This is a genomic window from Aquitalea aquatilis (genome assembly GCF_005155025.1).
Lineage (GTDB): Bacteria > Pseudomonadota > Gammaproteobacteria > Burkholderiales > Chromobacteriaceae > Aquitalea > Aquitalea aquatilis.
Map to the genome: position 1 here is coordinate 4,169,133 of NZ_CP039731.1, position 57,671 is coordinate 4,226,803.

51 protein-coding genes and 1 riboswitch (2 of these 52 cut by a window edge) are annotated in these 57,671 nt (G+C 60.0%); of the genes, 24 read left to right on the forward strand and 27 right to left on the reverse strand.

Annotation, left to right across the window (positions count from 1 at the left end; genetic code table 11):
• On the reverse strand, positions 1-263 hold the 5' end (the start) of the coding sequence (locus FAZ30_RS19370; RefSeq protein ID WP_124642105.1) for a thiamine ABC transporter substrate-binding protein. It extends 751 nt beyond the left edge of the window; the window shows 263 of its 1,014 coding nt (coding positions 1-263); its start codon is at positions 261-263; its stop codon lies off the left edge, out of view.
• 56 nt (positions 264-319) lie between these two features.
• Positions 320-411: riboswitch (TPP riboswitch) on the reverse strand.
• 181 nt (positions 412-592) lie between these two features.
• On the opposite strand from FAZ30_RS19370, the gene FAZ30_RS19375 reads away from it, so the two are divergent.
• The 4 genes from FAZ30_RS19375 (at position 593) to FAZ30_RS19390 (ending at position 4,403) form a co-directional block, all read left to right on the forward strand.
• The gene (locus tag FAZ30_RS19375; protein ID WP_124642103.1) at positions 593-928 is read left to right on the forward strand and encodes a hypothetical protein; all 336 of its coding nucleotides are present in this window, start codon (positions 593-595) and stop codon (positions 926-928) included.
• A 49-nt stretch (positions 929-977) separates the two neighbouring features.
• Entirely contained in the window at positions 978-2,486 is a 1,509-nt protein-coding gene (locus FAZ30_RS19380; protein WP_233578340.1) for a DUF1800 domain-containing protein, read from the forward strand.
• Positions 2,487-2,508: 22 nt separating this feature from the next.
• Complete coding sequence (locus FAZ30_RS19385) at positions 2,509-3,696, forward strand: DUF1501 domain-containing protein (RefSeq protein ID WP_137010061.1); 1,188 nt, start codon at positions 2,509-2,511, stop codon at positions 3,694-3,696.
• A gap of 470 nt (positions 3,697-4,166) precedes the next feature.
• Entirely contained in the window at positions 4,167-4,403 is a 237-nt protein-coding gene (locus FAZ30_RS19390) for a hypothetical protein (protein ID WP_124642099.1), read from the forward strand.
• A 62-nt stretch (positions 4,404-4,465) separates the two neighbouring features.
• Here the strand turns inward: FAZ30_RS19390 and FAZ30_RS19395 are convergent, their stop codons facing one another.
• The 3 genes from FAZ30_RS19395 to FAZ30_RS19405 form a co-directional block, all read right to left on the reverse strand.
• Positions 4,466-4,741, reverse strand: a complete 276-nt coding sequence (locus tag FAZ30_RS19395; RefSeq protein WP_124642097.1) for a hypothetical protein — start codon at positions 4,739-4,741, stop codon at positions 4,466-4,468.
• Between the two features lie 278 nt (positions 4,742-5,019).
• Positions 5,020-5,337: a hypothetical protein gene (locus FAZ30_RS19400; RefSeq protein ID WP_124642095.1), complete on the reverse strand. Its 318-nt coding sequence runs from the start codon at positions 5,335-5,337 to the stop codon at positions 5,020-5,022.
• A gap of 305 nt (positions 5,338-5,642) precedes the next feature.
• The gene (locus FAZ30_RS19405; RefSeq protein ID WP_124642093.1) at positions 5,643-6,059 is read right to left on the reverse strand and encodes a hypothetical protein; all 417 of its coding nucleotides are present in this window, start codon (positions 6,057-6,059) and stop codon (positions 5,643-5,645) included.
• A 1,206-nt stretch (positions 6,060-7,265) separates the two neighbouring features.
• On the opposite strand from FAZ30_RS19405, the gene FAZ30_RS19410 reads away from it, so the two are divergent.
• The 6 genes from FAZ30_RS19410 (at position 7,266) to FAZ30_RS19435 (ending at position 16,277) form a co-directional block, all read left to right on the forward strand.
• Complete coding sequence (locus FAZ30_RS19410) at positions 7,266-8,087, forward strand: hypothetical protein (RefSeq protein ID WP_137010062.1); 822 nt, start codon at positions 7,266-7,268, stop codon at positions 8,085-8,087.
• Between the two features lie 275 nt (positions 8,088-8,362).
• Entirely contained in the window at positions 8,363-10,051 is a 1,689-nt protein-coding gene (locus tag FAZ30_RS19415; protein ID WP_137010063.1) for a sensor histidine kinase, read from the forward strand.
• Positions 10,048-10,419 carry a response regulator gene (locus FAZ30_RS19420; protein ID WP_124642086.1) on the forward strand — a complete coding sequence of 124 codons (372 nt, stop codon included), beginning with the start codon at positions 10,048-10,050 and terminating at the stop codon, positions 10,417-10,419. The genes FAZ30_RS19415 and FAZ30_RS19420 overlap by 4 nt, the downstream gene beginning before the upstream one ends.
• 97 nt (positions 10,420-10,516) lie before the next feature.
• Positions 10,517-13,294, forward strand: a complete 2,778-nt coding sequence (locus tag FAZ30_RS19425) for a PAS domain-containing hybrid sensor histidine kinase/response regulator (RefSeq protein ID WP_137010064.1) — start codon at positions 10,517-10,519, stop codon at positions 13,292-13,294.
• Between the two features lie 3 nt (positions 13,295-13,297).
• Entirely contained in the window at positions 13,298-14,383 is a 1,086-nt protein-coding gene (locus FAZ30_RS19430) for an HD domain-containing phosphohydrolase (RefSeq protein ID WP_137010065.1), read from the forward strand.
• Positions 14,376-16,277, forward strand: coding sequence for a diguanylate cyclase (locus FAZ30_RS19435; RefSeq protein ID WP_168190885.1), 1,902 nt, complete (start codon positions 14,376-14,378; stop codon positions 16,275-16,277). The genes FAZ30_RS19430 and FAZ30_RS19435 overlap by 8 nt, the downstream gene beginning before the upstream one ends.
• A 121-nt stretch (positions 16,278-16,398) precedes the next feature.
• Here FAZ30_RS19435 and phhA read toward each other — a convergent pair whose 3' ends face one another.
• Positions 16,399-17,292 (reverse strand): phenylalanine 4-monooxygenase, encoded by an 894-nt coding sequence (gene phhA / locus FAZ30_RS19440; RefSeq protein ID WP_137010067.1) that lies wholly within the window; start codon positions 17,290-17,292, stop codon positions 16,399-16,401.
• Positions 17,293-17,430: 138 nt separating this feature from the next.
• Between phhA and FAZ30_RS19445 the strand changes: the two genes are divergently transcribed.
• Entirely contained in the window at positions 17,431-17,904 is a 474-nt protein-coding gene (locus FAZ30_RS19445; RefSeq protein ID WP_124642076.1) for an Lrp/AsnC family transcriptional regulator, read from the forward strand.
• Between the two features lie 3 nt (positions 17,905-17,907).
• On the opposite strand, the gene FAZ30_RS19450 is transcribed toward FAZ30_RS19445, so the two are convergent.
• Positions 17,908-18,831, reverse strand: coding sequence for a DUF808 domain-containing protein (locus FAZ30_RS19450; RefSeq protein WP_137010068.1), 924 nt, complete (start codon positions 18,829-18,831; stop codon positions 17,908-17,910).
• A gap of 126 nt (positions 18,832-18,957) precedes the next feature.
• Positions 18,958-19,866 (reverse strand): ion channel, encoded by a 909-nt coding sequence (locus FAZ30_RS19455; RefSeq protein WP_137010069.1) that lies wholly within the window; start codon positions 19,864-19,866, stop codon positions 18,958-18,960.
• Positions 19,867-19,980: 114 nt separating this feature from the next.
• On the opposite strand from FAZ30_RS19455, the gene cls reads away from it, so the two are divergent.
• Positions 19,981-21,429 (forward strand): cardiolipin synthase, encoded by a 1,449-nt coding sequence (cls, locus tag FAZ30_RS19460; protein ID WP_205676625.1) that lies wholly within the window; start codon positions 19,981-19,983, stop codon positions 21,427-21,429.
• A 68-nt stretch (positions 21,430-21,497) separates the two neighbouring features.
• Complete coding sequence (locus FAZ30_RS19465) at positions 21,498-22,469, forward strand: M14 family metallopeptidase (protein ID WP_137010070.1); 972 nt, start codon at positions 21,498-21,500, stop codon at positions 22,467-22,469.
• A gap of 10 nt (positions 22,470-22,479) precedes the next feature.
• On the opposite strand, the gene FAZ30_RS20935 is transcribed toward FAZ30_RS19465, so the two are convergent.
• Positions 22,480-23,193 (reverse strand): methylated-DNA--[protein]-cysteine S-methyltransferase, encoded by a 714-nt coding sequence (locus FAZ30_RS20935; RefSeq protein WP_168190886.1) that lies wholly within the window; start codon positions 23,191-23,193, stop codon positions 22,480-22,482.
• Positions 23,190-24,101, reverse strand: coding sequence for a DNA-3-methyladenine glycosylase family protein (locus FAZ30_RS19475; RefSeq protein ID WP_168190887.1), 912 nt, complete (start codon positions 24,099-24,101; stop codon positions 23,190-23,192). The genes FAZ30_RS20935 and FAZ30_RS19475 overlap by 4 nt, the downstream gene beginning before the upstream one ends.
• Before the next feature lie 423 nt (positions 24,102-24,524).
• On the opposite strand from FAZ30_RS19475, the gene FAZ30_RS19480 reads away from it, so the two are divergent.
• Both FAZ30_RS19480 and FAZ30_RS19485 read left to right on the forward strand, forming a co-directional pair.
• Positions 24,525-25,751, forward strand: coding sequence for a GGDEF domain-containing protein (locus FAZ30_RS19480; protein WP_137010072.1), 1,227 nt, complete (start codon positions 24,525-24,527; stop codon positions 25,749-25,751).
• Positions 25,752-25,998: 247 nt separating this feature from the next.
• Entirely contained in the window at positions 25,999-26,340 is a 342-nt protein-coding gene (locus tag FAZ30_RS19485; RefSeq protein WP_124642062.1) for an FKBP-type peptidyl-prolyl cis-trans isomerase, read from the forward strand.
• Here FAZ30_RS19485 and FAZ30_RS19490 read toward each other — a convergent pair.
• The 4 genes from FAZ30_RS19490 to FAZ30_RS19505 all read right to left on the reverse strand — a co-directional run bounded on the left by FAZ30_RS19490 (position 26,314) and on the right by FAZ30_RS19505 (position 32,387).
• A complete protein-coding gene (locus FAZ30_RS19490; RefSeq protein WP_124642060.1) occupies positions 26,314-27,816 on the reverse strand; it encodes a tetratricopeptide repeat protein in 1,503 nt (500 codons plus the stop codon). The genes FAZ30_RS19485 and FAZ30_RS19490 overlap by 27 nt on opposite strands.
• Positions 27,817-27,938: 122 nt before the next feature.
• Positions 27,939-29,810, reverse strand: coding sequence for a DUF1302 domain-containing protein (locus FAZ30_RS19495; protein ID WP_168190889.1), 1,872 nt, complete (start codon positions 29,808-29,810; stop codon positions 27,939-27,941).
• 335 nt (positions 29,811-30,145) lie between these two features.
• Positions 30,146-31,378 carry an MFS transporter gene (locus FAZ30_RS19500; RefSeq protein ID WP_124642055.1) on the reverse strand — a complete coding sequence of 411 codons (1,233 nt, stop codon included), beginning with the start codon at positions 31,376-31,378 and terminating at the stop codon, positions 30,146-30,148.
• A 157-nt stretch (positions 31,379-31,535) separates the two neighbouring features.
• Positions 31,536-32,387: a LysR family transcriptional regulator gene (locus FAZ30_RS19505; protein WP_137010073.1), complete on the reverse strand. Its 852-nt coding sequence runs from the start codon at positions 32,385-32,387 to the stop codon at positions 31,536-31,538.
• Positions 32,388-32,496: 109 nt separating this feature from the next.
• Here FAZ30_RS19505 and FAZ30_RS19510 point away from each other — a divergent pair, with 109 nt between their 5' ends.
• Complete coding sequence (locus FAZ30_RS19510; protein WP_137010074.1) at positions 32,497-33,219, forward strand: SDR family oxidoreductase; 723 nt, start codon at positions 32,497-32,499, stop codon at positions 33,217-33,219.
• Between the two features lie 20 nt (positions 33,220-33,239).
• Here FAZ30_RS19510 and FAZ30_RS19515 read toward each other — a convergent pair whose 3' ends face one another.
• Positions 33,240-34,466 (reverse strand): EAL domain-containing response regulator, encoded by a 1,227-nt coding sequence (locus FAZ30_RS19515; RefSeq protein ID WP_137010075.1) that lies wholly within the window; start codon positions 34,464-34,466, stop codon positions 33,240-33,242.
• Positions 34,467-34,660: 194 nt separating this feature from the next.
• Here FAZ30_RS19515 and FAZ30_RS19520 point away from each other — a divergent pair, with 194 nt between their 5' ends.
• Entirely contained in the window at positions 34,661-35,287 is a 627-nt protein-coding gene (locus FAZ30_RS19520; RefSeq protein WP_124642046.1) for a response regulator transcription factor, read from the forward strand.
• 149 nt (positions 35,288-35,436) lie between these two features.
• On the opposite strand, the gene FAZ30_RS19525 is transcribed toward FAZ30_RS19520, so the two are convergent.
• Both FAZ30_RS19525 and FAZ30_RS19530 read right to left on the reverse strand, forming a co-directional pair.
• A complete protein-coding gene (locus tag FAZ30_RS19525; RefSeq protein WP_137010076.1) occupies positions 35,437-38,304 on the reverse strand; it encodes an adenosylcobalamin-dependent ribonucleoside-diphosphate reductase in 2,868 nt (955 codons plus the stop codon).
• Between the two features lie 233 nt (positions 38,305-38,537).
• A complete protein-coding gene (locus FAZ30_RS19530) occupies positions 38,538-41,867 on the reverse strand; it encodes a DUF748 domain-containing protein (RefSeq protein ID WP_168190891.1) in 3,330 nt (1,109 codons plus the stop codon).
• Between the two features lie 133 nt (positions 41,868-42,000).
• Between FAZ30_RS19530 and earP the strand changes: the two genes are divergently transcribed.
• The 3 genes from earP (at position 42,001) to FAZ30_RS19545 (ending at position 44,457) form a co-directional block, all read left to right on the forward strand.
• Positions 42,001-43,191, forward strand: coding sequence for an elongation factor P maturation arginine rhamnosyltransferase EarP (gene earP, locus FAZ30_RS19535; protein WP_246043382.1), 1,191 nt, complete (start codon positions 42,001-42,003; stop codon positions 43,189-43,191).
• Positions 43,192-43,248: 57 nt separating this feature from the next.
• Entirely contained in the window at positions 43,249-43,812 is a 564-nt protein-coding gene (efp, locus tag FAZ30_RS19540) for an elongation factor P (protein WP_103525153.1), read from the forward strand.
• Between the two features lie 102 nt (positions 43,813-43,914).
• The gene (locus FAZ30_RS19545) at positions 43,915-44,457 is read left to right on the forward strand and encodes a DinB family protein (protein WP_137010078.1); all 543 of its coding nucleotides are present in this window, start codon (positions 43,915-43,917) and stop codon (positions 44,455-44,457) included.
• Positions 44,458-44,507: 50 nt separating this feature from the next.
• Here the strand turns inward: FAZ30_RS19545 and zapE are convergent, their stop codons facing one another.
• Positions 44,508-45,671 (reverse strand): cell division protein ZapE, encoded by a 1,164-nt coding sequence (gene zapE / locus FAZ30_RS19550; protein ID WP_137010079.1) that lies wholly within the window; start codon positions 45,669-45,671, stop codon positions 44,508-44,510.
• A gap of 295 nt (positions 45,672-45,966) precedes the next feature.
• On the opposite strand from zapE, the gene FAZ30_RS19555 reads away from it, so the two are divergent.
• From FAZ30_RS19555 to FAZ30_RS19570, 4 genes are all read left to right on the forward strand, one after another.
• Positions 45,967-46,707 carry an acetoacetate decarboxylase gene (locus tag FAZ30_RS19555; protein WP_124642035.1) on the forward strand — a complete coding sequence of 247 codons (741 nt, stop codon included), beginning with the start codon at positions 45,967-45,969 and terminating at the stop codon, positions 46,705-46,707.
• 15 nt (positions 46,708-46,722) lie between these two features.
• Positions 46,723-47,505 (forward strand): 3-hydroxybutyrate dehydrogenase, encoded by a 783-nt coding sequence (locus tag FAZ30_RS19560; protein WP_124642033.1) that lies wholly within the window; start codon positions 46,723-46,725, stop codon positions 47,503-47,505.
• A 221-nt stretch (positions 47,506-47,726) separates the two neighbouring features.
• Positions 47,727-48,905, forward strand: coding sequence for a DUF3734 domain-containing protein (locus FAZ30_RS19565; protein WP_124642031.1), 1,179 nt, complete (start codon positions 47,727-47,729; stop codon positions 48,903-48,905).
• Positions 48,906-48,966: 61 nt separating this feature from the next.
• On the forward strand, positions 48,967-49,872 hold the full coding sequence (locus tag FAZ30_RS19570; RefSeq protein ID WP_124642029.1) for an acyl-CoA thioester hydrolase/BAAT C-terminal domain-containing protein: 906 nt from the start codon (positions 48,967-48,969) through the stop codon (positions 49,870-49,872).
• Between the two features lie 41 nt (positions 49,873-49,913).
• Here the strand turns inward: FAZ30_RS19570 and cysM are convergent, their stop codons facing one another.
• From cysM to rpsA, 10 genes are all read right to left on the reverse strand, one after another.
• Positions 49,914-50,801 (reverse strand): cysteine synthase CysM, encoded by an 888-nt coding sequence (cysM, locus tag FAZ30_RS19575; protein WP_124642027.1) that lies wholly within the window; start codon positions 50,799-50,801, stop codon positions 49,914-49,916.
• A 149-nt stretch (positions 50,802-50,950) separates the two neighbouring features.
• Positions 50,951-51,946 (reverse strand): ADP-glyceromanno-heptose 6-epimerase, encoded by a 996-nt coding sequence (rfaD, locus tag FAZ30_RS19580; protein WP_124642024.1) that lies wholly within the window; start codon positions 51,944-51,946, stop codon positions 50,951-50,953.
• Between the two features lie 11 nt (positions 51,947-51,957).
• Positions 51,958-52,539, reverse strand: coding sequence for a DUF924 family protein (locus tag FAZ30_RS19585; RefSeq protein WP_137010080.1), 582 nt, complete (start codon positions 52,537-52,539; stop codon positions 51,958-51,960).
• A gap of 27 nt (positions 52,540-52,566) precedes the next feature.
• Entirely contained in the window at positions 52,567-53,529 is a 963-nt protein-coding gene (gene rfaE1, locus FAZ30_RS19590) for a D-glycero-beta-D-manno-heptose-7-phosphate kinase (RefSeq protein WP_124642020.1), read from the reverse strand.
• Positions 53,530-53,535: 6 nt separating this feature from the next.
• Entirely contained in the window at positions 53,536-54,855 is a 1,320-nt protein-coding gene (locus FAZ30_RS19595; protein ID WP_124642018.1) for a UDP-glucose dehydrogenase family protein, read from the reverse strand.
• Positions 54,852-55,598 (reverse strand): orotidine-5'-phosphate decarboxylase, encoded by a 747-nt coding sequence (gene pyrF, locus FAZ30_RS19600; RefSeq protein WP_124642016.1) that lies wholly within the window; start codon positions 55,596-55,598, stop codon positions 54,852-54,854. The genes FAZ30_RS19595 and pyrF overlap by 4 nt, the downstream gene beginning before the upstream one ends.
• An 18-nt stretch (positions 55,599-55,616) precedes the next feature.
• Positions 55,617-56,777 carry a lipopolysaccharide assembly protein LapB gene (gene lapB / locus FAZ30_RS19605; RefSeq protein ID WP_103525164.1) on the reverse strand — a complete coding sequence of 387 codons (1,161 nt, stop codon included), beginning with the start codon at positions 56,775-56,777 and terminating at the stop codon, positions 55,617-55,619.
• Positions 56,778-56,848: 71 nt separating this feature from the next.
• Positions 56,849-57,142, reverse strand: coding sequence for a LapA family protein (locus tag FAZ30_RS19610; protein WP_103525165.1), 294 nt, complete (start codon positions 57,140-57,142; stop codon positions 56,849-56,851).
• 141 nt (positions 57,143-57,283) lie between these two features.
• Positions 57,284-57,598, reverse strand: coding sequence for an integration host factor subunit beta (locus tag FAZ30_RS19615; protein WP_045846200.1), 315 nt, complete (start codon positions 57,596-57,598; stop codon positions 57,284-57,286).
• Positions 57,599-57,605: 7 nt separating this feature from the next.
• A protein-coding gene (gene rpsA, locus FAZ30_RS19620; protein WP_103525166.1) for a 30S ribosomal protein S1 crosses the window boundary here: on the reverse strand, positions 57,606-57,671 show its end. Its footprint extends 1,626 nt past the window's final position; only the last 66 of its 1,692 coding nucleotides appear in the window; the start codon falls outside the window, past its right edge — the gene reads right to left on this strand; the stop codon is at positions 57,606-57,608.

Sequence of the window (57,671 nt, forward strand, 5' to 3'; positions counted from 1 at the left end):
GCCTTGCCCATCATGGTGTTGTCGATGCCGTACACCACGTCGGCAATGGGATTGGCGCGGGTCAGGATCAGCTTGTTGACCATCTCGCCGGCATCGCCGGCCTTGATGATGCTGAGTTTGACGCCATTCTGCTGCTCGAACTCCGCCAGCAAGGGCTTGGACACGGCAAACGAGCTATGGGTAAGCACGCGCAGTTCGGCGGCATGGCTCAGGCCGGCCAGCAGCAGCGCGCTGATGAGACTAGTGGTTTTGAACAACTGCATGACATTCTCCGTGCGACAAGGCGCAATCGCCGGAGCAAGCGGAACAACAGATGGTGGGGCCTTCTGCATCACGCTCCCTCCGCTGGCATTATCCAGTTCAGGTTCTAGGGTGTTTCTCAGCCCGCTAGGGGCACCCCTGGTGATTGGCGGCATCCTTACAGATACCTGCCGACATGCTTGCTTACAAGGCGTTACCGTTTATTCACGAAAATTAACAGCCCGCAGCAAACAGAAAACGAATTGTACACACTTTCCCCCCATGATGAATTCACAACAACAGCACGCTTGTTCAAACCGCAGCACTCGCCGATAACCCAAGGAACAAAATCATGAAACTGTCCGCTCACATCATGCTGATCAGCCTGTCCGCTCTCACCTTCGCCACCCTGTCGAGCACTGCCTCGGCCGCAACCGAATGGCAAAAGCAGCACCCGCGCCGCGCTGAAGTGAACCACCGTCTGGCCAATCAGGACAAGCGCATCCACCAGGAACGCAAGGAAGGTGAAATCAGCAAACAACAAGCCCGCGAACTGCACCAACAGGACCACGCCATCCGCCAGCAGGAACGTGCCGATGCCCGTAAAAATCATGGCCACATCAGCAAGCAGGAACAAAGAAACCTGAATCAGCAAGAAAACAAGGTCAGCAAGGAAATCGGCAAGTAAACTTCAGCCATATTCCAAGCAATTACCGGCCAGAAGCTAGCCGGCCACGGTGGCCGAGCACGCTCTGGCCGGCCTGCCTTATACCGAAGAGCGAGCCTTTTCCATGAAATCGCATGCGCAAACAGCCATCCGCCTGATCCTGCTCTGCCTGCTGCCGCTCACCGCCTGGGCCGGCATTGGCGAAGAAGGGGCACGTCACTTGCTGTCGCGCACCGGCTTTGGTGCCAATCCGGCACAAATCGCCCTGTATGCCCCACTGGGCCGCCAACAGGCAGTGGACCGGCTGCTGGATCATGCCGTGTACAGCGCCCTCAGCGCGCCGCCCGCCTGGGTCAATGAACCATTCGACCACCCCGGCAAACCCAATCTGACCGAAGACGAAAAGAAAGCCCTGCAAAAAGAGCGCAACGAACATGCGCAAGAGTTGCGTGGCTGGTGGCTGGAAGAAATGCGCAGCACGCCCAGCCCGCTGACGGAAAAGATGACCCTGTTCTGGCATAACCATTTTGTTTCCGGGCTGGATAAGGTGGGCGTGCCGCAACTGATGTATCAGCAGAATGTATTGCTGCGCCATCAGGCACTGGGCAACTTCGGCCAGTTGCTGCACGCCATCGCCCGCGATCCGGCGATGATGCGCTATCTGGACACGGTGAATAACCGCAAGGGCCAGCCAAACGAGAATTTTGCCCGCGAAGTGATGGAGCTGTTCACCCTGGGCGAAGGCCATTACAGCGAGCAGGACATCCGCGAAGCCGCGCGTGCCTTTACCGGCTGGTCGCTGGACAAGGACTTCCAGTTTGTCTACCGCCCCAATCAGCATGACAACGGCGACAAAACCATCTTCGGCCAGCAAGGCAATTTCGATGGCGACGACGTGCTGGACATGCTGCTGCGCAAACCGCAGACCGCGCGCTTTGTCACCATCAAGCTGTGGAAAACCCTGGTGTCGCCCACCCCGAACGAGGCCGACATCCAGCGCCTGTCCGCGCTGTTCTACCGCGACAATTACGAAATCCGTCCGCTGCTGCGCGCCATGCTGCTGACACCGGCCTTCTGGCAAAGCCAGGGCCAGTTGATCAAGTCCCCGCTGGAACTGACCGTGGGCACGCTGGTGACCTTCGACCTGACCCCGCCGGACTGGCGTGCGCTGGCCGGGCTCAACCGCCAGTTGGGCCAGGACGTGTTCAACCCGCCCAATGTCAAAGGCTGGCCCGGTGGCGAAGTATGGATCAACAGCGCCACCCTGCTGACGCGCAAGCAGTTTCTGGACCGCCTCAGTCATGATGCCGCGCCCATTCGCAACAACTTCGTCAAAGCCGATAGCCAGATGGACGAAGCCCGCGGGCGCGAGGCACGTATCCAGCGGATGATCCAGGCCGGCTTGCGCCCGATCAAGCTGCAACCAGACGAGTGGACCGCCATCTACCATATCCGTACTGCAGCCGATAGCGCCCGCCTGCTACTGGCCGTGCCACCGGCCCAGCCGCTGCCGGAAGGCATGAGCGGCGCACAAGCCATTGCGCCCTTGCTGCTGGACCCGGCTTACCAGGTTCATTGAAACCACTACCAGGGACTCTGCCATGTTTCAACGCCGCGAATTTCTCAAGGCCATGGGGGCCGGCCTGCTGGTTTCAGTACTGCCGAATCTCAGCTATGCACTGGCACCGGCCGCTTACCAGCGCCTGCTGGTGCTGATCGAGCTAAAAGGTGGCAATGACGGGCTCAATACGGTCATCCCCTACGCCAGCGATGACTACTATCGCCTGCGCCCCGCCATCGGTATTCCCCGGCCGCAAGTACTGCAACTAAATGAACAGATCGGCCTGCACCCGGCCATGAGCAGCCTGCTGCCCTTGTGGCAAAACCACCAGCTGGCGGTGCTGCAAGGCGTAGGCTATCCCGAGCCCAATCTGTCGCACTTTCGTTCCATCGAAATCTGGGAAACGGCCTCGGCCAGCAACCAGTATCTGGGCGAAGGCTGGCTGACCCGGCTGTTTCGCAGCCAGCCGGTACCGGCCGGCTTTGCTGCCGACGGCGTCGTGCTGTCCAGCCAGAACCTGGGGCCGCTGGATGGCGGAGCGCGCGCCGTGGTGCTGAGTAACCCGCAGGACTTCGCCCGTCAGGCCAAGCTGGCAGCAGACCAGCAGGCCGGCGCACACAGCGGCGCGCTGTCGCACATTCTCAAGGTGGAGGGCGATATCCGTACCGCAGCCAATGCCCTGCAACAACCCGCAATGAAACCAGCGGCCAATCCGGCCGATGCCCCCACCGCGCCGCCCAAGGCAGCAGGCGGCTTTGCCCAGGCCATCAACACTCTCGCTGACATCCTGCAAAACGGCACCCGCATCGCGGTGGCACGCATCACCCTCACCGGCTTTGACACCCACGGCAACCAGCAGCCCACCCAGGCCCGCTTGCTGGGCGAACTGGCCGACGGCTTGGCGCTGCTGCAAAACCGCTTGCAGGCACAGGGGCGCTGGGACGATACCCTGGTGCTGAGCTATGCCGAGTTTGGCCGCCGACCACGCGAAAACGGCAATCGCGGCACCGATCATGGCACCGCCAACAGTCATTTCATGCTGGGCGGCCGGGTCAAGGGCGGCCTGTACGGCCAGACACCGCTACTGGCGGGCGTGACGGATGGCAACCTGCCCTATGCCATCGACTTTCGCCAGCTGTACAGCACCGTGGTGCAAGACTGGTGGGGCAAGGACGCCCGCCAGCTATTCGGCGGCCATTTCGAGCGACTACCGCTGTTGCGGGCCTGAGCCAGCTCGCCCCGGACACCAATCAAGCCTGCCAAGGCGGACAGCACCCGCCGCCAGGCAGGGGGATGCCAGGATGTATCGGTATACGCGGTGGAAATCACCAGAGTTTGCATCCGCTCACGCGGATAATGATTTGAGTGCCGCTTCCGCGCGGCGGACGGGAAAGAGGGCTTGCCTGGCCAAGCCCTCCTTCACCTCCCAGGCCACCCCACAAGCATGGCCTGCGGCTGCCCGACAGGTCCCGCCCGGTGCGAGGCGCGCCTGAACTCGCGATTTGCTAACGTCAAATCGCTCAAACAGGGCAGGCGCTTAACACCTCGCCCCGGCCACCCGTCGGCATGCTTGACGGGGCCCAAGGGTGGCGTAGGTGAAGTGGGAAAAGTCGGGAGATGTGGGTGACTTCGTGTGCCAAAGTCGAATTACTGAAAATGGGATTTCTGCTTTCGACTTGATGTTAGGCAGATTCCAGCATGGGCAAGATTTTGATGGCATTATTCATCGTGGTGTACGCACTACTCATACTGCTCTATTTGCCCGATACCAAAAAGTGCAAAGTCGTACGCCCTGGCTACAGTTTGGAAAAAGACATTCGCCAGCAAGCCAAAGCAGGGAATCAGCTCGCCAAACTGATTACCCTGCTTCAGAGGCTGGTGGTGGCATACGTTACGATTAGTGTCGTCTTGATTTTTTTGACAAAGATGAGATAAGGGACTGGCTGCTTGAACACGGAGCATTAGCACACGCAGTTTTTCCTAATGTTGAAATGGCTTCATGTGACAAAAAACAGCACCAGCATGCCTATGGTCACAATGAAAGCATAGGGGAAATCAAGAAATAATGGCAGCGTGAGAAGCGTGATAAACCCGATAACTGGCAGTGAGACTATTCTCACAATTTTGTTAGCGGGTAGAAATTCAAGCATTCGGCTGAATCGCCAGCGTGACCTATCGTATTTCCAGTCGATATTATAAAGCCCAGGAATAAGTCGCTCGCCCAATAACATCAAGTAAGCGAAAGACAGAAACCCAAAAAGTAGTTGCAACATAACTGAATCCGTGGTTGGTTTTTTGATATGTCAATTACGAGTAATCATATTGATTTTCCTTCAAGGCGGCTAGGTGTTTGAACACTGACACCAGAACGGCTCGCAGCTTTCCCTTGTGAGTCTTTCATAACTGTGTACATCCGGCCGTAGACGGACATTGCCCTGTAGAAAGGGGCAACGCGAAAGCTATGGATGTGCAAAGGCTGCTGCACATGCAGCGCCTTGGAAGTGACCGGAAACGACCCAAAGTGACTGACTATCGATCACGCACATGAAACTTACTTATTAATATTATCGTCCACCCCAGACAAATATAACAATATTAAACCAATAACAATTGCAAAAATAATAAAAATAGCATAATTGGCCGTTGAGTCACGAGCTTTCTGACGCCGCACTTCATACTTTAAAATCGTACTATCATAAGACTCTACAGCAACACCGTCAGCCTCAATGGAAAATACCACTCTACCATTGACACCCCTCATACGAACCCAGCCCAATTTTACTTTGGAACCAATTTTGTCTGAAAAATTTTTCCACAGACTAATCGCGGTGTTCTTTGAAAAAACGCAAGCTACAGTCGGAGTAGCCACAAGCCACAGCGTCCTTGTAATCATAAAAATTATTATCAATCAATAAAATTCTAGAATTCCCTCCCGTGCACTTACCTGGCCTATATTGAACCGTGCCAATTGAGAACTTAATATCTAAGTGTAATACCTAGAATCAACAACTTAATTATCTTAGGTGTTGCCAATTGCAAAAAATTGACTCCAACCACAAAAAAATCAGCTCAAGCCTTACAAGCATTTATTTTTCCGAACAGATAATCTGAACTTCCTTTCCGGCCAACTGCAGTCTACCAGAGCACAACAGTCTAAATATGTCGATTGCATAATCAAAACCAAGTACCAGCCAAAGCACTACCAGAAACAACCAGGCCAATAGGTGAGAAAATAGCTGCAAAGATGGTAATGACCTGCACCCAGTATTGACGAGTGTATTTTTCTTTTTTTCTAAGAACAAATGCAGTGATGAATGCTAGTGAAGTCGGGAAAAATAAAAAAATCGGTAGTTGCACATTTTCTGCAAAAATAATTAGCACAGACTTAGGTCTGACAGGTGGAGTTTTTACCCAGAAAAATGCATAGCCAAGCATAAGGATCGCAGTTAATGCAATCACCAATGCAATCACAACTGCAATAAATTGCAGCGCCCTATTTGTGAAATTATTGCTTGCAAGGGTAATGCTTTTATTGACAAGAAAAGCATAGCCAAAAAATAGTAAAAAAACAAAACATAGCTCTTTCATCATCTTCCCAACCAAAATGAAATTCAAACTTCATTGATATTGCCGAAAATAAATTAGCAGTTAACAAGAATGAAAAATAAGAATTTTTGTGTTCAGATGGACAATACAGCGGAAACTTTTATTTATCCATCAGCATTAAGCAATCAATAAAAACTGCACGCACACCTAGTGAAAAATAGATAATTCCTGCTGCGACCAACCCAACTGCTGGGCTAAAAAATCGCAAAAACAGAAGCGAGAGGCCACTTATAAATTTGCAACTGCTTCCTTATGCATGAATTGCACCACGAATCAAAATATCGCTATCATCCACAATGCCGAACACACCAAAAATCAAATCAGACCAACCCAAAATGGTGCTTCCACAATACATACCTACCCTCGCTGGATTTCTGGATTTAATGAAAGAGTAATTTCGTTTGAGTTTAGTCAGTGGTGGTGGGTGACTGCTCTTGGCCGATACCAGTCATGCTAGCGCATTGACATGGAAAAATCCTGACCTGTATCAGTACCCCATCTACGCAGTTATTCGCTATCGCAAGCAGCGCATCAATACGCCACGGGCCCCGTCAAGCATGCCGACGGGTGACTGGTGCGAACTAAGTAAGCACCTGCCCTGTTTAAGCGATTTGACGCTAGCAAATCGCGAGTTCAGGCGCGCCTCGCGGCGGTCGGGACCTGTCGGGCAGCCGCAGGCCATGCTTGTGGGGTGGCATTTGGGGTTGGAAGGGGCCTTTGGCCAAACAAAGGCTCCTTCTCCGCCGCCGTGCGGACGCGGCAGGAAAATCATCATCCGCGTCAGCGGATACAGAACCTATGTTTGCTTTAAGCTCGCTATGCGCCAAGTCGCGCAGATTGCGCAGATGACAGGAATTGGCCAGACAGGGAATCGGCTCAGACCAGGACCTACCCTCTGCTCCACCGCGGCGTGGATAAAAAAAGGGCCTGGGCAATATTACCCAGGCCTGGCTTGATGCACGATTAAAGCCGCAGATTGCAACGGGACAGACTCACTCGCAAACCCGGCGCCACCGGGGATGCACTGTGCTATATGCAAACACCGTGCCAGCTTTTTTCCAGTGATTTCCAGAGTATTTCAACTGTGTGGCCGGCCATTTCTTGCTGCATCGCACCAAAATCTAGCCGCAAGCGCACCGAATTCAGGATTTCCTGCACAACGCTGTAGCATGATTACGCTATGATTAGCGCATGAATACGCCTGCCAACACCAGCAAACCAGTGCCGCAGCCCGAAGTCGAACTGCGCGCGCCGGAAAACGAGAGCACCCTCGCCACCCTGGCCATGCCGCTGGGCGAAACGGTATTGACGCTGACCGCCAGCGGGCTACCCATATACGGCATTCTGCACCGCAGCCGCGCCATGACAGGTCAATCAGATTTCTTCCGCCTGCAATTCCGTGGCTTTGCCCGTACCGAAGGCAACCAGTGGCTACATTACGCCAATGACGACGCCCGCTTTCACACCAGCTACAACTGCGCCTGGGTGCGAGTGGACCACCCTAGCCGCTCGGTCACCTTCGGCCCCAAAAACGGCGTCAACTGTACGGAAGCCTTTACCGGGCTCGGGCTGGATACCTTTCTGTTTGCCCAGACCATCAGCTGGGTCAAGGGTGCCTACCCTGACTACGCCATCAGCCCGGGCCTGATCGGCATCACCGGCAATGCCAGCGAAGAAGAAAAGCTGCGCCGCAATGCCTTCTATGCCAGCCAGGGCTTCCAGTTTGACTGGCAAGATGCCGCACAGCGCACCAGCCTGTATTTCAAGGACAAGGTCAGCCGCCTGCTGGGCGTGTGGGACAAGGAGCACATTCAGGAAGTGGGCGGCGAAGCCATGCTGCAATCGCTGGCGCTGCAGGATGAAACCCGTGCCGCGCTGGAAGAGAAGGTCAACCGGCTGGAGTCGTCCTATAGCAGCATCAAGTCGGCCCTGCAAAGAGAGCGCAATACCTCGCAAATCCTGATGGGGGTACTGATTCTTGGGGTGATGCTGGCTTTATGGGCCTTGATTTAAGCTGCTAGCCGGTTTAATCCCTACCGGTTTTTAAAGTTAAACTCTATAAAAAGACATGGGCATGCCTTAAATCAAACTTCGATTTAGCGGCAGCCACTACCATTCTGGCATGGCGGGATGGCCGATCAAGCCGCAGCCAAGGGCACAGGGGTGTTAAGCGCGGGAACCCAGCTACGACAACAGGCACTCCCCTGCCAGCGGCCAGCTTCGCGGCCAATAATCAAAAAATAAAGACATGGCTGTTTCTTCGGGCAGAAGCAGCAAGCGGGGCAAAGATGAAACAAGAGAAACACGGCATGGCCGGGCTGTTCCAGCACGGCCTGGGCAGATTGAGCCTGGAATGGGTGATTCCACTATTCAGCCTGTTCCTGATCGCCATGATCTGGAGTGCGGTGCTATGGCAAGTCAATATCGACCATGCCCGCAGCCGGCTGGAAATGCAGCGGCAAAGCGAAAACATGGTACGGGTGTTTGAAGAACACATCTCGCGCACCATCCGCGCCGTCGACCAGTCGGTGCTCTTCCTGAAATACGAGTACGAGTCCGAAGGCAACAAGATGGACCTGCCGCACTATCTGAAGCAGGGCATCATTCAGAGCCAGTTGTTTGTGCAGATTGCCGTCATCGGGCCGGATGGCATGCTGGAAATGTCCAGCGTGCCCAACTTCAAGCGGGTTGATCTGAGCGACCGCGAACATTTCAAGGTGCATATTGCCAAGGACAGCGGCCAGCTGTTCATCAGCAAACCGGTACAGGGCCGCGCCTCGAAGAAATGGTCGCTGCAGTTTACCCGCCGCATCAACAAGCCGGACGGCAGCTTTGGCGGCGTGGTGGTGGTGTCGGTCGACCCGTTTTACTTTACCAGCTTCTACAAAGACCTCGATCTGGGCAAAGCCGGTGTAGTCACGCTGGTGGGCCAGGATGGCATCGTGCGCGCCCGCACCAGTGCCAAGACTACCGGCATCGGCATGGATATTCATAGCAGCGGGCTGTTCAAGCAATGGCCCGGGCATGACCACGGCGCCTACCAGCAACTGAGCAGCATCGATCAGATACAACGCACGGTCAGCTTCCGCGCGGTGGAGGGCTACCCGCTGGCGGTGCTGATGGGCGTGGGCGAACAGGAAGCCATGGCGGACTATTACGAGCACCGCAATGCCTACTTCACCGTCGCCGCCATCATGTCGCTGCTGGTGTGCCTGGCCGGCTATGTGATGTACCACATGGCGGCCAACCTGAAAAACAGCAAGGCACAGGCCGAGTCTGCCAACCGCATGAAGTCGGAATTCCTCGCCCATATGTCGCACGAGCTGCGCACGCCGCTGAACGGTATTCTGGGTTGCTCGGAATTCCTGCAAACCACCCTGAGTGATCCGGCGGATCTGGAAACCGCCGGCATGATCCACAAGAGCGGCCAGCATTTGCTGAAGCTGGTCACTTCCATTCTCGACATGGCACGTATCGAAGCCGGCCGCATGCCAATGGAAATTGTCGAGGTACAATTGGCGGCGATGCTGCGCGACACTGTGGAGCTGTACCGACCACAGGCCGAGGGCAAGGGCCTGCAGCTGATGCTTGACTACCGTCAGGCCGAGGGCTGCCCGGACCGCTTCCGGCTGGACCGCACCAAGCTGACCCAGGTACTGAACAATCTGCTGGACAATGCGGTGAAGTTTACCGAGCACGGCAGCATCCAGATCGATGCCCGCGTCAGCGCACACGAATTACAGCTGGATATCCGCGATAGCGGCTGCGGTATTCCGCTTGAGCAACAACAACTGGTCTTCGAACGCTTCCGCCAGGCCGATGCCTTCCTGACCCGCGCCCAGAGTGGCTCCGGGCTGGGGCTGGCCCTGGTGAAGGAACTGGTCCGGCTGATGTCCGGCAAGGTAGGCTTTGAATCACAAGTCGGCGTGGGCACCGTATTCCACGTCAACATTCCCCTGGAAGGAAAACAAGAATGAGCGTGCTGGACACCATTCTTGTCGTGGACGACGACGAGATCAACCGCAAGGTGGCTGGCCTGTTCCTGCAACGCATGGGCTGGAAAACCGACCAGGCAGTCAGTGCTTTCGAAGCCCTGGAACAGCTGCAGCAACATGAATACTACTGTGTCCTGCTGGACATCAGCATGCCGGGCATGAGCGGCATCGAACTGTGTCGCCACCTGCGTGGCAACCCGCGCTGGCACGACTTGCGGCTGATCGCCTACACCGCCCACGCCATGAGCGACGAGCAGGAAGTCATGCTGCAGGCCGGCTTTGACGCCATCGTCACCAAACCGCTGACCCGCGACAGCCTGATCGCCGCACTGGCTGCCCCGACAGACTGAGCCGCCAGCCAGCTGTTGTTGACCCGAACAAAATGCGGAGCACACCCACCATGCATGCCCTAAGCCACACGACATCCCTCGCGGAGCACAGTTAACGGTGCGACAGCAAGACAAGCCAACAGGCAACCATGTCGCCGCCACTGCCGGCGACAGCAACACCAGCCACCACATTGATGGCGCGCTGCTGCAGCAACTGGAACAACTGGGTGACCTGGTTCAAGACTGCGACAGCAAGGGACAACTGCTGTATGCCAATCCGACGTGGCTGCACACGCTGGGCTACACCGCCGGCGAGCTGTCAACGCTGAATGTATTCCAGCTGCTGGCAGAAGACAGTCATGCCGCCTTCCGTGAGCAGGCGGCGCTGATCGCCCGCGGCCAGCGCCCCCCGGCCATCGAGCTGCTCATGCGTGATCGCAGCGGCCAGGCCCTGTCGGTACTGGCCAGTTTCAGTCCGCTGCCCAGAGAAAACGGGGACCAAGACGGGGATGACGCACTGCGTCTGCTGCTGCGCGACATCACCCAGCAGAAAAAGCAGGAACAATGGCTGACCACCCTGCTGGACAATATGGACGACGGCATCATCGCCATGGACATGCAGGGCCGGCTCACCTATATGAACCAGGAGGCCGAACGCCTGCTGGGCTGGAGTTTCGCCGAGCTGCATGGCCTGAATGTGCACCAGCACATCCATCACCACCGCGCGGACGGCAGCGAACTGTCGCTGGAAGACTGCCCCATCTATCAATCGGTACAGCAGAAGGCCAGCTACCGCTCCAGCGACGAAGTATTTTTCCGCAAGGACGGCCAGCCACTGGAAGTACGGGTCAGCAACACCCCGCTGCTGCTCAGGCAGCAACTGGCCGGCAGCGTCACCACCTTTGCCGACATCAGCGCCAGCCGGCTGCGCGAACAGCAGATGCTGCAGGCCACCCGTGCGGCCGAAGCAGCGGCACGCGCCAAGAGCGAGTTCCTGGCCACCATGAGCCATGAAATCCGCACGCCGCTCAACGGCGTCATCGGCATGATCGATCTGCTGATGGACACCCCGCTGGATGCCGAACAATCCGACTTCGCCCGCACCATCAAGATGTCGGCCGACACCCTGCTGTCCATCATCAACGACATTCTGGATTTTTCCAAAATCGAAGCCGACGGGCTGGAAATCGAACAGATCGATTTTTCGCTGCGCCAGCTGCTGGAAGGTACGGTCGACATCGTCGCCAACAAGGCGCATGGCAAGGGCCTGACCCTGGCCAGCTTCGCCACGGCCGAAGTACCCGACAGCCTGCAAGGCGACCCGACTCGCCTGCGGCAGATCCTGCTGAACCTGCTGTCCAATGCCATCAAGTTCACCGAACAGGGCATGGTGCTGGTTTCCGCCACGCTGGAACAGCCCCAGCAACAGGGCATCCAGTTGCGCCTGTGCGTCAAGGACACCGGCATCGGCCTGACCGAGCAGGCCAAGAACCGGCTGTTCCAGCCCTTCTCCCAGGCAGACAGCTCCACCACGCGCAAATATGGCGGCACCGGCCTGGGGCTGGCCATCTGCAAACGGCTGGCCGAAGCCATGGGCGGCAGCGTGGGGCTGGATAGCACGCCGGATGTCGGCTCGGAATTCTGGGTCAGCATCCCCCTGCAAGCCACTGGCAGCGACAGCTGCCTGCATGCAACGGCCACGCCAAGCCAGCACCTGGTGTTGGTGGCGGGCGACAGCGACAACAACCAGCAGCTATGGAGCCATTACCTGGACAGCTGGGCCCTGCCCCACCAGCGCGCCTCAGGCCTGGCCAGCATGCTGGAAACCCTGCGCCAGCTGGATGCCAGCGGTAACAAGCCCGATGTACTGCTGCTGGTGGAACCGCTACCGGATGCCACGCTGGAGCAAGCCATCCAGACTCTGAGCCTGGAGGGCATTCCCATGGTGGTCTGTCTGAACGAACCAGATGGCACGCGCAAGGCCAGCCTCGCCCAGCAGGGCATTGCGGTATTGCACAAACCGATGAAACAGTCGGCGCTGCTGGACGCACTGGCCGTGCAATGGACGCCAGGCAGCATCCGCCTGCATACCCCGGAAGCCGCCGTGGTGCCGGTCAGCCTGCGCCCGGTGCAGCACTACCGCCTGCTGCTGGCCGAGGACAATGCGGTCAACCAGCGCGTGGCCGCCAGCATGCTGCACAAGCTGGGCTACCGGGTGGACGTGGTCAGCCACGGTGGCGAAGTATTGCAAGCCATCGCCCAACAACAGTACGACGCCATCCTGATGGACTGCCAGATGCCGGAAATGGATGGCTACCAGGCCACCCAGGCCATACGCCGCCAGGAAAGCGAAGCCGCACAAGGTGGACACCTGCCCATCATCGCCATGACCGCCAATGCCATGGAGGGCGACCGCGCCATCTGCCTGGAAGCCGGCATGGACGACTACCTGGCCAAGCCCATCGAATTTGCACGGCTCAAGGCACTGCTGTTGCAATGGCTGCCCCAGCAGATGGCTACCAGCAGCCATGCCGCACCGGCCAGCCGCGATAACAGCGCGCCGGGCAGCTTCACCGTGCAGCGCCTGACCGAATTCCTTGGCGACGACCCGGCCAGCATTGGCGAAATGCTGGACATCTTCCGCGATTCGCTGCTGCGCTGGCGCGAACGGCTGCGGCTGGACATCCACAGCGGCGGCCTGGGGCTGAAACAGCTGGCGCACGAGCTCAAAGGCAGTGCCGCCAATGTCGGTGCCGATGCCCTCGCGGCCCTCGCCGGCCAACTGCACGCAGCGGCGGCAGACAACAAGCAGGACAGCATCCGCAGCATTGCCGCGCAGATTGAAAGCGAAATGCAGGCCCTGCTCGTCTTCATCGCCGCTTACGGAAAGGACTGAGCCATGTCGCACGTCATCGTGGTGGACGACAACGACACCAACCTGCTGCTGCTGCGCCATATCCTGCAGAAGCTGGACGGCGTCACGGTAGACACCTTCGCCGATCCGCTGCAGGCACTGCAATGGTGCCGGCAGAACGAGCCCGATCTCATCCTGCTGGATTACATGATGCCGGAGATGGATGGCCTGGAATTCATGCGCCGTTTCTTTGCCCTGCCGCAGCGGCAGGATGTGCCGGTGGTGATGGTCACCGCCGATACCGAGCGCGATGTGCGCCATCTGGCATTGCAACAGGGTGCGCGCGACTTCCTGACCAAGCCGGTGGACAAGGTGGAACTGACGGTGCGGGTGAGCAACCTGCTGGCACTGCGCAAGAGTACCCAGAAACTGGCCAACCGCGCGGCCTGGCTGCTGGAAGAGGTCAAGCAGGCCACGGCGGAAATCCGCGCCCGGGAAAAGGAAGCCATCCTGCGCCTGTCGCGGGCGGCTGAATACCGCGACCAGGAAACCGGTGCCCACCTGCTGCGCATGTCGGCCTATACCCGGCTGATCGCCCGCCAGCTGGGACTGCCGCTGCAGGAGCAGGAAATGCTGCAGGAAGCCGCGCCCATGCACGATATCGGCAAGGTGGGCATTCCTGATGCCATCCTGCTCAAGCCCGGCAAGCTGAGCGACGAAGAAATGGCCATCATGCGCCAGCACCCGCTGTTCGGGCATGAAATCCTTGCCGACTCGGTATCGCCGCTATTGCAATGCGCCGCCGTGGTGGCGCTCAGCCATCATGAAAAATTCGATGGCAGCGGCTACCCGCACGGCCTCTCCGGCCAGGACATCCCGCTGTGGGGCCGCATTGTCGCCGTTGCCGATGTATTCGATGCCCTCACCTCGGCCCGGCCCTACAAAAATGCCTGGCCGCTGGAGCGGGCAAGGCAGCATCTGGAAGCCCAGAAGGGAGCACATTTCGACCCGGACTGCGTCGATGCCCTGTTCGCCCTCTGGCCCGAAGTCATGACCATTCGCCAACGCTATGCGGATGAGCAGGATCCACCCTCGCCACCGGCCGACAGCCGGGGAGCTGGCCATGCTTGAAACCGCAACCTTCAATGAACTCAAGATCAGCGGCAACCTGCCCTCGCCCAAGGGCAGTGTGCTTAAGGTGATGCAACTGAGCGAGCACAACAATGTGCCGCTGCCGGAACTGATCGCCGTCCTGAATACCGACCCGGTGATGATAGGCCGCCTGCTCAAGGTGGCCAATTCCGCCGCCTTCTTGCGCAGCCGGCCTGCCGTGGCACTCACCCCCGACGTGCTGATGGCCATCGGCCTGAACGCGGTACACCAGGTGGCCCTCACCTTTGCCCTGGTGGCCGAGCATCGCCGTGGCCAGTGCCGGCAATTCGACTACGACCACTACTGGTCACGTGCCCTGGCCTGCGGTACGGCCATGCAATTGCTGGGCAGCCAGCAGCGGCTGGCGCCACCCGGCGAGCTGTTTACCATCGGCATGCTGTCCTCCATCGGCCAGCTGGCCATGGCCACCCTGCACCCGGAGTCCTACGGCGAGCTGATCGCCAGCCATGGCGGCCCCTATGCCCCGGTACTGGCGCGGCTGGAGGCTGATCAGTTCGGCTATCACCACCTGGACATCGCCAGCGCGCTACTGCGCGACTGGGGCCTGCCCAAGATGTTCTGCGATGCGGTCACCCTGCACGAAGAAGCCGATGCCGCCAGTGCCAGCGACGGCTCGCGCGCCGCACGGCTGGCACTGTGCCTGCGCCTGGCGGCGCAAGTGGCCGATCTGTGTTTTCTGGATGGCGAAGCCCGCCTGCATGCCTATGAAACGGTTAAGAAGCAGGCGGCCAAGATGGAAATCGACCCGAGTCATTTCCCGCGCCTGTGCGACGAGGTGGTGCGCGAATGGCGCGAATGGAATGCCCAACTGGCCATTACCACACCGGAAGTCGAATCCTTTGCCCTGCTGGAGCGCCGCAACAGCATGGTGCCGCGCCTGCCGGAAGCCGAGGAAGAGCAGGAAGCGCTGCATATTCTGGTGGTGGAAGACGAGCCCAGCCAGCGCATGATGCTGCAACGCCTGCTGCAGATACTGGGGCATAAGGTCGAAGTGGCCGCCGATGGCCAGGAAGCCTACGACATCGTGCTCGACAAGCGCCCACAGCTGGTGATTACCGACCTGGCCATGCCCGGCCTGGACGGCCTGCAGTTGATCCGCCGCCTGCGCGCCATTCCGGAAGGCCGTCAGCTCTACATCATCGTGCTGACCATTCTGGACGATGAGGACAATCTGGCCGAGGTGTTCAGCAGCGGGGCCGACGACTTCATCAGCAAGCCGATTCCGCCACGCATCCTGCAGGCGCGGCTGAAGGCCGGCCAGCGCATCATCCAGGAGCAGCGCAGCCTGCGCCAGGAACAGGAGATGCTGCGCCGCCACCTGGAAGAGCTGTCCATCGACAACCAGCTGGCACAGGAAGCCGCCCAGACCGATGGCCTGACCGGCCTGTACAACCGCCGCTATGCCATGCGCTATCTGCCGCAGATCTGGGACGAAGCCCGGCTCAGCCAGCAAGCCCTGTCTGCGCTGATGCTGGATATCGACCACTTCAAGGTGGTGAATGACGACCACGGCCACGATGTGGGCGACATCATCCTGCAGGAATTTGCCGGCATCCTGCGGCTGTTCTGCCGCCGCTCCGACATCATCTGCCGCTTTGGCGGCGAGGAATTTCTCATCATCCTGCCGGATACCCGGCTGTCCACCGCTATCCAGGTGGCCGAACGTATCCGCTCCACCCTGGCCAACCGCAGCATGGTGGCTTCGGGGCTGGCGCTGAGCCTGACAGTCAGCATCGGCGTGGCGGAGAAAAAGCCGGCCCAGGCCAATGTCGAGGCCTTGATCAAGGCGGCGGACCAGGCGCTGTACCAGGCCAAGCGCACCGGACGCAACCGGGTGGAAGCCGCACTCTGAGCCGTCGTTTCGGCTAGCTGGAGCAGCCAAACGCACAAGGCCGGCACCCCAAGGGGGGCCGGCCTTGTACTGAGCCATGCCAAGCGTGGCGCTCAGCACGTGTTCACCATCCAGAGAATGATCAGAGATCGTCGGTATCTGCCCAGCCTTCTTGATTGCCAATGTGAAACACCTTGTCGGCCGCATCCACATCGCCCGCACCCAGCGTGGGCAAGGCCTGCAGGGCTTGGTAGATCGGCGTGAAATCGACGGCGGTGGCCTCAAACAGCTGCTGGAAGCTGTCGATGACAAAGTAGCTTTTCTGGAAGGTGTCGATGCGATAGCGCGTGCGCATCAGCCGCTGCAAATCGAAACCGATGCGGTTGGGGCTGGCACTGTCCAGGCAGTACAGTGATTCCGATTTGCTGGACAGGATGCCCGCACCGTAAATACGCATGCCTTCCGGCGTATTGATCAGGCCAAACTCCACCGTGTACCAGTACAAGCGCGCCAGCACCGGCAAAAAGCCCAGATTCTTCGCCTTCATGCCGCCCTGGCCATAAGCCTGCAGGTAGTCGGCAAACACCGGATTGATCAATAGCGGCACATGGCCGAACAGGTCATGAAACACATCCGGCTCTTGCAGGTAATCCAGCTGATGCGGCTCGCGCAGCCACCAGGTCACCGGGAAACGGCGATTGGCCAGATGCTCGAAAAACACGTCGTCCGGAATCAGGCCCGGCACGGCCACCATGCGCCAGCCGGTGGCGGCCAGCAGCTTTTCATTCAAGCGGGCAAAGTCCGGCACCCGGTCGGCATCCACCTCCAGCTGTTGCAGGCCCTGCATGAACTCGTCACAGGCGCGGCCCGGCAACATGGCACACTGGCGGCGATACAGCGTGGCCCAGGTGGCGTGGTCTTCGGCGCTATAGCGTTCCAGCGGCTGCGGCAGGGTGTAGTCGACAGGATCGTGGCGCAGTCCCTGGTTTTTACGGGTGGTGATATCGGGGACGACAAAATCGCTGCGGTCGTTCATGGCGGCAAATCCGGCGGGTGGGGATGCTTTCAGTGTAGAGGCGACAGCGTGCGGCGGGTCCGCAAGTTTTGCCTTGTCAGCAAAAAATTTGCATACTTGCCGCATCAAACAGCAAATTTACGCGGAGAATCTGCACCGATGGAACTGGATCGCTTTGACTGGCAGATTTTGCAGGCCTTGCAGCAGGATGCCCGCAGCACCCACCAGAAGCTGGCGCAGCAGATTGCCCTGTCCGCTTCGCAGATAGGCCGCCGCATCCAGCGCATGGAAGAACACGGCGTGGTGCAGGGGTATCAGGTAAGCATCCTGCCGGAAAAAATCGGCCTGTCGGTGATGGCCTTCGCCCACGTCAGCCTGGAGCGCCACAGCGAAAGTTCGCTGCGCGAATTCGCCCAGGCCATCGATGCGCTGCCGGAAGTGCTGGAATGCTACGCCACCGCCGGCGAGGCCGATTATCTGCTGCGCATCGTGGTGGAAGACCTGCCCTCGCTGTCCCGCTTCGTGATGAACCGGCTGATGCAGCTGTCACTGGTGCGCAGCGTGAAATCCACCATCATTCTGGATGCGATAAAACACAGTAGCAAACTGCCGCTACAGCACGCACGCAGCTGAATCTCAACGGCGCACACGCTGCCAGCCCAGTAGCAGACCCAGCGCCAGGGTGCCTGCCACCATGCCCACCAGCACATCCAGCAAGGCCGGCAACAGCAAGCGGGCCAGCGCGCCTAACACCGGCAGATGCGACAGCGGGTGCACCAGCGCTTCGATACCATGGTGCAGCGCCGGCCAGCCATGGCTGATGATGCCGCCGCCCACCATGAACATGGCCACGGTTCCGACGATGGCCAGCGCCTTCATCAACCACGGCATGCCGCGAATCAGGCCGCGCCCCAGCATGCTGCACAGCGGTCCACCCAGACGCAGCAGGTAAAGGCCGATGTCGTCCAGCTTTACCAGCAGGCCGACAAAGCCATACACCCCAACGGTCATGATCAGCGCCACGCCGACCAGCACCACCAGTTGCGAAGTCAGGCTGGCAGCGGCGACCGTTCCCAGCGTGATGGCGATGATTTCGGCAGACAATACGAAGTCGGTGCGGATCGCTCCCTTCACCTTGTCCGCCTCGACCCGCAGCGGGTCGATGGCCGGGTCGGCCAGCATGGCTTCCAGCTCGGCCTCGTGTGCCACATCGTCTGCCTTGTCATGCAGCAAGGGGTGGGCCAGTTTTTCCATCCCCTCCAGGCAGAGGTAAAGCCCCCCCAGCATCAATAGCGGCATCACCGCCCAAGGGGCAAAGGCACTGAGCGCCAGGGCCAGCGGCACCAGAATGGCCTTGTTGCACAAGGACCCCTTGGCCACCGCCCACACCACCGGCAGTTCACGCTCGGCACGTACCCCGGACACCTGCTGCGCATTCAGCGCCAGGTCATCCCCCAGCACACCGGCAGTCTTGCGCGCGGCCACCTTGGTCATGGCCGCCACGTCATCCAGCACGGTGGCAATATCGTCAAGCAAAGTTAACAGGCTGGCTCCCGCCATGATTTTTCCTTCACATCCTGATGCAGCTGGCCCGGTGGGCCGCCACTGTTATTGGCAGCCGACATCGAGGCCGGCTGGTCCTGAGCGACAGGCCGGGTCATTGTAGCGGATGGAGGTGGCAGTGGCTCAGCCGCTGGCTTGCTCACCCGCCTGCGCGCTATCCGGCATGGGGGAGATATCGTGCAGCAGGCCGAAATCGACATGGTCTTCGCCATGCTCATCGGTATACAGCAAGTCCCGGTACTGGTAGTTCCAGCGAATGTCCTCATGCTGGAAGATATGCCGTGATGCCATGGGCTGACGGGTGATTTCATCACTGCCACTGATGGACAGGATAAACCCGGCCTGCAGCTGCGCCAGCTCCTCCGCACTGCGGCCAAACAGCGGGCTGTGCGCGTCGATCACATGCATCAAGGTCCAGCTCAGCACGAACATGGGATGATGCTGGCGCTGCAGATTGAGGTCGTGCAGCCGGCGCAGACGGGTGCCCTCGCTGCTGACCGTGTTCAGCAATAAGTGCAACTGGGCCTGGGCATCGACAATCACGTTCTGCCGCGCATTGGCCGCCCGTAGCATCAGCACCTGCTGGCCATCCATGGGGCGGATCACCGGATGGTGGGAAAACACGATGCGCGAGCGCGGCAAGGAAAAGCGGGCAAAGGTCACCCCGGTCACCAGCGCCAGGCTCATCATGCCGATGAAGATTTCCAGCATGCTCACTGCATGGGCGTATACCGTCTGCGGGTGCATGTCGCCATAACCCACCGTGGCCAGTGTTTCCACGCTAAAGAAAAATGCGCCGCGAAAATCCTGCGGGAACTGGTTGGCAATGCTGCCGGCCTCCAGCTGGTACAGGCCGGCAAACAGCAGGTTGAGCACGAAAAACAGCAGGGCGATGGCCACATAGAATTGTGGCCAGCTCATGGTCATGCTCACGTGATAGATATCGTGTGCCAGCCGCAGCGGCAATCGGTGCACATGAATGATGCGCCCGCCCACTTCCACCTGCCTTACCCTGCCGCGCTGCTGTTTCATCTGTCTGCCTCTTTTCCGGTTGCGGCCATTGTGTGCAGCCCGCCAGCCAGCGTCAATGCACGGCCAACCGCCGCATTTGGACGCAGCCGCCACCGCTCTGGCATGATGCCAGCCATGAGCGCCACTTCTGCCCTGATCCTGCTGCTACACATCAGCCTGCAATTGCTGCTGATCGTGCGCGTGCTGCTGCGCCCCTACCGCGACCCGGCCGCCCGCATCGCCTGGACGGTAGTCGTCGCTACCCTGCCCTTTGTCGGCATCACCGCCTATGTGCTGCTAGGCGAGGTCAGCATCGGCCGCCGCCGCATGACCAGGCTGGCGCGCATCCAGCAACAGCTGCCGCCATTGCCGGCGCTGGAGCAGACATGGCCCGTGCAGTCCCTGCCGGCGGATCAGGCCCAGCTATTTCATGTCGGCCAGTCCATCAGCGGCTTCGCCCCCTGCAGCGGCAACCGGGCACAGCTGCTGGCAGATTCCAATGCGGTCATCGACAGCATGGTGGCAGACATCGATGCCGCCCGCTCGCATGTGCATCTGCTGTTTTACATCTGGCTGCCCGACCACAACGGCAGCAAGATCGCGCAGGCGCTGATGCGCGCTGCCGCCCGTGGCGTGCACTGTCGCGCGATGGCGGACGATGTCGGCTCGCGCGATCTGCTGCACTCGCCGCTCTGGCAGCAGATGCAAGCCGCCGGCGTGCATCTGGCTATCGCCCTGCCAGTGGGTAATCCGCTGTTGCGTCCGTTCAGCGGCCGGATCGATCTGCGCGATCACCGCAAGATCGTGGTCATCGACCACTTCACCGGCTACTGTGGCAGCCAGAACTGTGCCGACCCGGAATTCCGCATCAAGCCGCGCTTTGCCCCGTGGGTGGATGCCGTCATCCGCATTGGCGGGCCGGTGGTGCAGCAGAACCAGCGGCTGTTCGCCACCGACTGGATGCTGGCCTGTCAGGAAGACCTCGGCCCCTTGCTGGCCGCCGCGCCACCGCCACCGCTGGCAACGGACGGGCCGCCGCTACTGGCCCAGGCCGTCGGCACCGGCCCCACCGCCCGTCACTCGGCCATGCCGGAACTGTTTGTGGCGCTGATATACAGCGCACGCCGCCAGCTCACCATCACCACGCCCTACTATGTCCCCAACGAAGCCCTGCAAAGCGCACTGTGCGCCGCCGCCCAGCGCGGGGTGGCCACTACCCTGCTGCTGCCGGCACGCAATGACTCGCTGGTAGTGAGTGCCGCCAGCCGCAGCTACTACGCCGAGCTGCTGGATGCCGGCGTGGTGATTGCCGAATTTCACGGCGGCCTGCTGCACAGCAAGCTGATGACGGTGGACGAGGACATCTGCCTGATCGGTTCGGCCAATCTGGACCGCCGCAGCTTCGAACTGAATTACGAAAACAATCTGCTGTGCCACAGCCGCGAGCTGACCGCCAGCTTACGCGAGCGCCAGCAGGCTTACCTGGCGCACTGCAGCCTGGTAAGCCCGGCCGAGGTGGCCGCCTGGCCGCTGCTGCGGCGGCTGTGGAACAACACGGTGGCCATGCTGGGGCCTTTGCTGTAAGGCAGTGCGACACACCCTGCCCAGTGGGGCAGAATACGTCACCATTACCACGATTGCCGGAAACCATCATGAGCCAGCCGCTGCACTTTCACTCCATCCACTACACTGCGCCGGATACCGGCCCCAGGCTGATTGTGCTGGGCGCGGTGCATGGCAATGAGACCTGCGGCAGTGCCGGCATCCGGCGCATCCAGGCTGAGCTGGAACAGGGACAGCTGCTATTGCAACGCGGCAGCCTGACGCTGGTGCCGGTAGTCAACACCCTTGCCTACCAGCGGGGGCAGCGCGGGGCCGACCGCAATCTCAACCGCAATCTGGCCCCGGTGGTCGCACCACAGGATTTTGAAGACCACGTCGCCAACTGGCTGTGCCCGCTGCTGGCCAGCCATGAGGTGCTGCTGGACCTGCACTCCTTCCAGTCGCCCGGCCAAGCCTTTGTCTTTATCGGCCCGCGCGACAACCAGAACAGCCTGGAAGCCTTTGCCCACGCAGCGCAAGAAGAAGCCCTGGCCGCACGGCTGGGCGTGGGCCGACTGGTGGATGGCTGGCTGTCGACTTATGCGCTGGGTGTGCAACGGCGGCTGGCGCTGTTCGGCCACAGTGAAAACCGCCAGCTACAGCTGAATATCGATGCCCGCTACGGCATGGGCACGACCGAATTCATGCGCGCCAACGGCGGCTGGGCGCTGACGCTGGAGTGCGGCCAGCACCTGGACCCGGCAGCCCCCGAGGTGGCTTATCAGGCCATTCGCAACACGCTGGCCCATTTGGGCATGGTGGCCGGCCCCGCGCCGGCAGCGCAGGCCGCCATGGAAACGCTGAGTCTGTACGAGGTGGTGGACAAGCTGCACGACGACGACTGCTTCAGCCGTGCCTTTGCCAGCTTCGACCCGATAGGCAAGGGCGAGCTGATCGGCCGGCGTCATGATGGCAGCCCGGTGCTGGCGCTGGACGATGGCTGCATCGTGTTTCCCAATCCGGCCGCGCAGACCGGGCAGGAGTGGTTTTATCTGGCACGGCCCAGCCAGCGGCTGGGATAGTACCCGCTACTCAAAGCCGGCCGGCCGCGCCAAACAGCCCCGGCACAGTGTTTTCCTGTTCAAAGCGCAGCAGCGCCGACTTCAGCGGCAAACCGCCGGCATAACCGGTGAGGCTGCCATCAGCCCCCAGCACGCGGTGGCAAGGCACGATCAGTGCAATCGGGTTGGTGGCATTGGCCCGCCCCACGGCACGGGCAGCACCGGGCTTGCCCAGTGCCAGCGCCAGTTCGCCATAACTCATGGTTTCGCCATAGGGAATGCAGCACAAGGCCGCCCATACTTGCTGCTGAAAAGCCGTACCGCGTGCCGCCAGCGGGATATCAAAACTGCGTCGCTCGCCACGCTCGTACTCGTGCAGCTGGCGTGCCACTTCGGCCACGGCGGCATCATCGCGCCGGCTGCCCGATAGCTGCGCCCGCTGCAACTCCTGTTCCAGATGAAAATCCAGCCGCAATAGCCGGCCCTGTAAATCCAGCCACACCATGGCCGGGCCAAAACGGGTGGCCACCACGCCATGGCAGGCCGCATGCAGCGGCGCCTGCAACACGGCTGCGGCGGCATCATCGGCGGCCGGTGGCAGTGCCACAGGCGGCGTGTCACTCCACAAGCCACCCTGGGCAAACAGCGGTGCAGCCGGGGGGCGGTGGCAGGTCGCCGAGTCGGTGGCCTGGGCCACACTCTCCGGCGCAGGCGCGCTAAACAGATCGGGAGCGGAATATTTCATGTGTTCTCCGTAAGGCTGGCCCACAAATGCAGGGTGGCCAGGCTGCGACAAGGGGCGAATGCCTGCATCAGCTGTTCGGTCTGGCGGGCATCTGGCCGCTGTGGCAGGGCATGAAAACGTTGCAGGGCGGTAGCCAGGCCACTGTCACCGATGGGGGCGCAATCGGCAAAACCCAGCCCGCGCAGCATGACATAACGTGCCGTCCACGGCCCGACCCCATGCAGCGCCAGCAACTGGCGTTCGGCCTCGCTTGCACTCTGCCCGGCTAGTGCCGCCAGCGGCAGGCTGCCATCCAGCACGGCACGCGCCGCGCCCAGCAGATAAGCGGCCTTGGAGCGGGAAAACCGCTGGCCGGTGAGCTGCTCCGGCTGCAGGGCCGCCACCTCGGTCGGGCCGGGATGGGCCAGCAGCGTGCTGCCGGCAATCGGCAGGCCGGCCAGCTGAATCAGGCTGCGCCGCAGTGCGGTAGCAAAGGAAAGATTGATTTGCTGGCCGATGATAGCCCAGCACAAGGCTTCGAAGGGCTCGGCGGTCAGCGGCAGCCACAAAGCAGGCCGGCCACCCAGCAGCCGCGCCACCGCAGGCTGACTGTCTGCCAGTGCTTGCCAGCGTTCGCGCTGGCCATCCAGCCCCAGCATGCGGCGCACCACTGACTCTGCCTCATTCAGTACCAGCGGCCAGTCCAGCAGCGCCGACCCGCTGAAAACAACATGCACACAGCCGGGATCAAACTCCAGCTGCAGCAAGAGCGGCGCACCGTGCAGCAACAAGCCTTTTTGCAGATAATTTCCCTGCCAGCACTCGGCCGGCCCAGCCGGATCGCGGCCGTGATAGGCCAGCGCCGTGGCAGCGTGATAATCCGCCGGCAAGGGCAAGGTAAAACCATGCTGCGCCACCACCTGTTGCATAAAGTCTCCGGCCATGCGGCCAGAATGGCCGTCAGCCCTGCATTATCGCGCAGAAGCCGCCAGACCACACCCTGCGGATTGCGCTGCAATTCGTCCAATCAGCAGCCCCCCGGCAGTCCGATGATGCGCAAGACAAGCGCCATCAAACACGGCATGGCACGCAGCAATCACGCTTGCCAATCACCATTCCCAGTGCGGCTGCCGCTCTGCGTCCCTTGCCGGCAACACATTCACGCGAATGCACATTGCTCTACAGCTATCCGCGATGACGGCGGTGGCGTTGACGCAGCCATGGTCGTCAAGCCCCCCGCCAGCCATGCCAGTAGCGGTCCCGATAACAGAGCCAATGTTGAAGTGGCAACAAAGGCCATCTAGTATGTCAAACATATACTGACTACCCGGCCTTTAGCACAGCTTGCTGCCATGAACCCATTTGTATTGCTTGACATGCTCAAGACGCCGGTATGGATTATTCGCCCGTCGACCGAGGAAGTACTGCACGCCAATCCGGCGGCGATAGCGCTGGACGCGGGCCTGAGTATTGACGACATGCGCCACGGCAGCTTGTCCGCCTGCGTACACCCGGCACTGGCCGACTACACGCCGGCCATCCTGGCCCGCGAGCAGGTGGTGGAAATCTGGACCATACAGCAGCAAGGCCAGCAACAGCCACTCTGCTGCCACCTGCGCTGGCTGGAAATGGCCGGACAAGCCGACGCCATCCTGATAGAAGCCAGCCCACCCTCCCATACCATGCCGCCCCCCCAAGCAAACGCCACCACCGACGCGCTAGCGGAAGATGGCTTTCACCGCATGCTGATGCAGACCAATAGCGCGCCCATGCTGTTGATCGACCCGGATGATGAAGGCCGCATCGTCAATGTGAATGAAGCCGCGATGCGCTTTTATGGCTATTCCCGCGCTGAATTCGCCGCCAAACACACCTGGGAAATCAACGCCCAGGGACGTGCCATCCTGCCGGTGATGCAGCAGATATCCCTGCTGCCGGGCGGCCACAAGCCCTTGAGCTTTGTGCACCGGCTGGCGGATGGCAGCCTGCGCGATGTACAGACCTATGCCGGTCCAGTGGAGGTGCATGGCAAGCGGCTGATGTTGTGCGTGATACACGACATCACCGAGCAGCAAAGGCTGAAGGCCGAGCTGGAACAGGCGGCGCTGCGCGATCCGCTCACCGGATTGTGGAACCGCCGTTACCTGTTGCAACAGCTGGAACGCGCCATTCTGGAAAAGCAGCGCTTTGGCAACGGCTTCAGCCTGATCCTGCTGGATGCCGACCATTTCAAGCGCATCAACGATCAGTTTGGCCACTTCACCGGCGACGAAGTGCTGGTGTGGTTGGCCCATAGCTTGCAATCACGGGTGCGCGCAGTCGACAGCGTATGCCGCTGGGGCGGCGAGGAGTTCATCATCCTGCTGCCGCAAACCAGTCAGCACAATGCGCTGCACCTGGCCGAATGCCTGCGCGAAACTGTGGCCAGCAGCCAGAAGACACATCTGCCGGCCATCACCATCAGCATGGGTGTCACGCAACATCTGGACGAAGAGAGCCTGGAAAGCCTGATCATGCGTGTCGACCATGCGCTGTACCAGGCCAAGACATTGGGCCGCAACTGCGTCATCGCGGCCTGAGCCGCCCAGCCAGCCGGCTCGCCCCGCCGGGTCCACCGCCTCGGGCGAAGCGACAAAGAGCGGTGGACAGCCCAGGCCTGCTTGATGCAGATGAAGCGCTGCCGCTGCCGCCAACCACGCTACGCAGCACCCGCTAATGGACACGCCGCCTGCGCTGCGGCTGGGAGCACCAGCCGACTCAGGCTAGAATGCGCCAGCGATGGCCGCAGCAGCGGCTGTTTTTTCGACCTGCGTAGCGAAGATGACGATGGATCAACAACTGAAAATTGAAGACCTGCAATTGGGCGAGGGCAAGGCCGTGGTGCGCGGCGCGCTGATCACCACCCACTATACCGGCTGGCTGGAAGATGGCAGCCAGTTTGACTCGTCGCACGACAAGGGCCGCCCTTTCCAGTGCGTGATCGGCACCGGCCGCGTCATCAAGGGCTGGGATATCGGACTGATGGGCATGCGCGTGGGCGGCAAACGCCGGCTGTGGGTGCCGGCGGCACTGGCCTATGGCGACAGGCAGATCGGTGCGCGCATCCCGCCCCACTCCAATCTGCTGTTTGAAATCGAAGTGCTAGAAGTGCTGACCCGCGACGACTGAGTCCACACCGCCATCGGCCACGGCCAGCTGCCGGGCAGCTTGCCTGGCCACCTCGTCCAGTAGCGGCTGCCAGTCGCGTGCTGCCGATTGGCGGAACAGCTGCATGCTGGCATACCACGGGCTGTCACTGCGGCCCAGGCCCCAGCGGAAATCCGGATTGAACGGCAGCAATACCCAGCAGGCCTTGCCCAGTGCACCTGCCAGATGAGCCACCGAGGTATCCACACTGATCACCAGATCCATCTGCATGATCAGTCCTGCCGTGTCCTGCAAGGTATTCAGCGTTGCCGCATGGTCGACGATGCCGGCAGCACGCACCTGGGCCGGATCTTCGCGATACTCGCGCTGCAGCGAATGAAACTCGGCATCCAGCTGCAGCAGGCGATCCAGTTGCGCCAGTTTCAGGCTGCGCTGCCGGTCATTCAGATGCTGTGCCAGTCCTGACCACACCAGCCCGATACGCGGGCGCGGGCGCACACCCAGCCGCTCTGCCCAGACTTGCTGCTGCTCAGCCGTCACCGTCAGATAAGCGGTGGCTGCCGGGATCGTGTCCAGCGTGGTGGCAAAGCGCAAGGGCAAGGACATCATCGGGCAGTGCAGATCAAAAGCCGGCAGCTGTTCGCGCCGGGTAAACACTTGCACTCCACTCACCACCTGAGCGGCCAGCTCCTGCAACGGTGGATTGAGCAGCATGATCAGCCGAGCACCGCGCTGCTGCAACAAAGGCAGATAGCGCAACATCTGGATGGTATCGCCCAAGCCCTGCTCCTGGTGGAGCAGCAGGGTTTTGCCCTCCAGCGACTCGCCCTGCCATTCCGGCTGAGTAAAGCGCTGCAGGCCAGAGCGCTGACACAGCGGTGGGTCCAGCTTGCGCGCCTCGTAGTACTGCCAGCCTGTGGCATAGTCGCCCTGCAGTAACAGCAACCAGGACAAGTCGTAGCGGGCCAGCACATCGTCAGGAAAGCGCGCGAGGACCTTGTCCAGCCATGCCTGTGCCGCCACATGCTCGCCGTTTTCCGCCAGCAGCGCCGCCAGATTCACCATGGCGTCGCTATTGTGCGGATCAAGACGCAAGGCGGTGACAAAATCCTCATGTGCCGCTGCGCGCTGGTCGAGCAGCACCTGCACATTGCCACGGTTGCTGTAGGCTTCGGCCATGCCAGGACGCAGGGCGATGGCGCGGTCGAAATCGCGCAAGGCCTGCGGCAACTGCTGCTGGTTTTTCAGCAGGATGCCGCGATTGACATAAGCCTCGGCCAGATCAGGTTGCAGGGCAATTGCGCGGTTGAAGTGCGCCAGCGCAGCCTTGCCCTGACTCAGCCGCACCAGCGCCAACCCCAGCAGGAAGTTGACTTCCGGGCTGTCCGGGTAGGCTTTCAACACCCGCAGCAACCCGTCTCTGGCTACGGACGGCTTGCCTTGCTGCAGGTGCTGCATGGCCTGGTTGATCTTGTTGAGCGCAAGTTGTTCATTCATAGGGCGGCAATCGAAATGGAAAACGGTGCCAGCAAGCGGCGCATCCTGCCTGCCGGGCAGCCTGCAAGTGTAACGAGGCCACCCGCACCCGGCAAATCGCCGCTGGCTGGCGGCCACATTGGCTAAAGCCGCATGCCCAGGCTCAGTGAAAACAGGCTGCGGTCGCGCAGCAGGTTGTAATCGCCACCACCGGTTTTCAGGTAATTGATATCCAGCTGGTAGCGGCGGCGCATTTCCAGGCTGAGGCCCAGCATGGCGCTGAAGCGGCCCTGCGAATACAGGCCGTCATAGGAATAACCACGCACATCCTGCCCCAGGGTCAGCGCCGGGGTGAGGCTGAGCTCAGGCCAAAGCCCGGTATAGCGGCTTTCCAGCCGGGCGCGTACGCCCCAGGCGTGGCTGGTGACAAAACCATCCACTCGGCAGCTGGCTGCATCACTGGTGCAGCCCGGATTGTTCTGACTGGGTGCCATGCCCCAGCCACCGCGACCATAACGCATCACCGAGGGGTCCGGCAGAGCAATCACATATTTCGACCCCAACTCGGCCGACAGCTTGGCCGCCCCGCCCCATACCTGGCCCAGCACTTTGCTGGCGCCCAGGCTGAGATTCATCACGCGGAAGCGATCATAGCCATCTGCCGAGGTCCCTGCCGGCAGCTGGACCAGCCGCGCCAGCGGTCCGCGCCCCAGCAGCAGGCCATTGAGAAAGTCGGCACCGTTCCAGGCCAGCGGCTGATCCGGGATGTAGGCCAGCTCGGCATACACCGCCCCGCGTGCAGCCTGCCCGGTCTTGAAATTGACGGCAAACAGGTGCAGATCTGCCGGAAAACTGCGGTAGTACTGGCTGCTCAGCCCGCCAGGCTGGGCCTGGCCGGTATTGGCGAGCAGAGGCGTGAGCACGCCGGCGCTATTATGCTGCACCCCGGTATAGCCCACCTTGCTGTCGATATTGGCAGCGTAAAAACCGAACAGGCCCACGCCGTCCAGCAGGTAATGCATGCCCAAGCCGTACTGCCCGCCGGCAGGCAGCCGGTCGGCCGCGCGGCTGACCGAATCCAGCGCATTACCCAGCGACTGCGCATCGGTGGTGCTGATGTTGCGATGGTAAAGGGCCGACAACAAGCTACCGTTCAGCGTCAGCGCATTGCAACCGGGCTGCACATAATCGCCGGTAGAGTAAAAGGTGCCGCAACCCGGATACACATTGGGCGCAAAGGCAAACTGGTAAAAACCGTCCAGGCTGAGCCGCTCGTTCAGGTCCAGCTTGCCATACAGCGCCCAATCCGGAATGCCGGCTTCGGCTGACACCGAACTGGCGCGGCTGAGCGCCGCATAGTCAGTGGCGCTGACCTGCGACAGCACACCGCCGACGGTGGGGCTGCCCCAGGGAATGGTCTGACGCCCTGCGCGCAGCAACAGCGGCCGGCCAGCCAGGCGGGTCGTGCCGTACAGATAGGCATCATCCAGCACCACATTGCCAAAGCGCCCCAGCGCGACAAAGCCCTCGTCGCTCAGCGGTGCGCCGGCCTGATAATGATTGGGCACATTGCCATGCGCCACCCCTTGCCGTGACAGGGTGTAGTCATACCAGCCCTTGCCGGCCAGCCGCAGGCCCAGGCCGCGATACTGCAGATCCGCCTGCAGATAAGCCTCCAGCGCAGTGGACACCGCATCGCCGCTACGGTAATTCAGATCTCCGTCATTCAGGTTTTTCATATTGGTGCCACCAGTCAGCTGCGGGTCGGGATTAGCCGCCCGCAACACCGTACCGGCACCCAGCCAGCCACGCAGATCCAGTGTGGCGGCATCCAGCTCCAGCTGCATGCCCGGCCCCAGCACCGGCTTGACCGTGCCCAGACCATTGCTGATTTCGGCAGCCAGCAGCGGCATGGCACAACATGCCAGCCCCAAGCCCAGCAAACCGATTGTGCTACACCCCCGCCACCAGGCTTGCCGGTTTGCCCGGGCAGCCATTTCTTTGTTTTTTTGCATGACTTGTGCTTGTAAGCTGTTTTCGACGACATCGGTCATTGCCACCCTTAAGAACGTGTTCACGATCTAGTGAACGAAGGGTCAGCCAAGGCGAAAGGGCGTGAAAAAGTGGAATGGACAGGGAGTCCATGAGCATTTTGAACGACTTTTCAACGCAGGATCACCCAAGTATCACAGATCGTGAACAGGTTCTAAGCTGACGCCAGCTCCCCCGAGCGTAGCATCACGGCAATACTGACCAAACGCAGCCGGCATTCTAGCTGTTCATGCAAACTCACAACCAGCACATCCCTATTAAACATTGACTACAAGCACGGCCTCGGCAGGACCAGACCTCAGGAAGCCGCCACCGGTGTGCGCAGCGCCGGCAAAGCATGCACCCGTCCCACCCACCACAGAGCCACGCCCACCAGCAGCACCGCGTACCAGCCATTGCTGCCGTAGCCGATGATCTGCCCACCGCTGCCAGCACTGAGCAGCAAGCCGCCCAGCCAGGCGCCACAGCCATTGCCCAGTGACTGGATGGCGCTGTTGACACTGAGAAAGGCGCCGCGCCGCTGCGGTTCCGGCACTGTGGTCAGCAGCGCTTGCAGGGGAATCATGCGGCCGGACAGCGCCACCATGAACACAGGAAAAAACGCCACGATGGCCAGGAAGGGAATCGTCGGCAGATGGGTGACAAACAGGATGGGCAGCATGGAAAACAAGGCCATGATGCGGAACAGCTGGTGCTTGCCATAGCGGTCGGCCAGCCGGCCAATGCGCCGCGAGGTAAAGAAGGTGGCCGCGCCACCGGCCATGTAAATCCAGGCAATCTGCTGCGGTGCGATACCGTGATTGGCCACCAGTACCGGCGAAATAAACGGAATCACCATCATGTGCGACACCATCATGATGAAGGTCAGGCCGAAAGCCCGCACATGGCGTGCATCAGTCAGCAAGCGCCACAGTTCCGGCAGCACCTGACGCAAGGGCGGCGGAGCCACTTGCAGATGCAGCCTGAGCGAAGGCACCAGCCAGGCCGCCGCCAGCCAGATCAGCAAGGACAGCACCACCAGCAGGTAGAAGGGCGACGACCAGCCCAGGTGCGCCCCCAGCACGATGCCGGCCGGTACGCCGGCGATGGCGGCCAGCGAGAACGCCGTCATGATCACCCCGGTAGCTGCGCCCCGGCGCGTCACCGGAATGATGTCGCTGACAATGGTCATGATGATGGAGGCCAGCACGCCGCCGCTCAGGCCGGCAAACGCGCGGGCCAGCAGCAGCATGTGGAAGTTGCCGGCGGTGGCACAGACCAGGTTTGACAAGGCAAACAGGCCGTAAATCACCAGCAGCAGGCGACGGCGGTCGAAGCGGTCGATATAGGTGGCGGCAAACAGGCCGGACAGGCCGGAACACCAGGAATAAGCCGATACGGCCGTGGCAAAGGCCGCCGGGCTGATGGCAAAAGCCTGCATGATCTGCGGCCCCAGCGGCATCATCACCATGAAATCCATGATGATGGTGAACTGGGTCAGTGCCAGCAGATAGAGCAGGCCACGTTCACGGGCAGGGCTTAAATCGGCCATTCATGGTTTTCCTTGTAGTGGGCAATGTAGTGGCTTATCCCGCAGCACGGTCGCCACGATTTAATTAATTGACAATATCAATAAATATGCAAAATAAAGTTGACCTTGTCAATAATATTTCTGCTGCAGACCTACCACCCCTCCCGCCAGTCAGTCTTCACACGGACTCGGCCTCGGTCTGCCTGCCAGCCTGCAAATAATCATGCAAAGCCCGCAGCGCCGGCTTTTCCAGCGCTTGCGCCGCATAGCACAGGCCCAGGCGGCGGGTGAGCCCAGGGCCGCTCAGCGGCCGCCCCACGACGCGGCTACTGCCTTCCAGCAAGGAGGGCGGCAATAGCGCCACACCGTAGCCGGCCTCCACCATGCGCAACGCCAGCTGTAGTGAGCCAGCATGTGCCGCCAGCATCAGCCCGGCCGCTCCCTCGCCATGCATGGCCAACAGACGCTGATGCGAGGCATGCTGCGGACAGGTGATCCAGTCCAGCTGGTGCAGGTCTGTCATGGCCAGTTCGCTGTGCTGCGCCAGCGGATGCAGCCGCGGCAAGGCCAGCACGAATGCCTCCTCCCACAGCGGCAGGAACAGCTCATCCTCGCAACGCAATTCTTCCGCCGCCAGCCTGGCATCGCCGGCACAGCCATCCACCACACTGAGCAATAGCCCCGGGATGGCCGCCCGTGCCGCGCTCAGCAGCGTAGCCACCTGCACGGCACCCAGATCAGCCTCGATGCCCAGCTGCAGCGGCTGGCAATGATGGCGCTGGCGAAACAGCCGCAGCAGACCATCGGCCTGATCCACCAGTTGCCGGGCCTGCGGATAAAACAGCCGGGCATCCTCGGTCACCGCCACCCCACGCGCCAGCCGCTCGAACAAGGTGGTCGCCAGGTCCTCTTCCAGTTGACGGATGGTCACCGACAAGGTGGGCTGGGTAATGCACAGCCGCTGCGCCGCCGCCGTGATGCTGCGCTCCTCAAATACCGCGATAAAAGCCTTCAGTTGCCGTATATCCATAGATAAAACCGATACCAACCAGAGAAATTAATCATTTTTCAGCTATTGGATTAATTTTTACACTGTATCCAGCTTTTATCCATGCAAATTACCTATACAAGGAAGAACCATGCGCCCTCCTCTCATCATCATCAGCGGAGCCAGCTCCGGCATTGGTGCCGCCACCGCCCGCCTGCTATCCAGCCACGGCCATCCGCTGCTCTTGCTGGCACGCCGGCTGGACCGGCTGCAAGCACTGCAATTGCCGCACACCCTGTGCCGCGCCGTTGACATCACCGACCGCGCCGCCGTCCTGCAAGCCGTGGCCGAGGCCGAACAGCAATTCGGCCCGGCCGATGCCATCATCAACAATGCCGGCGTGATGCTGCTGGGCAAGATGACGCAACAGGACCCGGCCGAGTGGGAGCGCATGCTGGAAGTCAACGTCAAGGGCTTGCTCAATGGCATCCATGCCGTACTGCAAGGCATGGTGGCACGCCGTCACGGCACCATCATCAATGTCAGCTCGATTGCCGGGCGCAAGACCTTTCCCGGCCATGTGGCCTACTGCGGCAGCAAGTTTGCCGTACATGCCATTTCGGAGAATCTGCGCGAAGAAGTGGCCGGTCACAATGTGCGCGTCATCACCATTGCCCCCGGCGCGGTGGAAACCGAGTTGCTCAGCCACACCAGCGATGAGGCCATCAAGCAGGACTATCAACAGTGGAAGCAGGAAATGGGCGGAGTGCTGGCCGCCGAGGATGTGGCAGAAACCATCCGCTTTGCCTATCAGCAGCCACAAAGAGTGGCGATTCGAGAAATCGTACTGGCCGCTACCGGTCAACAAGCCTGAGCAGACGGATCAGCACGGCGCTAAACCAGCAGCATGCCATGCCGGCTATCAATGAACTGCGCCAGGCTGGTCGACGGCATGGGTTCGGCCAGCAGGAAACCCTGTACCAGGTCGACACGCAGCTGTTTGACCAGATCAAAATCCTGCTGCCGGCTCACACCCTCCACCACCACCGCCACATTCTGGCTTTGCAACATGCGCACGGCAAAGCCAAGCAGCTTTTCCGCAGTCGGATCGCCCGCCGCATGATGTACCAGCGTGCGGTCGATCTTGACGGAATTAGCCGGGATTTCCCGCAAATGGTGAAAGCCCGAATAACCCGCACCAAAATCATCCAGTGCCAGATTAAAACCCATCACCCGCAGCCGAATGGCATTTTCCAGCGAATAACTCAAATTATCCAGAGGCTGGGTTTCTGTTAATTCAATCGTAATGCGCGATGGTGGTAAATGACTGCCCTGCATTATCTCTTTCAATTTGTCCGGCATGCCTGGCTGATCGAATTCACGCATATTGATATTGACGGCCACCCCCAGTTTCAACTCTGGAAACTGCACATCCCAATGGCGACAATCACGCACTGCATGTTCCAGCATGCTGCAAAGCAGCTGTTCGCTCAGGCCGGTTTCATCAATACGCGGCAGGAACAGGGCCGGACCGAGCAGGCCCAGATCGGGATGCTGCCAGCGCGCCAGTGCCTCAACCGAAACCACGCGCGAGGTTTGCGGGTCGACCTTGGGCTGATACCACGGCTGGATCTGCCCGGCGCGCAGCCCGTGTTGCAGCTCGTTGCGGGAAAAATGGTAACTCCTGGCAGCGCTACCTGCATCAGCAGTCCTGGACTGCAATACGCGTAGTAACAGGGGCGACAGCACGGCGCGCGACAGCGGCTTTTCCAGGCAACCCAGTACGGGTAACTCATGGTAGCCACCAACACGCTGCACGCTTTGCAGAATATCTGCAGCCTGCACGCTGCAGAAAATCAGCTGCGGCAATTTATCCAAATTACATAAATGCCGCATTAATTGAATACCATCAAGATTTGGCATATCCAGATCACAAATTACCAAATCATAAGTACTCGACTCCAAGCATGACAAAGCCTGATAACCATCTTCGGCCTCATCAACCAAAAGTGCTCCCAACTCATGCAGCAACTGGCGCAATACCATGCGCTGAATAGCATGATCTTCTACAATCAATATCTTTAGCGGAAAGGATGTATTTCCGGAGGACTGGCTGGACATTCAAATCACCTGAAACGCAATACTTGGGTTTTTATAATTGTTACATTATCCTTATCAACATACTGATTGCTGATGGGAAATTTCTGATTGAATACTAGATTTTTCTTATGACTTTTTTAAGAAAAAATAATTACTCTCCATCAGTCGAATGCTAGAAAAATATTACTTCAATTGATACATTCTGGAGACTAATCATGAAAAGCGTCATCATTGTTGATGATCATCCGGCCATTTGCCTGGCCGTGCGTTCGGTGCTGGAGAAGTCGGGGCGGTATTCAATCATCGGGGAAACCGATAATGGCCAGTCTGTCATCGAACTGGTCAGGGAACACAAGGCCGATCTCATCATCATCGACCTCAATATTCCGCGCATTAGCGGTCTGGAACTGATCAAGCGCATCAAGGGCCAGCATCCGGCCATCAAGCTGCTGGTTTTGTCGGCACAGGACGAGATGGTCTACGCCTCACGTTCGATGCAGGCCGGGGCGGATGGTTTTGTCAGCAAGAGCAAGGACCTGAATGCCATCCTGTCGGCCTCAGACGCCATCATGGCCGGCTACAGCTTTTTCCCGCGTGATGTGGTGTCCGGAGCCAAGCTCAATGGCGAGAGCCTGCTGGACAGCCGTATCGACAAGCTGTCGGACCGCGAGCTGGCTGTGCTGCAGCATCTGGCACAGGGCCTGTCCAACAAGGATATCGCCGACCGGCTGTTCATCAGCAACAAGACAGTCAGCACCTACAAGGTAAATATCTTCGAAAAGCTGGGCATTTCCAATGTGGTGGACCTGACCGACTTTGCCCGCACCAACAAGCTGGTCTGAGTACGCAGCTTGCCGCCTGCCTGTTGATTGGCATCCCACACACGGGCAAGCTGCCTGCTGACATAAGCGCCATCGTCACCAAGTCGGTACCAAGCAAAACGCCGATCCACTATGGATCGGCGTTTTGCTTGGGCTGACAACAGCAAGCCTTAGCCGCAAGCCCCTACGTGACCGCAGGCCGTGCAGAACTCGCAGCCATCCTTCTTGATCAGCGCATGGTTGCCACATTCAGGGCAGGGCTTGCCGGACAGCGGCTTGAGCAGCGGCTGGGCGGTGGTTTCCGGGCTGAACAGATCGCTCTGCTCCGGCACCATCACCCCCATCTCCTCCAGCGGTACACCATCGCGGGTCAATACCCCCAGCATGGCGTAGCGGTGAATCATCAGCTGCGCCATATAGGCCACGGTGGAGGGCCAGCTCTGTGACTTTTCCACTCCGGGGATACGAGCAAAGAAATCACCCTGCGCCTCGGCATAGCTGAGCAGCTTGCGCAGCTTCATGCCGATCCAGGCGGGGTCGATCACGCGCATGTCCAGCGACAGCATCTTGCACAGGCCATCCAGTTCACGCGGGTAATTGCCGGCCAGCCATACCGAGTAGGGACGGCGCTGGCCGTTGGGCAAGACCAGTTCCTTGAGGAAGAGTACGAAGTCATCACCGGTTTGCGGGTTGGCGACATCCACCGACCAGCTCATGGTGCCATCGGTGCCGGACTTGGGCTCCTTACGGGCAAACAGCGCATCCATCACCGGGGTCGGCTCGTGCTGCTCGGCAGTCAGCGCGCCCAGTTGTTCCACGCGGTGGCGCACCACTTGGCCCAGTGCTGCTGCTGCCGAGGTGGCATAGACGGTACGCTCGCCCAGCTCGAAGGCATAGCGCTTGTCGCCATTGGTATGCGACAGTGCCTCCAGCTTGGCCGACAGCCAGGCATGATCGCGGCAGCGCATGTCCATGGACAGGGTCTTGGCAATGGCACCGAGGCCACGCTGTTCTTCCGTGGCATTCACCCAGCACTCAAACGGGGTGATGCGGCCGTTTTCCACATGCCCCACCACTACCGCGAAATCGCCAGCCGGGCCTTCCACCATATAGGTCCAGGACGGGTTGCCCTCTTTCAGCTTGGGCCGGTTCGGCCACTTCAGGCTGGCCAGCGCCGGGCTGGGCGCGGTATTCAGGGTAATGCGGCGGTCCGGATCGCCATCCTGGCTGGCGGACAGGTCTTGCGGCGCTTCCTTGGCGGTTTCCTTGGCCGGCTCGATGGACAATACCGAACCGAGCACGCTGTTGGGGCGGTAGGTGGTAATGCCTTTCAGGCCATTGCGCCAGGCTTCCAGGTACAGGCTTTCGAAATCGGCAAAGGGATAATCAGCCGGTACATTGACCGTTTTGGAGATGGCGGTATCGATATACGGGGCCACGGCAGCCACCATGCGCATATGATCCAGCGCGCTCATCTCCAGCGCCGAAACAAAATAATCCGGCAGCGCCTGGGTATCGCCACCCTGCATGCGGTAGACGCGATAGGCGTGATCTTCCACCAGGTATTCCTGGGTACTGCCATCGGCCATGCGCTTTTTGCGGGTGTAGAACCAGGAGAACGGCGGCTCGATGCCGTTACTGGCATTGTCGGCAAAAGCCAGCGAAATGGTGCCGGTGGGGGCAATGGACAGCAGGTGGGAATTGCGGATGCCATGCTTGCGGATGCGTGCCTTGATGCTGTCCGGCAGGCGGCTGGCGCAATGCGGCTCCGCCAGATACTTGTCGGCATCGAACAGCGGAAAAGCGCCCTTCTCGATGGCCAGATCCACCGAGGCATCATAGGCGGCATCACGCATGGTTTCCGAGATGCGCGCAGCAAAGCGACGACCCTCTTCACTGTCGTAGCGGATTTTCAGCATGATCAATGCGTCACCCAGGCCGGTAAACCCCAGGCCGACACGGCGCTTGGACTGCGCTTCGCGTTCTTGCTCCTTGAGCGGCCACACCGTCAGGTCCAGCACATTGTCCAGCATGCGGATGGACATGCGCACCACGCTGTCGAAGGCAGCAAAGTCGAAGCTGGGCTTGCCGCCAAAGGGCTGACGCACGTATTTGCACAGATTCACCGAACCCAGATCGCAGCAGCCGTAGTCCGGCAGTGGCTGCTCGCCGCAGGGGTTGGTGGATTCGATGACTTCGCAATAAGACAGGTTGTTGTCCAGGTTGATCTTGGACATGAACAGCACGCCCGGCTCGGCGTGGTCATAAGTAGACTCCATGATCTGTTTCCACAGATCGCGTGCCGGAATGGTGCGATACACCCACAGGCCGTCTGCACGCTGGTAGTGGCCGGGGAAGGCATCGGTCGCCGGCTCCACGCTGTGCGTCAATTCCCACTCGGCACCCGCCTCCACCGCCTGCATGAAGGAGTCCGACACGCCCACCGAAATATTGAAATTGCGCAGATCGCCCTTGTCCTTGGCGTGGATGAAGTCCTCCACATCCGGGTGACTGACATCCAGCACCCCCATCTGTGCGCCACGGCGAGCGCCGGCCGATTCCACCGTTTCGCAGCTGCGGTCGAACACCCGCATATACGACACCGGGCCGGAAGCGCGGCTGTTGGTCCCTTTCACCCGTGCGCCCTTGGGGCGGATGCGCGAGAAGTTGTAACCGACGCCACCACCACGACGCATGGTTTCGGCCGCCTGCAGCAGTGCCTCATAAATGCCAGCCTTGCCATTGGACGGCTCGGATACCGAGTCACCCACCGGTTGCACAAAGCAATTGATCAGCGTGGCGCGCAAGTCGGTACCGGCGGCGGAGTTGATGCGGCCACCAGGAATGAAGCCATTGTCCAGCGCCTGGAAGAACAGCGGTTCGAAGCGGGCCGGGTCCTGCTCCAGCGCCGCCAGTGCGCGCGCTACCCGTTGTCTGACTTCGCTGACACTCTGCTCATCGCCCTTGGCATACTTTTCCAGCAATACCTCACGCGAGATATCCTGCTCCAGCATGACCGCACTGTTTTCACGCTTCATTCCGGCCCCTCGATTTCCTGAAATTTTTGAGAATTTTCCTGACTTCTGCAGCCTTGCCATTGCGGCAACTCATGCACTCTACGCCTGTTAGCCAAGCAATGCACACCTTGACATTCTCTGGAGCGGGTGTACCGGGCAGACCACACTAGCCACAACATCTGGCAAAAGAAAACGGCGTACTACACCATATGTAGTTACGCCGTTTGTTGATGGACATCAAGCCGAATGATGCTCTACTTGCTGCCCAGCTTGATGCCGATGGCGATGCCGTCCCGTTCGGCGCGGGTTTTGGCCGGATCGCCCAGGGTGATGCGCTCGGCCAAAGTGTTGTCAATCCGCATCATCACCTTGCGGGCATTTTCGGCACGCTGGCGCGCCAGTGCCTGCAAGGCGGCATCGTCCACTTTCTCAGCCGCAATCAGCTCGCCGCGCAACAGCTTGGCCAGGGCGCTGGCCGCCGGGCCACCCGGATTGAGGGTATGGCCCATCAGCTTGAGCCGGCCCAGCCGTTTGGCATAGACCGTCTTGATGGCATCCAGCATGGTGGGATCGGCCAGATCCGGCACTGGCAGCGGCTCTCCAGGCAACAGGCTGCGTCCGGCTACCTGCAGGATGGCGCTGTCGATACGGGCGCGGGCCAGCTCCTTGCTATCGACCGCAGGGTCAAAACTGCCGGCGATCTGCAACTGCATTTTGGGACGCTTGGCCATCACCGCAGCCACTTTTTCCAGCTTCTCGCGCTCAGGCGGGGCCACATTGGCTTCACCCGGAATGAAAAACACATTGTCGAAACCATCGCCGCCCATCAGCGCGCCCAATGCCCGGAACGGTGCGGTCACCACCTTGGTCAGCACATTCACCAGCGCCTTCCATACGATCTGGCCATAGCTGAACTGCGGATCATCCAGACTGCCGGCGACCGGCAGGTCCAGATCAATCTTGCCATCGCTGTCTTCCAGCAGGGCCACGGCCAGCCGCAGCGGCAGGTGCGTTCCCTTGTAGTCCGGCACCTCGTCGCCCAGCTGGATGGTGTTGATCACCACCCGGTTCTGCCCCTTCATCTGGCGATGGTCGAGCAGGTAGTGCAGGTCGACAGTGAGCCGGCCGTCATTGATGCGCCAGCCGGCAAAGGTGGTGGCATAGGGATTGAGGTTGTTCAGCGGAATATTGCGGAAAGACAGGGTGACATCGGTATTGTCGGTTACCGCCAGCGGTGCCAGCGCGCCACGCACCCGCACATCGCCATACTGGTCGACATCGCCATCCAGGGTAATGGTGCCGGTACGGCCAGGACGGGTGGACAAGCCCTGGATGGAGCCGCGCAGATGGTGCATCTGGGTGGCAAAGTTCGGCTTCATGCTCTGGTCGGCAAACTGCACCTTGCTGCGATTCAGATGAATGCTGCGGATTTCCACCGGCGGAATGCTGCTGGCAGCAGACGGCTTGGCCGCCACGGCGGTTTTCGGCGCTGCCGCAGCCTTGGCCGCAAAAATGCGCTGCCAGTTGAGCTGGCGCTGGGCATCCAGAATCAAGCGGGCAGACAGTTCTTCCAGCTGCACATCCTGCACCGCCACGCTGAGCGGCAAGGCCTGGGTGCTTTGCGCACGGATGCCATTGACCCGCAGATTGCGCCAGCCCAGCAGCGGCAGTTTTTCACCCGGCTCCATGATGGCCAGGCTGCTGATACCGGCAGTACCAGCCACTTTCCAACCTTTGCTGGCCGACTCCACGTCCAGCTGGGCATTCAGCTGGCCGCCATTCATGCGCAGCGGCGTACCGGACAGACCATAAGGTGCAAATGGTGCCAGCGGCAGTGCCTGGGCATTCACCTTGCCCTTGACCGCGGCCGTGGCCGGGTCCAGTTGCAGCGCAGCCTTGAGCTGGCCAGACTCCAGCTGGCCGGCCAGCTCCAGCGCCAGCTGTCCGGCCGCATCAGCCTGTAACGTTGCGTTCAGCGCGCGTAGCGTGGCACTGACTGGCCGTGGCAGGGTCTGGTCGGTCCAACCCAACTGGCCATCCGTCAGCTTGACCGTGGGGTAATGCAACTGCCAGCCGGGCTGGCTTTTGCTGTCGGCATGCGCCGGCTGGCTGGCTGGCGGATTGGCCTTGCCGCGTGCAAACAGCCGGGCAAGGTTTAATTGCCCCTGCTTGTTGCGCTCCACCGCGACACGCAGGCCCTGCAAATCCAGCGCACCCGGCTCGATCAGCAGACCGTGCTGCACAATGCGCGAAGGCTGCAGCGTGGCCTTGGCCAGCGTGATCTGCTCTTCCCGCTCGTGATTGCCCAGTTTGATGTCAGCCAGCTCGGCCGCCAGCCGGTCAACGCTGAAGCCCTGTTTCGGGTCTAGCGCAAAACGGGCATGCAATAGCGGCAAGGAGGCAGACAGCTGCAAGGGGGTGGCAAAACCGGCATCGGTCAGCCGGTATTGCCAGTTGGCCAGCTTGATATCGTCCACCGCGATCGACCATGGCGACGGCGTACTCTTGCGCGCAGGGGTAGCCGGCGCGGCTGAGGACTGCTGCGGCAGCGCCATCATCCAGTCGATCAAACCGTTCTGCATGCGCATTGCGTCCAGGCTGCCGCCTTCCAGCGCCACTTGCTTGATAGCCAGGCGGCTGCCTTGCAGATCAAAGCTGCCACCAATCACATTGAGGGTGGGCAGGGAAAAATGGTGCTGGCTGGCCGGTGCCTGCATCAGCAAGCCCTTGAGCTGGGCATTGAAGGGGCTGATCTGCAACTGGGCGCGCTTGCCGCTCATGTCGAAATGGTAACTAGCCTGGGCCGACAGCTCGCCTTGCGGCTTGGCGATATTGAACTGTGGCTTGATGTAGTCCCACACGCTGGCCAGGGTAAAGCCGTGGATGCTGGCTTGGCCGCTCGATTGCAGCGGCTGCAATTGCAGGCTGCCCTTCCAGTCCAGCTGGGTGCCATCACCCAGCGCCGCATGCAGGCGATAGCCGCCGGCTTCCGGCAGGGTGGACAGATCGGTCAGCGACAGATTCAGCGGCGATACCTTGAACTGCTCGCTGCTGCCGGCCAGCTGGTCGTTGACCATGACCTGGCCATTGCGGATGGCCAGCGCCTGCAGCAGAAATTTGGGGGCGGCACTGTCCTGCTGTTTCGGCTGGGCCGGACCACTGGCATCGCTGATGAAGCGCGCCCAGTTCCACTGTCCCTGTCCATCACGCTTGACCCACAGCTTGGGCGCATCCACAGAAAACTCTGACAGCTGCCAGCGCCCCAGCAGTAGCGCGGTGGGATCGAAATTGACATAGACACGGTCAGCGGCGAACAGTGGCTCGCCCTTGCCCTCGGCCAGTTGCAGCCGGCGTATTTCCACCGCCATTTTCCACGGATTGATGGAGACTTCGCCCAGGTTCAGCTGGCGGCCAATGCCGGCAGCCCATTTGCTGGCCTGGCTCTGTACGATGCCCGGTGCAATGCCCGCCAGAAACCCCCAGCACAGCAGGATGAAGCCAAGCAGGCCGGCCAGCCAGCGCCGCCAGCGCGATGGCTTGCCCGGCGACGAGGGATTTCCAGAATTCTGATCAGTTGTGCTCATGACACTCTTCTTGTACGCACCAGCTTTCATTTTAACTGTTTTATCAAATACTGTTATCCGCATGTTGTTAGCAAAGTTGTGTGCGCAGGATGACAGGGCTGCCACGCCAGCACAGGCTAAAGCAGCCCGTGCTATGCTGCGCCTGCCCTCATTTCATCATGCCGCCATGCCACACACCGCACGCCTCAGCTGGGATATTTTCTGTACTGTCATCGACAACTACGGTGATATTGGGGTCGCCTGGCGACTGGCCCGCCGGCTGGCCCACGATTTTGGCCACCCGGTGCGGCTGTGGGTGGATGATCTGGCCAGTTTTTCCCGCATCGCCCCGCTGCTGGACCCGGCCAGCCCGCTACAGCAGGTGGACGACATCGAAATCCGCCATTGGAGCCAGGACGACGGCTTTGCCGACTACCAGCCGGCACAGGTGGTGATCGAAGCCTTCGGCTGCCGCCTGCCGGACGCCGTTGAGCAGGCCATGGCCGCGTCCGCCACCGCGCCGGTGTGGATCAATCTGGAATACCTGTCGGCGGAGGACTGGGTGGCCGGCTGCCATGGCATGGCCTCGCCCCACCCGCGCCTGCCGCTGACCAAGTACTTTTTCTTTCCCGGTTTTAGCGACAGCACCGGCGGCCTGCTGTGCGAGGACGGTCTGATCGCCACCCGCCAGCGCTGGCAACAGGACAAACTGGCCCAACGCGCCTTCTGGCAGATGTTCGACATCCCGGAAAAGCAGCCGGAAGAATGGCGCGTCAGCCTGTTTGCTTATGAAAACCCGGCCGCACGCGCACTGCTGGAGTACTGGACGCGCAGCCAGATGCCGGTGCACTGCATGGTGCCGGAGGGCAAGGTGCTGGCTGATGTCGAGGTGGTGCTGGGGCGGCCGCTACAGGCCGGGCAACATGCCACGCGTGGCGCGCTGACCGTGCATGTGCTGCCGATGACCGACCAGGACAGCTACGATCTGACCCTGTGGTCGTGTGATATCAACTTCGTACGTGGGGAAGACAGCTTCGTGCGGGCGCAATGGGCCGGCCGGCCCTTTGTCTGGCACATCTACCCACAGGAAGACGCGGCACACATGGTGAAGCTTGATGCCTTTTTGTCACACTATTGCGCCGAGCTGGATACTGACACCGCGGCGGCCATCAAGGCCGCCAGCCATGCCTGGAACCACGGCCAGGGCATGGTGGCAGCCTGGCTGCAACTGGAAAACCGCCTGCCGCAATGGCACCAGCACAGCCGCAACTGGCCGGACAAGTTGCTCAAGCAAGGAGACTTGGGGATGCGGCTGGTGCAATTCATACAAAACCGGCTAAAATAGCCCGTTTTTCGGAAACCGATTTCCGAGTTCAATCAAGAGTTTGGGACTTTACAAGCAATGAAAACCGCACAAGAACTCCGCGCTGGCAACGTATTCATGGTAGGCAACGACCCGATGGTCGTGCAAAAAGCCGAATTCAGCAAATCCGGCCGCAACGCATCCGTTGTAAAAATGAAGATGAAGAACCTGCTGACCGGCACCGGCTCCGAAGCCGTTTACCGCGCTGACGACAAGTTCGACGTCGTGGTTCTGGATCGCAAGGATTGCACCTACTCCTATTTTGCTGACCCGATGTATGTCTTCATGGACAGCGAATTCAACCAGTACGAAGTAGAAGCCGACAACCTGGGCGATGCACTCAACTACATCGTTGATGGCATGGAAGACGTTTGCCAGGTGACCTTCTACGATGGCAAGGCCATCTCCGTAGAACTGCCGACCACCGTGGTTCGCGAAGTGGAATACACCGAACCGGCCGTACGTGGCGACACCTCGGGCAAGGTTCTGAAGCCGGCTCGTCTGGTTGGCACCACTTTCGAAGTACAGGTTCCGGCCTTCGTCGTGACCGGCGAAAAGATCGAAATCGACAGCCGTACCGGCGAATTCAAGAAGCGCGCCTGATCGCCTGCTTGATGTCATGCAAAAAGCGGCCCACGGGCCGCTTTTGTTTTGCCTGTCATTCCTGCAGATGCTGCGCTATGGTGCTGTTTTCAGGAGGGGACAATGAAGCGACTCGAACAGCTTGCGCTGCAAGCCCGCTACAACCAGTGGATGAACGACAAGCTGTATGCCGCAGCAGCCAGTTTGCCAGCCGAGGCAGTCACACGCGATACCGGCGCATTTTTCGGCTCCTTGCTGGGCACGCTCAACCATATCGTGGTGGGTGACACGCTATGGCTGCAGCGCTACGCCGGCCATCCGGCGGCTTTTGCTGCCTTGCAGCCGGTGCAGGACATTCCCCGCCTAGCCTCGCTGGACGGCCTGCTGTTTGCTGAGCTGCCAGCCCTGCAGGCCCGTCGCCAGCAGCTGGACCGCATCATCATCACCCTGTGCGCCGAGCTGCAGGAAGCGCACCTCGACTTCGCCCTGTCCTATCACAACACCAAGGGCGTGGCGCAGCGCAAGAACTTCCACGCCCTGTTGCTGCACCTGTTCAATCATCAGACCCATCATCGCGGCCAGGCGACGACACTGCTCACCCAGCTGGGTGCCGAGGTCGGTGTGACCGACCTGCTGGTGCTGATCGACGACATTCCGGCAGCCTGACAGCAAAACGGCCAGACAAAGTCTGGCCGTGGATGGCAAAGCACGGTGGCTCAGATCACCACACCCGGCGGCGGCTGGTCGTGGGTCTGGCCGGCGCTCTGATGCGGCAACTCCAGATAGCTCTTGGATTGCATCTCGGTCAGCCGGCTGGCGGTGCGGAAAAACTCGCTGGCCTGGACGCCATCGGTATAGATATCGTCGATTTCCACGGCGGCCGAAGCAATCAGCTTCACCCGATTGTCGTAAAACACATCCACCAGCCAGGTGAAACGCCGCGCAATGGAAGCATCCTTGGCCTGCAGTTTGGGGATGCCGCTGATGAATACCGTGTGGAATTCGGTGGCGATTTCCAGGTAATCGGTCTGGGCGCGCGGGCCGTCGCAGATGGCCGGAAAATCAAACCAGATCATACCTGGTGCCAGCTTCCTCACCGGAATATGCCGGCCCAGAATCTCGATTTCCTGCTTGGCAATCAGCGTCTCGCTGCTCAGCCGGGCAAACATGGCCTCCATGCGCTCCTCGGCAGCGGCATCGTCCGGCACCATGAACAAGGGCTCGCGCGTCAGTTCGCGCAGGCGGTAATCATTGCCACCATCCACGTTCAGCACATTCAGTTCGCGCTTGATCAACTCGATGGTGGGCAGGAAGTTCTGCCGTTGCAGGCCATTGGGATAAAGATTATCCGGCGGATAGTTGGACGTGGTCACCAGCACCACGCCACGCTCAAACAGCGCACTGAGCAGGCGACCCAGCATCATGGCATCGGCAATATCGCTGACATGGAATTCGTCAAAGCACAGCAGCCGGGTATCGCGGGCGATCTTGTCGGCATAGGCCAGCAAGGGGTCCTTGCTGCCAGCCAGCAGGCGCAGCTCGCGGTGCACCTCGGCCATGAAATTGTGAAAATGAATGCGGCGCTTGCGCCGATACGGCACACAGGCATAGAAGGCATCCATCAGGAAACTCTTGCCACGGCCCACCCCGCCCCAGAAATACAGGCCACGCGGCACATCCGGGCTGCGCAGGCTGCGGCCCAGGAAGCGGTTGCGCTTATCTTTGAATTCCAGCAACTGATGCCACAGCGCATCAAGCTCTTCGATGGCAGCTGCCTGCGCCGCGTCATGAATGAAACCGGGCTTTTCACTGGCGGCCTGATACCAGGCCTTGGGGCTGGTCAGGGCGTTGCCATCCGGGGAAAAGGTATGCTGGGACATGATGTGTGCTGTTCTGTTGTTGATTTGTGGCGCAGGTGAACACCAGCGCAATGGAGCCAAACCGCGGGCCCTGCCCGTCCGGCGATTAATAGCGCATGATAACCCGAATCAACGCGCTGCCGGTCAAGTGAAAAACCGCGCCGGACACGTAACTGCAATCAGTCATCCCTGACAATTAGACCGGTCTCCACGATCTGGCTGTGACGAGCCTCGCCAGACATCCTTAACAGGCTGTCGCCGGCTGGCCATGGCGGCATGCATTCCAGCAACGCAGCACACCCTTACAGGTACGGCCATGAATATTGAACAGATTCGCCGGCAAGCCTTTGCCATGCCCTTTTGCAGCCCGGCCTTTCCACCCGGCCCCTACCGCTTTTACCAGCGGGAATTCTTCATCATCAGCTACCGTACCGATCCGGACAAACTGCGCGCCGTCATCCCCGAGCCGCTGCAGATGGTCGAGCCGGTGGTCAATTTCGAATTCATCCGTATGCCGGACTCCACCGGCTTTGGCGACTACACCGAAAGCGGCCAGGTGATTCCGGTTTCCTACCAGGGGAAACCGGGCAACTACACCCATGCCATGTACCTGAACGACCACCCGCCAACCGCCGGTGGCCGCGAGCTGTGGGGTTTTCCCAAGAAGATGGCCAGCCCGCGTCTGCAAGTGCACACCGACACCCTGGTGGGCGAGCTGGACTACGGCCCGGTACGGGTAGCCACCGGCAGCATGGGTTACAAGCACCGGAAACTGGATGGGCAGGCCATTGCCGAAAGCCTGCGCACGACACCGAACTACCTGCTGAAAATCATCCCCCATGTCGATGGCACGGCGCGCATCTGCGAGCTGGTCAGCTTCCCCATGCTGGATGTCACCGTACACGGTGCCTGGAGCGGCCCGGCAGCGCTGTCACTGTTTGCCCATGCCCTGGCACCGGTGGCGGAGCTGCCGGTGCTGGAAATTCTGGGCGCCAAGCATTATGTTGCCGACCTGACACTGGGTCTGGGCAAGGTCGAGTTTGATTATCTGGTCTGAAACAGGAGAAGCCTCATGAAACTGCAAGGAAAAGTTGCCCTGATTACCGGTGCCGCCAGCGGCATCGGCCGTGCCATTGCCGAAACCTATGCCCGCGAAGGCGCTGCGGTGGCCATCGCCGATATCAATCTGGCAGCGGCGCAGGCCACGGCCAGTGAAATCGAAGCCGCAGGTGGCAAAGCCATGGGCGTGGCCATGGATGTCACCAACGAGGAAGCCGTCATCGCCGGCACCCAGGCCGTGGTCGATGCCTTTGGCCAGCTGGATATCCTGATTTCCAATGCCGGCATCCAGATCATCAGCCCGCTGGTGGATTTCAGCTTTGCCGACTGGAAAAAAATGCAGGCCATCCATGTCGATGGTGCCTTCCTCACCACCCGCGCCGCCCTGCCCCACATGTACAAGGACAAGCGCGGTGGCACCGTCATCTACATGGGTTCGGTGCACTCGCATGAAGGCTCGAAACTGAAATCCGCCTATGTCGCCGCCAAGCACGCGCTACTGGGCCTGAGCAAGGTGCTGGCCAAGGAAGGGGCTGAATTCAATGTCCGTTCACATGTGATCTGCCCCGGCTTCGTGCGCACCCCGCTGGTGGAAAAACAGATTCCCGAACAGGCGGCCACACTGGGCATCAGCGAAGAGGACGTCATCAAGCATGTGATGCTGGGCGACACTGTGGACGGCGTATTCACCACGGTGGACGATATCGCCCAGACGGCGCTGTTCCTGGCGGCCTTCCCCAGCGCGGCACTGACCGGCCAGTCGGTGGTAGTCAGCCACGGCTGGTATATGCAATAAGAGCCGCTAACAAAAACCCTGCTGCTGCGTTGCGCCTCCTTGCCGTACTTTGTGTACTGTCTGCGTCGGCGCGCCTTGCCCCAGGGACGCTACGCTATTTTGTTAGCCGCTCTAAGCGGTAATGCACGGGGCCGCCAGCGCCATGGCAAGGGCGCGACAGGCGGCTCCCCTCTTTCGGCAAACCAGAACAGCCGCACATCGATGTGCAGACGGAGTATTGCATGAGCGTTGGCTACGATCCGCAACACCGCCTTTATCACAGCGCCAGCCTGCCGGCTGGCCATCAATACAATGTTGTCGCACTGTTGCTGCAAGGCGGCGGCGCGCTCGGCTCCTACCAGCCCGGGGTGTATCAAGGCCTGGCCGAGGCCGAGTTGCACCCCAACTGGGTGGCCGGCATTTCCATTGGCGCACTGAACGCCGCCATCATTGCCGGCAATCCGCCCAATAAACGTGTCGACCAGCTGCGCCGCTTCTGGGAAACCATCTGCCAGCCGCCCATTCTGCCCGCCACACCGCTGGCCATGCTGGACCCCGAGCACTGGCCGGCCAGCATGCAGCATCTACTGGCCGGCTGGGAAGCATGGCGCTCGATGCTGGAGGGGCAAAACGGCTTTTACCGGCCACGCCTGCCCTGGGCCATGCAACATGCCAGCAGTCCGGCGGATATCAGCTTCTACGACACCAGTCCACTCAAGCAGACGCTGGAACAGCTGGCCGATTTCGACCGCATCAACGACAGCAGCCAGATGCGGGTATCGGTTGGCGCGGTCAATGTCCGTAGCGGCAACTTCGTCTATTTCGACAATACCCGGCAAAAACTGCGACCGGAGCACTTCATCGCCTCGGGTGCCTTGCCTCCCGGCTTTCCGGCAGTGGAAATCGACGGCGAGTTCTACTGGGATGGTGGCGTGGTGTCCAATACGCCGCTAAGCCAGCTGATCAGCAAGGAAAACCGCCACAACACCCTCGCCTTCCAGGTGGACCTGTGGAGTGCCCGCGGCAACTTGCCCGGCAATATGAAGGAAGTGGCCATGCGGCAGAAGGATATCCAGTATTCCAGCCGCACCCGCATGGTGACCGATGTCCTGCGCCAGGAGCTGCAGTACCGTGAACTATTGTCCGAGCTGATGGCACTGGTTCCCGAAAGCGAGCATGGCTCGGCAGCCTTTCTGGCCGCCCGGCACGCCGCCAACTGCCAGCGCCTGAACGTGGTGCATCTGATCTATCAGGACAAGGTTTACGATGACCACTACAAGGACTACCAGTTTGGCCTGCAGACCATGCGCCAGCACTGGCATAGCGGCTATCAGGACATTCGCAACAGTCTGCGCCGCCCCGGCTGGCTGAACATGCCCAGCGCCGAGCAGCCCTTTGTCAGTCACGATGTCCACCGCTGAAGCCTGAATTTAGCTAGGAGCAAGGCTAAATACTATCAACACTACAGACAAAACCAATATCATGCTCACCAAGTGTATTTACCTGCTACAGGCGTTGCTATTGGTTTTGCTGCTAGGCTGCCAAAGCTTGCCTCCTCTTTCCGAACAAGCACCTACTGGAAAACTGTTTCATTATCCAGATGGTGGCAGCGCCATTTATTACGAAATAGCCTTTGGAGACATAAAAAAAGACACAGCGATATTCACCTATGCAGCAACAGGCTGCTCCAGCCTTAAATACCAATTGCCACAATATTTTTCGGCAATAAAAGCCAATGCAACTCTTTACGCTCTAAATAAAAGATATGTAAATGATCTGTCGTTTATCAATAGCTGTGGCGATGACTTTATCCGAGCAAATATATTTAAAAATCGCCAGCAGGATTTTATCAATTTTGTCAAAGCAAAAAGCGCAGAACTCTCATTCAAACCGAAAAACATCGTACTAATCGGCGTTTCAGAGGCAGCCAATGTAATTATCAAGGCTGCAACACAACTACCATCCGTAACACATATAGTGATCATTGGAAGTGGTGGTTTCACCATGAGGCGTTCGCTACAAGAGCTCAAAAACAATCATTTGCTCAATAAAATATACGACATTGATCAAGCTAGCAAAATGATAAAAAATGAGTCTGCATCTTTGCAAAGGAACTGGTTTGGCAATCCGATACACTGGTGGAACGACATACTGGATGTCGACCCTATCGAAGACTATTTAACAATTAGCGTTCCCATACTGTTAGGCGTTGGTGCAGAGGATGCCAACCAGCCTCTGGCATCGGTCAAATATCTGGAACAGAAATTTACCGAACACAACAAGCACAATCTGACCGTTCGGATTTATTCGAACAATGGGCATAGTCTGTCCCCTACCGCGAGAGCAGATCTGTTTCAACTACTGAATCAGTATCTGGTCAATAACTAGCGGTATGGGGACACTTGCTTCACTGTATTACGGTAGAAAACTTATAAAGGAAACAGCCCGGTGGACAGATAGCGGTCGCCACGATCGCAGACAATGGACACAATCACCGCGTTTTCCAGTTGCTGGTTCAGCCGCAGCGCTACCGCCAGTGCGCCACCTGAGGACGGCCCGGCGAAAATACCTTCTTCCCGCGCCAGCTGGCGGGCGGTGTCTTCCGCCTCTTGTTGCGACACATGAATCAGCTGATCGATACGGCTGAAGTCGCAGATCTTGGGCAGATACTCGTCTTCCCATTTGCGGATGCCGGGAATCTGGCTGCCGGTTTCCGGCTGCACGCCGATGATCTGGATGGCCGGATTCTGTTCTTTCAGATAACGGCTATTGCCCATGATGGTGCCGGTAGTGCCCATGCTGGAAACAAAATGGGTGACCCGGCCCTGGGTGTCCGCCCAGATTTCCGGCCCGGTACTTTCATAGTGCGCCAGCGGATTATCCGGGTTGGCAAACTGGTCCAGAATCACCCCCAGCCCGGCACGCTGCATGCGGTGCGCTTCGTCGATGGCTCCCGGCATGGAAGTTTCTTTCGGGGTCAGAATGACCTCGGCACCGTAGGCGCGCATGGTTTGCACGCGCTCGGCGCTGGAGCCTTCCGGCATCAGCAAGATCATCTTGTAGCCCATCATCGCCGCTGCCATGGCCAGCGCAATGCCGGTATTGCCACTGGTAGGCTCGATCAGGGTATCCCCCGGTTTGATGTCACCACGCACTTCGGCACGGCGAATCATCGACAGCGCAGGCCGGTCCTTGACCGAGCCGGCCGGATTATTTCCTTCCAGCTTGAGCAGCACCACATTGCTGCTGTCCCCCGGCATGCGCTTGAGCCGAACCAGCGGCGTATGGCCGACGAAGTCTTCCAGATACTTGTACACAGTGAGTCTCCTTGGCAGAGCGCCATTATACGACCTGGTGCTAAGAGGCAGTCGAACCGTTATTTCTAATCAAATAACCAAGCTGCAACAGGCTGGCAATGAAAAACCGCCAGCACAAGGCATGGCGGTTTCGGGATGGCTGGCAGCAATCAGCGGCTGATCAGCCAGTCCACGTAGCGATCCACGCCCTGCTCCACGGTCAACATCGGTGCGCTGTAGCCAGCATCGCGCAGCTTGCCGATATCGGCCTGGGTAAAGCTCTGGTACTTGCCCTTGAGCGCCTCGGGGAATTCGATGTACTCGATGATGCCCTGTGCCACCAGCTCGTCCAGGCTCAGGGCCGGCTTGCCTTCGTGGCGACGGCAGGCATTGACGGTGGACACCGCCACATCGTTGAAAGGCTGGGCACGGCCCGAACCCAGATTGAAAATGCCGCTCTTGCCCGGATTATCCAGGAAGTACAGATTGACCTTGACCACGTCCTCCACCGAGACAAAGTCGCGGCTTTGCATGCCATTGCCCCAGCCATCGTTGCTGCCGAACAGCTTGACCTTGCCGTGCTCACGGTACTGGTTGAAGTTGTGGAAGGCCACCGAAGCCATGCGGCCCTTGTGCTGTTCCTGCGGACCGTAGACATTGAAGTAGCGGAAACCTACGGCCTGGGCAGACAGGCCTTCTTTCATGCGCTGGCGCAGTACCTGGTCGAACAGGAATTTGGAATAACCGTAAACGTTGAGCGGGCCTTCGTACTGGCGCTCTTCCTTGAAGATGGAGCCTTTGCCATAGGTGGCGGCACTGGAGGCAAACAGGAACTGGATTTCCTCGTGTTGGCAGTAATCGAACAAGGCCAGGGTGTACTGATAGTTGTTGTCCATCATGTACTTGCCATCGTGGTTCATGGTATCGGAGCAGGCACCCTGATGCAGGATGGCGCTGATCTCGCCCTCGAACTCGCCTTCCAGCAGCAGATTCAGAAAATCATGCTTGTCCAGATAGTGGGCGATTTCACAGTCCACCAGATTGCGGAACTTGTCGCCGGAGGTCAGGTTGTCCACGGCGATGATGTCGGTGATGCCGCGCTGGTTCAGCGCCTTGACGATATTGGAACCGATAAAGCCGGCGGCGCCGGTAACCACGATAGTCATTGTGCGTCCTTTCAGAAGGAGGAGCCGGGCTGCTGCAAAAAGGCCAGCTCTTCCGGAGTACTGGGGCGACCCAGCAGGGCATTGCGATGAGGGAAACGGCCAAAACGCCGGATAATGTCGCGATGCCGCTGGGCGTAGTCGATAAATTCGGCGCTGTGCGGATAGGCCGCCAGCGTCTGGAACAGCGCCACCGACACATCCTGGTCGGCCAGCTGCTCGCTATGTTCGAAAGGCAGATAGGCAAACACCCGTGCCATTGGTGGCAAAACCTGGTCAGCCGCAGCGTCAACCAGCTGGCGTGCCGCAGCCAAGGCCAGTGCATCACTGGCGAAAGCCTGGGCGGTGTCGCGATACATATTGTGTGACAGCTGATCAGTCAGGACGATATAGCCCAGCAACGCCAGCGGCTCAGCTGCCGACGGCATGGCCAGTTGCCCGGCCATGGCCGCTTGCCACGTACCGGCAAAGCGCTGCTGCAGCAGCTGGTCGAAGTCAGGGTCTTTGCGAAACCACTTGGCTTGCGGCTGCTGCATCTGCTCTGGCGCATTGCCGCCAAACCAGCATTGCACTACCTCGTCCAGTACTGTCGTCATGCGCATACTCCTGCCTTGCGGCCAGCGTTAAACAGCAAACAATTCCTGCTGCGTGCAAACTGCCGTACCCAGCTTGCCCACCACAATGCCAGCAGCGGCATTGGCCAGACTCATGGCCAGCGGCAGCGTCAGCCCGGCGGCCAGCGCCAGACCCATGGTGCCGATCACCGTGTCCCCCGCGCCGGACACGTCGTACACCTCGCGGGCGAAGGTAGGCTGATGCAAGGCGCCTTCGGCACGGAACAAGGTCATGCCCTCTTCGCTGCGGGTCACCAGCAGGGCGTCCAGCTGCAGTTCGGTACGCAAGGCCTGGGCCTTGGCAATCAGCTGTTCTTCGTTTTGCCAGCTGCCGGCCACCTCTTTGAACTCGCTGCGATTCGGTGTCAGCAGGGTGGCGCCGGCGTACTTGGCATAATCATCGCCCTTGGGGTCGATCAGCACCGGCTTGCCCGCGGCACGTGCCAGTTCGATCATGCGAGTCACATGCGTGAGGCCACCCTTGCCATAGTCGGACAAGATGACCACATCGTGCTCGGCCAGCACGGCCTGGTATTGTTCAAGCTTGTCCGCCAGGATTTCGCGGCTGGGGGCATCTTCAAAATCCAGCCGGATCAATTGCTGCTGGCGCGCCACCACTCGCAACTTGATGGTGGTGGAAATGGCCGCATCACGCTTGAGCAAGGTGGTGATGCCGTCTTCCAGCATCAGTCGCTCCAGCGCGCTGGCTGCCTCGTCATCGCCCACCACCGACAGGATGGAAGCCTTGCCACCCAGGCTGGCGATATTGCGCGCCACATTGGCAGCGCCGCCGGCGCGTTCTTCCATGCGGCCGATGCGAGCCACCGGTACCGGTGCTTCCGGCGAAATGCGCGAGACATCGCCAAACCAGTAACGGTCCAGCATCACGTCCCCCACCACCAGCACACGAGCACGGGCCAGATCGGCACTCAGCGTGGCTCCATCCAGCCCCAGTTCTTGCAACAGATTCATACGGTTTTAGCGTCCTATCGCCTGATAGTCGAAGCCCAGCTCGCGCAGCCAGGCCGGATCATACATATTGCGGCCATCCAGAATCACCGGATGCTTGAGGCTGGCCTTGATGGCGTCGAAGTCCGGCGCGCGGAACATCTTCCATTCGGTGACCACCAGCAAGGCATCCGCCCCATGCAGGGCAGACATCATGTCGTCGGCAAAACGCAGCCCCGGCAGATCACCCATGACGCGGCGCGCTTCATCGGCAGCGACCGGATCATAGGCGGCAACCGTTGCGCCACGGCGGATCAGTTCGGCGATGATGACGCGGCTGGAAGCCTCACGCATATCGTCGGTATTCGGCTTGAAGGCCAGGCCCCACAGCGCAAAATGGTGACCCGTGAGGTCATCGCCAAAACGCTTGACCAGCTTGTCCACCAGCCGGCGTTTTTGTGCCTCGTTGGCCTCTTCCACAGCCGTCAGTACACGCATGGCGTGGCCCTGTTCGCGACCGCTGGCCACCAGTGCCTTGACGTCTTTCGGGAAGCAGGAGCCACCATAACCGGCCCCCGGATACAGAAAGTGATAGCCGATGCGCGGATCGGAACCGATACCGCGCCGCACCAGCTCGATGTCGGCACCCAGATCTTCAGCCAGATTGGCCAGCTCGTTCATGAAGGAAATACGGGTAGCCAGCATGGCGTTGGCGGCGTATTTGGTCAGTTCGGCCGAGCGTACATCCATGAACAGGATGCGGTCGTGATTACGCTGGAATGGTGCGTACAGGCGGCGCATCAGCTCGATGGCACGCTCATCTTCAGCACCGACCACGATGCGGTCGGGCTTCATGAAGTCCTCGATCGCCGCGCCTTCTTTCAGAAACTCCGGGTTGGACACCACGCTGTAGGCGATGTCGGCACCGCGCTCCGCCAGGGTGGCGGCGATCTGCGCCTTGACCTTGTCGGCCGTGCCAACCGGTACGGTGGATTTATCCACCACCACCTTGGGCTCGCTCATGTAGAGGCCGATATTGCGGGCGGCCGCCAGCACGTATTGCAGGTCGGCGGAGCCATCTTCATCCGGCGGGGTGCCCACGGCGATGAACTGCACTTCGCCAAAGGCAACGGCGGCGGGGATGTCCGTGGTGAACGACAGACGGCCGGCCTCGACATTGCGCCGCACCATGTCGTCCAGACCGGGTTCGTAAATGGGAATGCCACCTTGTTGCAAAGTGGCAATCTTGGCCGGGTCTACATCCAGACACAGCACATGGTTGCCCACTTCGGCAAGGCAGGTACCGGTCACCAGACCAACATAGCCGGAACCGACAACGGTAATTTTCATGCCTGTTCTGCCCGGTAAAGCGCGATATCGCGGTTGATCTTGCGCAGCACATCCAGCGGCACATCGGCACGGGTGATGGGGCGACCGATCACCAGATAATCGGCACCGGCCTCCAATGCTGCCACCGGGGTCATCACCCGGCGCTGATCGTCGGCAGCGCTATCAGCCAGGCGGATACCCGGGGTAACCAGCTGGAATGCCTTGCCCAGCGCGGCCTTGAGCATGGGCGCTTCCTGTGCCGAGCACACCACGCCATCCAGACCGCAATCACGGGTCAGTGTCGCCAGCCGCAATACATGCTCCTGCGGCGAGGCGCTAATGCCGATTTCAGCCAGATCAGCCGCTTCCATGCTGGTGAGCACGGTCACAGCAATCAGCAGCGGACGCTGACTGTATTGTGCCAGGCCCTCGCGTGCCGCTTCCATCATGCGGCGGCCACCGGAGGCATGCACATTCACCATCCACACGCCGGCCTCGGCCGCAGCCTTGCAGGCATGAGCCACGGTATTGGGAATATCATGGAATTTCAGATCAAGAAATACCTGAAAGCCTCGCGCGGCGAGGCTTTCCACCAGGCCGCGCCCGGTCGAGGTAAACAATTCCTTGCCCACTTTGAGCCGGCATTGTTGCGGGTCGAGGCGGGCTGCAAAGTCAAGGGCCGACGGCGCATCGGCAAAATCCAGCGCCACGACGACAGGAGATGCCGGTTGCAGGTCCTGACCGGCGGCAATTAGCGGATTCATGTCTTCTCCTGAATGCGATCAATGAGTTTCCGAGCGGTTGGGCGTAAAGCTTTCCCACTCGCCGCAGGCGGGGCAATGCCAGAAGAAGGCCCGCGAGCGGAAATTGCAACACTTGCAGCGGTGCACTGTCAGGCGCGCTGCATGTTTCTGGATCAGGGCGCGGGCCACTTCGGCATCCATCCGCCCTTCTGGCGACAGCTCGTCCATCTGCGCTTCGATCAGGCGGTAAACGCCCATCAGATTGGGACGGGCATGTACCGACTGACGGGCCACTTCCAGCGCCCGCTCCTCGCCCTCGTAGGCCGACAGCTTCTGATACAACAGGTCGGTCAGCTCGAGTTGCGGGAAAGTCTTCTGGTAGCCCTGCAACAGGGCAATGCCCTCTTGCGGCTTGTCCAGCTTCTCGTAGGCGTCGAACAAGCGTTCTGCCGCCATCGACAAGTATTCGTAATTCTGTTTCTCGATGTTTTGCCATGCCGCAATGGCGGCTTCGATTTTGCCTTCGGCAAATTCGATATCGCCCAGAATCAGGCTGGCGCGCACACATTTGCGATTGGCCTGCATGGCCTCGGCCACCAGGGTGCGGGCGGCCGGATAATTGGAACGGTACAGCTCGCCCTGAGCCAGTTCGCAGAAAAACTGTGCCACTTCATGCTGAAAAGAGTGGGCGTCGCTGCGCAGCTCCTTGGCGGTTTCAATCGCTTTTTTCCAGTCGCGATCCTGCTGGTAGATATCCAGCAACTGGCGTCGCGCTGCCAACGCCATATTGCCGCCCAACAGTTTCAGCAAGATTTCTTCGGCCCTATCCACCAGACCAGCCTTGCGAAAATCCTGTGCAAGTTCGTTGCGCACGATGTCACGCTGTTCGGCAGGCAGGTCGGACGATTCCAGCATGCGCTGATGCAGACGAATGGCGCGGTCGTTCTCGCCGCGTTTGCGATACAGCTTGCCCAGCGTCAGTTGCAGTTCCGGTGCGGAACCCTGCTGGCGCGATACCTCGGCCAAAGCCCGCGCCGCGATGTCGGTCTTGTCATCAACGAGAGCATCCAGACCACGGAAAAAGCCGGTGGGAACCGACTTGGCCTGCTTCAATACGGTGCGCATGTCTACCCGCGCAGCCAGCCAGCCCAGACCGAAGAAGGCCGGGAATAGCAGCAGCCACCACAAATCCAGTTCCAAAGAGTGCTTCCTTCAAGGAGAGTAAGAGGCCGACCCCGCGCGTAAGGCGGCAGGGTCTGAACAGACTGGGCCTAGTCGGCCAGTGCGTCGCTGGGATCGACGGCGACCTTGCTGCTGGGCGGACGGTTACGCAATTCCTTCTTGAGCTGGGACAGCTCCTTGCGCATGCGCAGATAGTAGGAGAAGGTGGCCAGCAATCCGACAGCAGCGCCTGCAACAAAGAACACCAGCAGGAAGACAATCAGCGGTGCCGACCAGGACTGGCCGAAGAACAGCTTGAACTCGACCATGTGGCTGTTTTGCACGGTGACGGCAATCAGGAAAACCAGCAGGGCCAATTCGATGATACGCACGATGTAGCGCATGCTCTTTACTCGGAGAGGGTTACCGGAGTGCAAGTTTAAACGATAGTGTGCTGCAACCCAAGCAAGAGGAGAGTCAAACAAAGAAAAAGCGCCGCAAAAGCGGCGCTTTGATTTGGCTTGCTAGACCGGGATTCGCGGCGATCAGGCCTGGGTCTGCTCCAGCAGGGACAGATCCACCCGTTCGCGCAATTCCTTGCCGGCCTTGAAATGCGGCACATATTTCTCAGGAACCGAGACACTGCTACCTGATTTCGGGTTACGGCCCACACGGGGCGGACGGTAGTTCAGGTCGAAGCTACCGAAGCCGCGGATTTCAATGCGGCTACCCTGTGCCAGGTTGCTGGCCATCGCATCCAGAATGGTTTTGACAGCCAGCTCAGCATCTTTGTAGACCAACTGAGAATTGCGCTCGGCAAGACGTTCTGCCAGCCGCGCGATCAGCTCAGACTTGGTCATGATGCAATTACTCGTTGGAGCCGGACAGCTTGGCCTTCAACAGAGCACCCAGGTTGGTAGTACCAGCCGAAGC

Bases quoted from the DNA above. Each gene is read 5' to 3' on its own strand.
- FAZ30_RS19375 (WP_124642103.1), top strand. From the start codon at position 593: ATGAAACTGTCCGCTCACATCATGCTGATCAGCCTGTCCGCTCTCACC.
- FAZ30_RS19385 (WP_137010061.1), top strand. From the start codon at position 2,509: ATGTTTCAACGCCGCGAATTTCTCAAGGCCATGGGGGCCGGCCTGCTG.
- FAZ30_RS19390 (WP_124642099.1), top strand. From the start codon at position 4,167: ATGGGCAAGATTTTGATGGCATTATTCATCGTGGTGTACGCACTACTC.
- FAZ30_RS19395 (WP_124642097.1), bottom strand. From the start codon at position 4,741: ATGTTGCAACTACTTTTTGGGTTTCTGTCTTTCGCTTACTTGATGTTA.
- FAZ30_RS19405 (WP_124642093.1), bottom strand. From the start codon at position 6,059: ATGATGAAAGAGCTATGTTTTGTTTTTTTACTATTTTTTGGCTATGCT.
- FAZ30_RS19410 (WP_137010062.1), top strand. From the start codon at position 7,266: ATGAATACGCCTGCCAACACCAGCAAACCAGTGCCGCAGCCCGAAGTC.
- FAZ30_RS19415 (WP_137010063.1), top strand. From the start codon at position 8,363: ATGAAACAAGAGAAACACGGCATGGCCGGGCTGTTCCAGCACGGCCTG.
- FAZ30_RS19420 (WP_124642086.1), top strand. From the start codon at position 10,048: ATGAGCGTGCTGGACACCATTCTTGTCGTGGACGACGACGAGATCAAC.
- FAZ30_RS19430 (WP_137010065.1), top strand. From the start codon at position 13,298: ATGTCGCACGTCATCGTGGTGGACGACAACGACACCAACCTGCTGCTG.
- FAZ30_RS19435 (WP_168190885.1), top strand. From the start codon at position 14,376: ATGCTTGAAACCGCAACCTTCAATGAACTCAAGATCAGCGGCAACCTG.
- phhA (WP_137010067.1), bottom strand. From the start codon at position 17,292: ATGAACGACCGCAGCGATTTTGTCGTCCCCGATATCACCACCCGTAAA.
- FAZ30_RS19445 (WP_124642076.1), top strand. From the start codon at position 17,431: ATGGAACTGGATCGCTTTGACTGGCAGATTTTGCAGGCCTTGCAGCAG.
- FAZ30_RS19450 (WP_137010068.1), bottom strand. From the start codon at position 18,831: ATGGCGGGAGCCAGCCTGTTAACTTTGCTTGACGATATTGCCACCGTG.
- FAZ30_RS19455 (WP_137010069.1), bottom strand. From the start codon at position 19,866: ATGAAACAGCAGCGCGGCAGGGTAAGGCAGGTGGAAGTGGGCGGGCGC.
- cls (WP_205676625.1), top strand. From the start codon at position 19,981: ATGAGCGCCACTTCTGCCCTGATCCTGCTGCTACACATCAGCCTGCAA.
- FAZ30_RS19465 (WP_137010070.1), top strand. From the start codon at position 21,498: ATGAGCCAGCCGCTGCACTTTCACTCCATCCACTACACTGCGCCGGAT.
- FAZ30_RS20935 (WP_168190886.1), bottom strand. From the start codon at position 23,193: ATGAAATATTCCGCTCCCGATCTGTTTAGCGCGCCTGCGCCGGAGAGT.
- FAZ30_RS19475 (WP_168190887.1), bottom strand. From the start codon at position 24,101: ATGCAACAGGTGGTGGCGCAGCATGGTTTTACCTTGCCCTTGCCGGCG.
- FAZ30_RS19480 (WP_137010072.1), top strand. From the start codon at position 24,525: ATGAACCCATTTGTATTGCTTGACATGCTCAAGACGCCGGTATGGATT.
- FAZ30_RS19485 (WP_124642062.1), top strand. From the start codon at position 25,999: ATGGATCAACAACTGAAAATTGAAGACCTGCAATTGGGCGAGGGCAAG.
- FAZ30_RS19490 (WP_124642060.1), bottom strand. From the start codon at position 27,816: ATGAATGAACAACTTGCGCTCAACAAGATCAACCAGGCCATGCAGCAC.
- FAZ30_RS19495 (WP_168190889.1), bottom strand. From the start codon at position 29,810: ATGCAAAAAAACAAAGAAATGGCTGCCCGGGCAAACCGGCAAGCCTGG.
- FAZ30_RS19500 (WP_124642055.1), bottom strand. From the start codon at position 31,378: ATGGCCGATTTAAGCCCTGCCCGTGAACGTGGCCTGCTCTATCTGCTG.
- FAZ30_RS19505 (WP_137010073.1), bottom strand. From the start codon at position 32,387: ATGGATATACGGCAACTGAAGGCTTTTATCGCGGTATTTGAGGAGCGC.
- FAZ30_RS19510 (WP_137010074.1), top strand. From the start codon at position 32,497: ATGCGCCCTCCTCTCATCATCATCAGCGGAGCCAGCTCCGGCATTGGT.
- FAZ30_RS19515 (WP_137010075.1), bottom strand. From the start codon at position 34,466: ATGTCCAGCCAGTCCTCCGGAAATACATCCTTTCCGCTAAAGATATTG.
- FAZ30_RS19520 (WP_124642046.1), top strand. From the start codon at position 34,661: ATGAAAAGCGTCATCATTGTTGATGATCATCCGGCCATTTGCCTGGCC.
- FAZ30_RS19525 (WP_137010076.1), bottom strand. From the start codon at position 38,304: ATGAAGCGTGAAAACAGTGCGGTCATGCTGGAGCAGGATATCTCGCGT.
- FAZ30_RS19530 (WP_168190891.1), bottom strand. From the start codon at position 41,867: ATGAGCACAACTGATCAGAATTCTGGAAATCCCTCGTCGCCGGGCAAG.
- earP (WP_246043382.1), top strand. From the start codon at position 42,001: ATGCTGCGCCTGCCCTCATTTCATCATGCCGCCATGCCACACACCGCA.
- efp (WP_103525153.1), top strand. From the start codon at position 43,249: ATGAAAACCGCACAAGAACTCCGCGCTGGCAACGTATTCATGGTAGGC.
- FAZ30_RS19545 (WP_137010078.1), top strand. From the start codon at position 43,915: ATGAAGCGACTCGAACAGCTTGCGCTGCAAGCCCGCTACAACCAGTGG.
- zapE (WP_137010079.1), bottom strand. From the start codon at position 45,671: ATGTCCCAGCATACCTTTTCCCCGGATGGCAACGCCCTGACCAGCCCC.
- FAZ30_RS19555 (WP_124642035.1), top strand. From the start codon at position 45,967: ATGAATATTGAACAGATTCGCCGGCAAGCCTTTGCCATGCCCTTTTGC.
- FAZ30_RS19560 (WP_124642033.1), top strand. From the start codon at position 46,723: ATGAAACTGCAAGGAAAAGTTGCCCTGATTACCGGTGCCGCCAGCGGC.
- FAZ30_RS19565 (WP_124642031.1), top strand. From the start codon at position 47,727: ATGAGCGTTGGCTACGATCCGCAACACCGCCTTTATCACAGCGCCAGC.
- FAZ30_RS19570 (WP_124642029.1), top strand. From the start codon at position 48,967: ATGCTCACCAAGTGTATTTACCTGCTACAGGCGTTGCTATTGGTTTTG.
- rfaD (WP_124642024.1), bottom strand. From the start codon at position 51,946: ATGACTATCGTGGTTACCGGCGCCGCCGGCTTTATCGGTTCCAATATC.
- FAZ30_RS19585 (WP_137010080.1), bottom strand. From the start codon at position 52,539: ATGACGACAGTACTGGACGAGGTAGTGCAATGCTGGTTTGGCGGCAAT.
- rfaE1 (WP_124642020.1), bottom strand. From the start codon at position 53,529: ATGAATCTGTTGCAAGAACTGGGGCTGGATGGAGCCACGCTGAGTGCC.
- FAZ30_RS19595 (WP_124642018.1), bottom strand. From the start codon at position 54,855: ATGAAAATTACCGTTGTCGGTTCCGGCTATGTTGGTCTGGTGACCGGT.
- pyrF (WP_124642016.1), bottom strand. From the start codon at position 55,598: ATGAATCCGCTAATTGCCGCCGGTCAGGACCTGCAACCGGCATCTCCT.
- FAZ30_RS19610 (WP_103525165.1), bottom strand. From the start codon at position 57,142: ATGCGCTACATCGTGCGTATCATCGAATTGGCCCTGCTGGTTTTCCTG.
- FAZ30_RS19615 (WP_045846200.1), bottom strand. From the start codon at position 57,598: ATGACCAAGTCTGAGCTGATCGCGCGGCTGGCAGAACGTCTTGCCGAG.